This is a genomic window from Bacteroides sp. AR20 (genome assembly GCF_964250605.1).
Taxonomy (GTDB): Bacteria; Bacteroidota; Bacteroidia; order Bacteroidales; family Bacteroidaceae; genus Bacteroides; species Bacteroides uniformis.
Genome location: NZ_CAXUGK010000012.1, coordinates 57,672 through 115,342 on the forward strand (window position 1 = coordinate 57,672; position 57,671 = coordinate 115,342).

Sequence of the window (57,671 nt, forward strand, 5' to 3'; positions counted from 1 at the left end):
TATACCGGAGCAGCTTCTCTATATGCCTATTTGGGTAACGGTAACAAGGCTTACGAACGCTTGGCACATTTCATCAACAAACCAATCGGAATCAGCATTCTGCTACCCAATACATTCTATGTGGAAAGTCAAGGCAAGAATCCGGTAATAGAAACCCCATTAAGTGCTGCGGCCTCCCTTACTGAGCTGCTTATACAAAGCTGGGATGAGACTATACGTATCTTCCCGGCTGTGCCAGACCATTGGAAAGATTGTGCTTTCCATGCCCTCAGGGCGGAAGGAGGATTTACCGTCTCGGCTCAACGCCAAGACGGAAGAACCGAATGGGTCAGCCTGACCAGTGAAAAAGGACAACCTTGCCGTATACAGTTATCCGGATGGGATGCCGTCCATCAGCTATCTGCAGGACGTACCGTCTCCATCAAACCGCTGGGTAATGAGACCTATGAACTGGACCTGAAAACCGGAGAAAGCGTAACGCTGGCCCCTGACAAATCAACAAAATGCAAACTACGCCTTATCCGGGCAAAAAACAAATCCCAATCCAACTTCTATGGAGTGAAATCAAGAAAAGGTTTGCCCGAAATAATGGAATGGCCGGAATTAACTCCCATCAAGGAACGTGTGAATGTACAGGCCGACTCTGCTCGTATCCGACAGATTGTCGACGGCTGTTGGGTGGCCGTAGGTACCAATAAGTCCCATGCCATACAACTGGACTACTCCCGTCCCTTTCAAGGACAGCCTTCTTACCGTTTTGAGCTGAAACAAGATGACAACACTCTGGAAGGCTACTCTAAAGGAGAAACCAAAGGTCGCGCCGAACTATGCTATTGCTATGCCGTATCCGACGATTTCAAAAACTATCCGGCAGATGAATATCCCAATGCTCAAAAGATGAAGACCGTCTATCATTATGGCAAGGGAAGTTGCCCGCAAGGTTCATCCATGAGCTACACATTCTCTGTTTACATTCCACATACCCTTGACAAAAACGTATCTACCATCTTTGCCCAATGGCACGGCATGCCAAGCCGTACACTTGTGTCCGACCCTGATGGCAAAGTAATGAGACTCAGTACCAAGGAGTTTCTGGAACTGGAGAGGCGAATGATTTTCAAGAAAAATACGGCATATGATAAAATTATCAAAATCAACGCCCAAGGAGATACCCTCTACAGAGCAGGGAAACCGAACGGTTGGCTGATAGAACAAGGCGGTTATCCCCCGCTTGCCTTCGGCTTTTCACAAGGTTATTTCTACATCAAAGCCAATTCGGACCGCAAATGGCTGACGGACAAGACCGACCGCTGTAATGCCAATCCTGACAAGGCAGAAATCATGCATCCAGTCACCTCTACCTTCAAAACCTCGACAATAGCATATAAAATGCCATTCGAGAATTTCCCCAAAGATTGCTGGATAACTTTTCAGGTAAATATAGACTGGACCGAATATGGAAAAGAAAAAGAAACCATTCTTAAACCCGGACTTCTTGACGTAACCATGTCCTACCGTCAATCAGAAAAGGAAGTGAAAGAACATATCGTAAACAATGAGGAGATACTGATTGGCCGCAATGACGAAGAAGGATATTACTTCAAATTCGGCATATACCGTGTCGGCAACAGTACCATTCCGGTTTGCTATAACCTAGCCGGTTATAAAGAGCAGTTCCGAAAAGTAACGACAAGAATCACGCAATTTTAAATCCCATATTTTTCAACTCAACACAGAACGATTGATTTCTTGTTTTTTCGTAGAAAAACAAAAAAGGAAGAAATAATAGCCGAATTCAACAAGCAACAAAAAGCCCGCCACCTTAATGGAGACGGGCTTGAAAAGTAGCTCCGAGGGGAATCGAACCCCTATCTAAAATTTAGGAAATTCTTGTTCTATCCGTTGAACTACAGAGCCTCAACTGATAATCAGCGGAATATGTAGAATATTTATAGAACTTCTACACTATTTTTACACGACGCAAGCTGATTACGGATGCAAAGATAATGTATTCTGCCGATTTTCCGAAAAAAGTTTTGTTAATCCGATTAACTTTCCGAAATTTGCTGCCTATGTAAACGGAATAGTAATCCTCAAATAATCTATAGTAATTCGTAAGTTATGGCAAACGACATGATGGTCAAAGAACTGGAGCAAGTGGTAGTCCGCTTCTCCGGAGACTCCGGCGATGGTATGCAGCTCGCCGGCAACATCTTTTCAACAGTTTCGGCTACCGTGGGCAATGATATCAGTACATTCCCCGACTATCCGGCAGATATCCGCGCCCCGCAAGGCTCACTCACCGGTGTTTCCGGTTTTCAGGTACATATCGGTGCAGAGAAAGTCTATACCCCAGGTGACAAATGCGACGTATTGGTAGCGATGAACGCCGCCGCACTGAAAACCCAATATAAGTTTGCTAAATCCACTGCTTGTATCATCATCGATACAGATGCTTTCCAGAAGTCAGACTTGGAAAAGGCCGCTTTCAAGACCGATAATCCGATAGAGGAAATGGGTATTAAGCAGGATGTCATCGCCGCCCCCATCTCGAAGATGGTGAAAGACTGCCTTGCCGACACCGGAATGGACAACAAGTCCATGCTGAAATGCCGCAATATGTTTGCAGTAGGCCTGGTATGCTGGCTGTTCAACCGCGATCTGAAAATAGCCGAAGATTTCATCCGCGAGAAATTCGCCAAAAAGCCCGAAATTGCCGGAGCAAATATCAAGGTCATCCATGCAGGATATGACTACGGACACAACACCCATGCTTCCGTAGCCCATACATATAAGATTGAAAGTAAGACTACCGTTCCCGGCAGATACATGGATATCACGGGGAACAAAGCAACTGCTTACGGTTTCATCGCCGCAGCTGAAAAGGCTGGCTTGAAGCTGTTCCTCGGCTCCTATCCCATTACTCCGGCAACCGATGTACTGCACGAACTCTCCAAGCACAAGTCTCTGGGCGTGATGACCGTGCAATGCGAAGACGAGATTTCCGGTTGCGCCACTTCTATCGGCGCCGCTTTTGCAGGTGCGCTGGCTGTGAGCTCCACTTCCGGTCCCGGTGTCTGCCTGAAATCGGAAGCTATGAACCTGGCAGTCATTACAGAACTTCCGCTGGTTGTGCTCGACGTGCAACGTGGCGGTCCTTCTACCGGTCTGCCCACCAAGTCAGAGCAGACAGACTTGTTGCAGGCATTGTTCGGCCGCAACGGTGAAAGCCCAATGCCCGTCATCGCCGCCTCTTCACCCACAAGCTGTTTCGACGCAGCCTACATGGCAAGCAAAATTGCACTGGAGCACATGACCCCGGTCGTATTGCTGACCGACGGCTTTGTTGCCAATGGCTCCGGCGCCTGGAAGCTGCCCAAACTGGCAGACTATCCCGCCATCACCCCTCCCTACGTGACTTCCGAAATGAAGGACAACTATACTCCGTACAAACGCAATCCCGAAACAGGTGTCCGCTATTGGGCCATCCCCGGACAAGAAGGCTATATGCACATCCTCGGCGGTCTGGAGAAAGACAGCAATACCGGTGCCATCTCCACCGATCCCGAAAACCATGACTTGATGTGCCACCTGCGTGCCGAGAAGGTTGCCAAAATCCCCGTACCTAATGTAGAAGTGCAAGGCTGTGCAGACGATGCCGATTTGCTGATTGTCGGTTTCGGCGGTACATACGGCCACTTGTATTCGGCCATGGAAGAGATGAACAAGGCAGGCAAGAAGGTTGCCCTCGCCCACTTCACTTATCTGAATCCGCTCCCCAAGAACACGGAAACCGTTCTGAAGAAGTACAAGAAGGTGGTAGTTGCCGAACAGAATCTCGGACAATTTGCAGGTTATCTACGTATGAAGATAGACAACTTCACCCCGTACCAGTTCAACGAAGTCAAAGGACAACCGTTCGTCGTTGCCGAGCTGGTCGCAGCGTTCAATAAATTAATTGATAATTGACAGTTGACAATTGATAATAACCATGCGTAATATGCGGATTATCAATCATCAGCCACCAATTATCAACTATCAATTATCAACCATCAATTAAAAAAGATTATGTGCGAATATACAGCAAAAGACTATAAAAAAGGACAACCCCGTTGGTGTCCGGGTTGTGGTGACCACTTCTTTCTGGCTTCACTGCACAAAGCAATGGCAGAAATCGGCAAAGCTCCTTGGGAGAATGCCGTCATCTCAGGTATCGGCTGCTCCAGCCGTCTGCCCTACTACATGAATACGTATGCAATGCAGACCATCCACGGACGTGCTGCTGCCATCTCTACGGGTGCCAAGGTTGCCAATCCCAACCTGACGGTATGGCAAATCTCCGGCGACGGTGACGGTCTGGCCATCGGCGGTAACCACTTCATCCACGCCGTACGCCGTAACATCGACCTGAACATGATTCTGCTGAACAACCGCATCTACGGTCTGACCAAAGGTCAATATTCTCCGACCTCTCCACGTGGTTTCGTCAGCAAGTCGTCTCCCTATGGTACGGTAGAAGATCCATTCCACCCGGCAGAGCTTTGCTTCGGTGCCCGCGGCCGTTTCTTTGCCCGCGCGGTAGCTACCGATGCTCCGGGGACAGTGGAAATATTGAAGGCAGCCATGGCTCACAAAGGGGCTTCCGTTTGCGAGATTCTGCAAAACTGCGTTATCTTCAATAACGGTACGCATGACTCCGTAGCCAAAAAGGAAGACCGCGCCAAGAATGCCATCTACTTGAAACACGGCGAACCGATGCTCTTCGGCGAGAACAACGAATACGGACTGATGCAGGAAGGCTTTGGTCTAAAAGTCGTGAAACTCGGTGAGAACGGCATTACAGAGAAGGATATCCTCATCCACGATGCCCACTGCATGGACAACACCCTGCAACTGAAGCTTGCCCTGATGGAAGGTCCCGACTTCCCGATTGCACTCGGTGTTATCCGCGATGTGGAAGCTCCTACTTACGACGATGCTGTTCATGAACAAATCGAAGAGGTGTCTGCCAAGAAGAAGTATCACAACTTCGAGGAGTTATTGATGACGAATGATACGTGGGAAGTAAAATAAACCACTAAGATTTATTAATATCATGTTTGCACGAAACAAATAAGGTGCAAACATGATATTAATTTCCTAAAAGTAAGAGTACCTCCCTATCCTTTCTCTCCCAAACATAGATACTTATTACGCCAAACATGCAGTTCTTCCATCAAGAATAACTATATTTGCCACAGTAACCATAGTAGTCACATTTTGAAAGTAATTCTCTGATTTATACTGGCTTAATATCAATCTCACAAACCGCAGGCTGATAGCTCTTTCGTTCGAGTAATCCTTCCCGGATAAAGGTCAAAAACACTCCCACCCTGAAAAGAAAATGCAACCACTGCAACTGCACCAGATTTTATTGTAGTGATAGAGCATACCTCCGATGAACAAGGCTACCAATAAGGGTCGACAACAAGACTTCAAGGGAAGAGAGGGAAATTGTGGAATACCTACTGTGGATTTTTTCCACATCTCCACACCACAAACACCCGAACTTCCCTTTTTCCCGATAGGAAATAAGCAATTGATTATCAACATTATTCATCCTTAAAAGGATAGTCTGCCTTTCGTTTGGCATACCTCTTGCTAAAATATCCGCCGAAAGGACGTAACATTTATAATAAGATAAATCAATTATTTTTCAGTAGTATGAAAATCAGGATGAGAAAACGGTGTGACATTCCACATTCAGCGTCGCACTTCCAAAAAAGTTTGATTATTGCAAGTTGGTTATTAGCATTTCTTTTCACCGGAACAGCCTTCGCACAAGAAAACCGAACCATTAAAGGCATTGTGAGAGATGTAACAGGAGAACCGCTTATCGGTGCCAGCGTCATACAGAAAGGTACCAACAACGGCGTCATTACCGATGTGGACGGCAACTTCACACTGACCGTTCCTGCAGATGCAACACTCTCTATCGCTTACATGGGCTATGCCACCCGGGAGATAAACCTGGCAAAACGAAAAAAGCAAGGCGACCTGAAGATTACACTCAGCGAAGATACCCAGCAACTGAAAGAAGTCGTAGTAACGGCAATGGGTATCAAAAAAGATACGAAACGTGTCGGTTATGCCATCAGTACCATCAGTGCAGACGAATTGGTAAAGGCAGGAGCACCCAACTTTGCCTCTGCCATGTACGGTAAAGCACCGGGAGTCCGCATCACACAGACACAAGGCGGTTCTGCCGGAGCTGTCTCCATCAACGTACGCGGACTGACTTCCATCACTGGAAATAACCAGCCACTCATCATTCTGGACGGTGTACCCATCCGCAACGGCGGCACGGGTAAAAGCACGGACTTCGCCGAATTTGGCAACGACGGACAAATCCGTTCCAATGGTCTGGTAGACATCAACCCAGAGGACATCGAGAGCCTCAGTATTCTGAAAGGAGCTTCTGCCACAGCTCTCTACGGCTCGGAGGCTGCAAACGGTGCGGTAGTCATCACCAGCAAACGCGCCAAAAGTGGCAAGCTGACGGTGGACTTCAATGCCCAAGTCATGGCAAACTTACCGGCTTATCTGCCGAAAGTACAGACCGTATACGGGCCGGGAACCTACAACACCGCATACAGCGATTATGAGAAACAGACGGGAGGCTTCTATCAGAGAACCCTAAACGGACAAAGCTACAAAAGCCTCCGTTCCACCACCTTGTCCTTCGGCCCGAAATACGACGGTAGCGAGGTACTTTACTGGGACGGGAAGATGCGCCCCTACCAGGCACTGACCGACAACCCGTGGAAAGAGTTGTTTCGCACCGGCTGGACCCAAACTTACAATCTCGCCATCTCACAAGGGACGGAAACCACCAGCAGCCGCTTCTCCTACACATTCATGGACGAGATTCCCAATGCCTTGACCGGAAGCTTCACCAAACACAACTTCAAGCTGACCGGTTCGTATCAACTGGCGAAACCGCTGAAACTGGAATACTCCCTTAACTACATCGTACAGAATGTAGAAGACCGCCCGCAAACCTCGCTCAACCTATACAGCGGTTTCGGCAACATGTTCTCCACCTTCCTGGACATTCCCTATCTGAAACAAAGTTACGTCACCAGTCTGGGATACCGTAATACCTTTGTCGGAGGAAACGCCACGCTGACTCCTGAGGAATCATGGGCCTACGACCCCAGTTACGCCACCGGAGTGAACAACATGCTGTGGAATATGTACCATCACCATAGCGACGAGACAGAGAATCGGCTCATCGGTATGATTCGCCCCACCTGGCAGATAACCAACTGGCTGAGTCTGCGCGCCCAGGTTTCAACTGATATCACAGATGTGAAGCAAACACTGAAATATGAAAGCGAACAACCCAATTCCCTATACGACCCCAACGGTAGCTTCCAGTCCATCAACCGCCGTTACGACATTGTCTATGGAGATGTTATGTTGAACTTCAACTATAATATCAACCGCTTCGACATTGCCGCCACCGTAGGCTGGACCGGACGCTACGAAAATATGAACAATATGAGGGTCTCCACCAATGGCGGGCTTGTCACGGAAAACTGGTTCGACCTCAATGCCAGCCGCTACACGCCAAGCAGTACCCTGCAACGTATGGAACTACTGAAAACCGGCTATATGGGTACACTAAGCCTGGGATGGGACAACTATCTATTCCTTGAACTGACCGGACGCCAGGAACGCTCGTCTACCCTAAAAGACCAGAGCTTTTTCTATCCTTCCGCTAATCTGAGTTTCCTCTTCACCCAAGCCTTCCACATGCCGTCATGGTGGAACTATGGAAAACTGCGCCTCTCATACGGTATCGTAGGAAATGCTCCTGAAACCTATACCGCCAATATCGTCTACGAGCAAGGTTCGGACAACGGATTCACCTGGAACACCATTCCCTCTTCATGGGGGAATGCAGATATCCGTCCGGAAAAGAAGTACGAATACGAGATAGGTCTGGAAAGCAAGTTCTTAAACAACCGGTTGGGTATAGATGTATCTTACTACAACAACCGTGTAAAGGACCAGATACTCTCCACACCGCAACCTTCCACATCAGGCGTAAAGAATGTGTTGATGAATGTGGGCGAGGTAGCCAACCACGGCTGGGATATATCAATCAGTGCCACTCCCATACTGACCAGAGATTTCCGCTGGGACCTGACAGCCAACTATGGTGTATATAAGAACAAAGTAGTGAAACTGGCCGATGGAGTGCCCTATCTGGAAATACTCAACTCCGGAGGCAGTGGAATAAAAATACAAGCTGTGGAAGGCCAGCCAATGGGTGACATCTATGCGCAGGTTCCCCAGGTGAACGAAAACGGTGAGTACCTCGTTTCCGATAAAGGGCTTTACCTCAACCAAACCGAATTGCAGAAAGTCGGCAACATCAATCCGGCAGGCGTAGGAGGTCTATTCAACTCTTTCTCCTACAAGAATGTATTCCTCGATTTCAGTATCGACTTCCGCATCGGAGGAGATGTCATCAACGAAATGAACCAATATGCCACCGCAGTGGGTCTGACACCCGAATCCCTAAAGTACCGCGATACGGAACACGGCGGACTGTCCTATTACTATCCGGGCGACAACAATTCCAGCGGAATTCCGGTACAAGTAGACCCTTCCACGGGTGCCGGCCCCAACGGAGAGATAATCTACCACGACGGCATCATCCTTCCGGGTGTAGTGGCCTCCACTGGCGAAAGAAACACACGTATCATTCCGGCAGGCTATTACTACAACACCACCTATAATTGGGGAACGGAGGCCGAACAGCTGACATACCGCCATTCGGTATTCGACAATTCTTATGTCAAACTGCGTGAATTGACCATCGGCTACCAGTTTCCCGAAAAGATAATTTCCAAACTGGGACTGGGCCGGCTGAGTGTGTCGGTCTTCGGACGTAACCTCTTCTACTTCTACAAAGCACTGAAAAACTACGATGCGGAGTCGTCCGTCGGAACATCCTGGGCCAACCAGGCTACCGTGGGAAGTTCTACCACAGCTACCCGCAGTTTCGGTGTTTCACTTCGTGCAAGTTTCTGACAAAACAACCATCCAAAAAACAAAAAAGAGTATGAAAAAGACAAAGATATTATCCCTTGTTTCATTGGGAGCATTCCTCTTGACAACATCAGGCTGTACGGATTATGACTTCGACAGCAAATACGAAGACCCCTCCAAAGTAACCCAAGTCACCATCAGTAATCTGATGGTAGGAGTCTTCCAAAAAGTAAAGGACTATGATGTTTACGAATACAACCGGTTCTTCGGATTCGATTCACAGTTTACAGGCAAGTATGCACAAACCTTCGGCTACTCCAACACTACAGATATGTATACCCCCGGCTATATACCCGCCATTGACGGACAGTGGGACAATGTGTATTCGGCACTGGCCCAGTTCCGCAAGCTGGAATCTCTCTACAAAGAAGAAAGCGCGGCAGAGCAAGCACAGGATGAGGCATTCTATCTTGCCGCCAAAGTACAGCTGTACGATTTTTTCGCCGCCACAGTGGACATTTTCGGGGATATGCCTTTTTCGGAAGCTTGCACACTACCGCTTACCAACGATGTAGGTAAATCGTATGCTCACTATGACAAGGCCGAGAATATATATAAAACCATTCTTGACGAGCTCAAAGAAATTGCTCCGCGGTTCCGCTCCATCCCCACACCGAGGAACTTCAATACACAAGACTTTATCAACAACGGGGACATGGACAAATGGGAACGCTATGCAAACTCCTTGCGACTGCGCCTTGCCATGCGCGTAGCCGCGCAAGGAGACTTGCAGGCAGAAGGCCGTACCGCCATCAAGGAAATCCTGGAAAATCCGTCGGCCTATCCGTTGATAGAGGAACAAGAAAACAACATCCTCATTGTCAACCAGAAGTCTGGGCAACTGAACTTCACTGCAGGCCACGGACTGGGTGACTGGGTAACCAACCGACTCGCTTCGGGCGCCATCATCGACCGCATGCTGGGCCATGGCAACTACGATATGACCTGCAATGACACACTGAGCGGCGTTTATGTGAAAGGAGAAGACGACCCGCGCATCCTACTCAACTTCAATCCCGTGAAGATTACCAACCAGAACACCGGTCAATTGGACGAACACCGTTATCTGGGCACAGACCTTACCGTGGCAGATGAGCTGACGGAATATTACAACTCGCAGGCACAAGACGAAGTCAATACCAGCAACACCGGTTTCTCACAAATCACGCAGAAAGGTTTCTTTTGGGAAAACGATAAATTCGACATGCTGATAATGGCCTCACCCGAAATCCATTTCCTGAAAGCGGAAGCCTATGAAATGGGGTATGGAGTGGCAAAGAATGAAGCGAAAGCGGAAGAAGAGTTCAAAAAGGCTGTCAGCCAGTCCATCACGCTTTACTACTATTACGATTCGGTAAGTACGGGTGAAAACGCACGCCGGTATGATGCCCCTACCGCCGAAGAAACCGCCTCTTTCGCCGCTGCCAAATGGAACAGCACGAAATATACAGACAAGCTGGATGCCATCATTACCCAAAAGTGGCTGCATTTCGGTTTCCTAGCCAGTCGTGAGGCATGGAGTGATATCCGACGTACCGGCTATCCGTCCGGCCTAGCCTTCCCCGAAGTGGCCGGTACCATCACAAATGTGCCGAACCGCTGGAGATACCCGAATACGGAAGTCAACTACAATCCCTACTATAAAGAGGTGTCAGCCGAAGACACTTACTACCACAAACTGTTCTGGGCAAAATAAGGACTTTGTTCGCAAACCCATTTTGCCCGAAGAGTATATCATACTCACCACAGAATAACACGGATTAACACAGATTGCCTTAGGAGTTCTGATAATAAAGAGCTTTTAGCAGTGTTAATCCGTGCTATCCTGTGGTGAGTATGTATTTGCCCCCTCTGTTTCTTTTATTCCGAACAGTATCCCTCCTTTTTTAGAAATCTTAAGGATTTCCCGGTAGGGAGATTGCGGGAAACCACTGTCTTTAATGAACGACGGACAAACATCGCTTCCGCAAAAACTGAACTATAACATAACGGACTAAATGAAAAAGTATCCAAATGACTTGATTGGCGACATCATGAAAGCCTTCGGCAAATATGCCGACCGACCGGCATTCGTCATCGAAGACACGGCCTGCACTTATGGAGAGCTGGCAACTTGCGTACAGAAAATATCCTCCCTATTCAAGGACAGAGAAGACAAAATTATCGGTATCGTCGCAGAAAACAGACTGGAAACATACGCATCCATACTATCTGCACTGATTTGCGGAAAGACATACGTCATCCTCCATCCTTCCTACCCCAAACATAGGAACGACAGAATTGCCGACTCGGCAGGCATCCGCCTCGTGCTGCATACCGAGAATATCCATGTCTTGAACCTCGACACCCGGAATCTGGAACTGATATGTACCTCCGAAATAGAGCAGGCAGAGAACTCCGCCACGTTCCATGCCGCAGAAGACATCCTCCATACGGCAGAAGAGGAAAATGCCTACATCATCTTTACCTCCGGAAGCACAGGCGAACCCAAAGGAGTACCCATCTCCCGCCGTAACCTGAATGCTTTCTATACCGCCTACCACCGCCTCGACTGGCAACTGGACGAGAACGACCGGATGCTGCAGATGTTCGAACTCACTTTCGACGTTTCCATCGTATCCTTTCTATATCCGCTGACGCTGGGTGCTTGCATATACACCGTTTCTCCGGAAGGCGTGAAATACATCAACGTAATTGAAACTCTGGAAAAATACGACCTGACCTTCGCTGCCGTGGCCCCTTCACTGCTCCAGCTGCTACGTCCCTATTTTCCGGAGATACACCTCCCCGCACTTAGATATCTAGTGGTTACTGCCGAGGCTTCTGACGCGGAGCTGTTGGATGCTTTCAGAAAATGTGTCCCCAATGCCTCTTTCATAAACCTATACGGACCGACAGAGGGAACCATCTACTGCACTGCCTACCGGATACCCGTCACCTCCTGCAAGCATCACAACGGCATGACCGCTATCGGAAGGCCTTTCGAAGGCATCGATGCCCTAATTATGGATAACGACGGTCGCCCGCTGCCTACCGGAGAAACCGGCGAACTATGGATTAGCGGCAATCAAGTGATGGGTGGATACTGGAATGCTCCCGAAAAAAACGGGGAATGCCTCGTAGAGACCGCCAATGGAAAAGTATACTACAAGACGGGAGACCTCTGCCGGATGGATGCCGACGGTGACATCATCTATTGCGGACGAAAAGACTCACAGATAAAGATACAAGGATTTCGCATCGAGCTGAGCGAGATTGAACATGTGGCAAAAAACTTTTTCAACGGTGAATGCCGTGTAGTCGTCATTCCCAAATACGACAACGGCAATCAGTGCGAACTACATCTCGTCGTAGAGAAGAAACAGCTCGACAAACAGCAGATGGAGGAATATCTGTATAGCAGGCTTCCCTACTACATGATTCCCAAGCATATGCATTGCCTGGAACAGTTTCCGCTGAACACCAGTAGCAAAACAGACAGAAAGAAAATACAAGAACTAATTTAAACTTGACAATGGATACACAGACTATTTTGAATGAAATGAGCCTCATCTTTCGGGAGGTACTGAAAAGAGAGAACATTGTACTTGACAATGAGACCACCGCCCAGGATGTGGAAGGATGGGATTCACTGACCAACATGCAACTGATAAACAAGATAGAGAAGAAATTCAATGTACGCTTCACCTTCAGAGATATTGTAAAACTCAAAAACGTGGGAGACATCTGCCATGCCATTTTAACCAAAACCAACTAGGAAATGTCATTCATATCCCTGAACTTCGTCGTACTGTTTGCGTGTACTTTCATTCTATACCATACGCTTCCTTCACGATTCAGAAAAGCGACCTTACTGACAGCCAGCTGCCTCTTCATAGGCTTCTACCACCTCACTTTTCTGATAACGGCCCTCATCCTCACGCTTACCACCTTCTACCTTGGCAAATGGATAGGACAGACCAAGCGGGAAAGCAGCATGAAGGGAATTTATTTTTCAGGTGTGTGTTTTCTGGTCGTGAGCTGGTTGGCATTCCGGTATGCCGACCGGCTTACAGACTGCCACATCCTTTTTCCGCTGGGAATCTCTTTCTATACTTTCCAGGCCATTTCGTACCTGACAGAAATCTATTGGCAAGAAGAAGAACCGGAAAAGAGCCTGCCCGACTTCATGATATACATGCTCTTCTTCATGAAGTTCCTTTCCGGTCCCATAGAAAGAGCAAGTGACATGCTCCCCCAACTGAAGTCCTGCAAAGCTACGGACTATACATCCATGGTCTACGGAATGAGACTGATTGTCGTGGGACTAATAAAGAAACTGATACTGGCCGACTCCATCGCCCCATACATAGACGGTGTCTTCGGGTCGGTATACACAGCCTCGGGCGTGCAATTACTGATGGCATGCCTCCTATATCCGATAGAGCTGTATGCCGACTTCTCCGGATATACCGACATCGCATTGGGAGGAGCGCGCATGCTGGGATTCAAGCTCAGCCCAAACTTCAACCGGCCGTTCATTGCACAGACCACTGCCGACTTCTGGCGCCGATGGCACATGTCGCTTTCATTCTGGGTACGCGACTATCTGTACCTCCCGTTGTCCTCGAGCCTGCGTGGATGGGGACAATGGGGCGTATTTCTAAGTCTGGCGCTGACCTTCACGGGACTGGGTATCTGGCATGGTGCCGGATGGAACTTCGCTGTCTACGGACTAATTCAAGGTGTCATCATCTTCTACGAGATGAAGACCACGACATTTCACCGCAGACTGAAAGCCCAATTGGGAAGCCGCTTATATGCCACACTATCCGTCGTAAGGACCTACCTACTTTTTGCCGTATCTCTGATATTCTTCCGGGCAAGTTCTATGGCCGAAGCGTTCCACTACATCAGCCACCTCTCCTTCGGCGTACATTACAGTTGGAAGGAAATGAACATCGGAATGCCGGACCACAACAGCATTGTGGCAGGAAGCGCACTCGTACTGATATTGGTTTACGAATATTTCATGTCCAAGCATGATTTGCTAGAAGCCCTCGGACGACAGCCGGCAGCCGTAAGATGGAGTATCTATTATCTGCTCGCCATAATACTTTTCACACTGGGACAGTTCAACTCGGACAGCTTCATATATTTACAATTTTGACAATAAAGACACATGATGAAGAAAAACAGCGAACGGAACGCAGCCATACGTTTCATGAAAAAGCTCTTTATCCTTTTTATCCCTTTTATAGCCCTACTGGCAGTCTATTTCCTGGACGACCCTTTCATGGTCCTGAAGAACTATGAACGATACGACCAAACCCCGGTTGTACTAAACGAAGGGCACGTGGGGTGGCAGATGTATCTGAACAACCGGGATACCATCCCCATCGACTCCTATATCATGGGAAACTCCTGCACTATGGCTTATCAATGCCATGAATGGGAGAAATACCTCCACGGCGGAAGAGCCGTACGGCTATTCGGAAATGCCGAAAGCCTTGCCGCCGTCTGCCTGAAGCTGAAGGCACTGGACAAGGCAGGTGCAACAATCAAGAACCTACTGCTGATTATCGACAAGGAATCATTGCACAACGACCGTTGCCTCACCGGACATTCCAACATTCTGCCGCCCGCCATATCGGGAATAAGCAGCTTCAAGTTTCAGAAGGAATTCTGCCAAGCCTTCTTCTACCCGAACTTTCTCTTCCCCTATCTGGACTACAAGCTGTTCCATACCTATCGCCCTTACATGAAAGGGGTTATAAACCCCTATGGCTCCACCCGAAACCCGGTAACCAATGACGTGTTAAATCCCAGAGAGAAAATGATAAAGGAAGAGGGAGATAAGTACTGGGAAAACCGGAAAGGAGAATTCACCAAAGAGAAAATGAAGAATTATAGAGACGGGAAATACCGGGAAGCCCCCCAAGTGCTCAGGGAAAAGCAAATCAATCTGTTGCAGGAAATAAAGTGGATTTGCCGGAAACATGATACCGATGTAAAAATCATTATCAGTCCCGACTACCTGCAAGTCAACATAAACCCTGCCGACGTAAAGACACTGAAGCGCTTCTTCGGAAAACGGAATGTATTTGATTTCACCGGTATCAACGAATACACGGAAGACATCCACAATTATTATGAACCGGGTCATTATAGGCCCGCACTTGGGAAAAGGCTGATGGAAAAGATATATGAACCTTATATCTTGTCACCGAACGCCAAATCTCCGGCATCTCCCAGCCCGGGAACGATATAGGAATGCTCGTTCATCTCCGGGTCGATTGCTGCACACCACAAGGTCACTTCATCTCCAGGGAACAGCTTTTCCAGATGCTCTACGCCCTGCTGGCTGGCTATGACACAAGCTATCTGCAACTTGGCCGGCATCCCCTTGGTGACGAAGGCCTTCCAGGCCAATTCCATACTTTCTCCCGTGGCAAGCATCGGGTCTACAATCAATAATGTCTTCTTGGACAAATCCGGAGTAGCGATGTATTCGATGTGTACATCCACCGTACGGCATTCCTTATCCTTATAATAACGGTAAGCGGAAACAAAAGCGTTCCCGGCATGGTCGAACATATTCAAGAATCCAGTATGCAAAGGCAATCCGGCACGGAAAACAGTGGCAATCACCACCTCGTCATCGGGTGTGCTGACCGACGCCACCCCCAAGGGAGTCTGTACCTGCTTGACAGAATACGTCAGTTCCTTACTCATTTCATACGCCATTATCTCTCCAATGCGTTCAATATTACGGCGGAAACGCATACGGTCGCCCTGGACTGCTACATCACGAATTTCTGCCACGTATTGGTTCAAGACAGAATTTGTCTCGGCAAAGTTGATAACCTTCATAATTATAGAATGTTTTGATGTGCAAAGTAAACGAATTTCACCCAATTTGCAACATTCAGTTAGCAGATATTGTTATGGTTTTATAAAAGATTTCCTATTAGAGAAAAATTTCTCTAATAGAGCTTTTCTTTAAAAAGAAAGTATTACTTTTGTAGGCGAAAAACAAGGGACCTGCTGAAAAGCAGGAAAAAAAGAGCTTTTCTACACCCGTTTTTCCTTGTAAATCAAAGGTAAAAGAGATTAAGGAAAGAGATTATAAACCAAATACCAACATTTTAAATCATTAAAAGAAATGGCAAATTTAGATTTAAGCAAGTACGGTATCCAAGACGTGAAGGAAATTATCCACAACCCGTCTTACGATGTACTGTTCGCAGAAGAAACCAAACCAGGTTTGGAAGGTTTTGAAAAAGGTCAGGTAACTGAACTGGGTGCTGTAAATGTAATGACAGGTATCTATACCGGTCGTTCTCCTAAAGATAAATTCTTCGTAATGAATGAAGCCAGCAAGGATTCTGTATGGTGGACTTCTGAAGAATACAAAAACGACAACAAACCTTGCTCTGAAGAAGCTTGGGCTGACCTAAAGGCTAAGGCTGTAAAGGAATTGAGCGGCAAGCGTCTGTTCGTTGTTGATACTTTCTGTGGCGCCAACCCCGCTACTCGTATGAAAGTACGTTTCATCATGGAAGTGGCATGGCAGGCTCACTTCGTAACTAACATGTTCATCCGCCCGACTGCTGAAGAACTGGCTAACTACGGAGAACCCGATTTCGTATCATTCAACGCTTCTAAGGCAAAAGTTGACAACTACAAGGAACTGGGTCTGAACTCTGAAACAGCTACTGTATTCAACTTGAAGACCAACGAACAGGTTATCTTGAACACTTGGTACGGTGGTGAAATGAAGAAGGGTATGTTCTCTATCATGAACTACAAGAACCCGTTGCGTGGTATCGCTTCTATGCACTGCTCTGCCAACACTAACATGGAAGGTACTGACTCTGCTATCTTCTTCGGTCTGTCCGGTACTGGTAAGACTACCTTGTCAACTGACCCGAAACGTCTGTTGATCGGTGACGATGAACACGGATGGGATGACGAAGGTGTATTCAACTACGAAGGTGGTTGCTACGCTAAGGTTATTAACTTGGATAAAGAAAGCGAACCCGATATCTACGCTGCCATCAAGCGTGACGCTCTGTTGGAGAATGTTACAGTAGCTGCTGACGGTAAGATTGACTTCGCTGACAAGAGCGTAACAGAAAACACTCGTGTTTCTTATCCTATCTACCACATCAATAACATTGTTAAACCGGTTTCTAAGGGTCCTCACGCTCACCAGGTAATCTTCTTGTCTGCTGACGCATTCGGTGTATTACCTCCGGTATCTATCTTGAACCCTGAACAAGCTCAGTACTACTTCTTGTCTGGCTTTACTGCTAAGTTGGCTGGTACAGAACGTGGTATCACTGAACCGACTCCGACATTCTCTGCTTGCTTCGGTGCTGCTTTCCTGAGCCTGCATCCTACTAAATATGCAGAAGAATTGGTTAAGAAGATGAACAAGGTTGGTGCTAAGGCATACTTGGTTAACACTGGTTGGAACGGTAGCGGCAAACGTATCTCTATCAAAGATACTCGTGGTATCATCGACGCTATCCTCGACGGTTCTATCGACAAGGCTCCGACGAAGGTTATTCCTTTCTTCGACTTCGTGGTTCCTACTGAATTGCCTAATGTAGATCCGAAGATTCTTGATCCTCGCGATACTTACGAATGCGCTTGCCAATGGGAAGAAAAAGCAAAAGACCTGGCTGGCCGCTTCATCAAGAACTTCGCTAAGTTCACTGGCAACGAAGCTGGTAAGGCTTTGGTTGCTGCTGGTCCGAAGCTCTAATCTGACAATAAAGTTAGAAACATATGGAAAAGGTATCTCCTCCGGGAGATGCCTTTTTTCTTTTTTAATATCTCTATCTCATTGATAATCCGAAAGTTTTAGTAGTTTTGCAGAAACCATTATTCAAATAAAGCAATATGAAAAGTATCAGATTGATGTTGGCAGGCGCAAGTTTGTTGCTGCTCTGCAGTTGCGGTGCCCAGGTCCAGAAAGAGACCCAAGTTGCCAATGCAAATGAAAGCAAAGAGAATACGGTGATTGAAACCATCATGTCACGCCGCAGCATCCGCCAGTACAAACCGCAAGCCGTGAATCGCGACACCATGCAGATTATCCTGGATTGCGGTATCAATGCACCCAACGGACAGAACAAGCAATCGTGGGAAGTGCGTGTAGTGGATAACCCGGATTTCATCAACGGCATCACGGAAATCTACAAGAAGGAAAATCCCAAAGCCGCCGAAGACCCGAAATTCAAGAACATGTTTCGCAACGCTTCTACAGTAGTATTTATTGCCAATGACCCGTCTTATGACCTTTCGCAGATTGACTGCGGACTGCTGGGTGAGAATATGATTCTATCAGCCTGGTCCATGGGAATCGGTTCTTGCTGCTTGGGCGGTCCCACGCGCTTCATGACCTCTACTCCGGCTGCTGCCGAATACCTGAAGAAACTGGATATTCCGGAAGGCTATCAGCTACTTTACTGTATCGCTTTCGGCTATCCGGACGAAACGCCCACTGCCAAACCCCGTAATGCGGCAAAGGTAAAATTCATCGATTGACTTTCGTTTGAATGACGACAATAAAAAGGAGTGCCTCACCTTTCGGCGGGGCACTCCTTTCATATATAACAACTAAAACTCTTCTGTTTATCAGTTCTTGTTTGCGCGTTTACGCTCAAGCTCATCGAGGATAACCTTACGCATACGCATTGATTTAGGAGTAACTTCCACATATTCATCCTCCTTGATGTACTCCAGTGCCTCCTCAAGAGAGAACTGTACGGGAGGAATCAGACGTGCCTTGTCATCCGAACCACTGGCACGCATATTGGTAAGCTTCTTGGACTTCGTTACATTAATCACCAAGTCGTTGTCATGGGAATGCTCGCCCACTACCTGGCCTGCATAAACCTCTTCCTGCGGGAAAATGAAGAATTTGCCGCGGTCCTGCAACTTGTCAATGGCATAGGCAAAAGCCGTACCGGACTCCATGGCAATCATAGAACCGTTGGTACGCCGTTCAATCTCACCCTTATACGGTTGATATTCCTTAAAACGGTGCGCCATGATGGCCTCTCCGGCGGAAGCGGTCAGCACGTTGGTACGCAGACCGATGATACCGCGCGACGGCATGTCGAACTCAAGATTTACACGTTCGCCGGCACTTTCCATCTTTACCATTTCACCTTTACGACGGGTCACCATATCAATCATCTTGCTGGCATATTCTTCGGGAACATTGATGGTCAGCTCTTCGATAGGTTCGCATTTCACGCCGTCAATCTCCTTGAAGATTACCTGCGGTTGCCCTACCTGCAACTCATACCCTTCACGACGCATGGTCTCAATCAGTACGGAAAGATGAAGCACGCCACGGCCGGAAACAATCCACTTGCCGTCTTCCTCGCTCTTGCGCACACGAAGAGCAAGATTCTTATCCAACTCCTTCATCAAACGGTCGTGGATGTGGCGGGAAGTAACAAACTTACCTTCCTTACCGAAGAACGGAGAGTCGTTGATGGTGAAGAGCATACTCATCGTAGGCTCGTCAATGGCAATGGGCGGCAACGCCTCCGGATTTTCGTAATCGCAGACCGTATCTCCGATTTCAAATCCTTCGATACCTACCAATGCACAGATGTCACCGGAAGACACTTCCTGCACCTTTACACGGCCCATACCTTCGAATGTATGCAGTTCCTTGATTTTTGATTTCACGATACTCCCGTCACGCTTTGCCAAAGACACGTTCATGCCTTCTTTCAATGTACCACGGTGCACGCGGCCCACAGCAATACGCCCGGTATACGAAGAATAATCCAGCGAAGTAACCAGCATTTGCGGTGTACCTTCCAACTGTTCGGGGGCAGGAATATTCTCCAAGATACAGTCCAGAAGCGGATAAATGTTATCAGTCGGCTGCTGCCAGTCGGTACTCATCCAATTATTCTTGGCAGAACCGTAGATAACGGGGAAATCCAGCTGGTCCTCGGTTGCATTCAAGCTGAACATCAAGTCGAACACCATCTCGTACACTTCTTCGGGACGGCAGTTTGGCTTATCCACCTTATTTACAACAACGATAGGTTTCAGACCAATCTGCAGAGCTTTCTGCAATACAAACCGTGTCTGCGGCATAGGACCTTCGAAAGCATCCACAAGCAGAATGCATCCATCCGCCATATTCAATACACGTTCCACTTCACCTCCGAAGTCACTGTGTCCCGGAGTATCAATAATGTTAATCTTGGTGTCCTTGTAGTTGATAGAAACGTTCTTTGAGAGAATCGTTATACCTCGTTCACGCTCCAGGTCATTGTTATCCAACATTAATTCACCTGTGCTCTGGTTGCTGCGGAAAAGATTTCCGGCCAAAAGCATCTTGTCAACGAGCGTCGTTTTCCCATGGTCCACATGGGCAATAATTGCAATGTTTCTAATCTTTTGCATATAATACCTATTATTTTCAGGCGACAAAGTTAGTGATTTTGGATTAGATATGCAGTATAGATATGATTTTTTTGCTGAATATCATTGTAATATAAAAGTTTATCCCTATCTTTGCAGCCCCAAAAGGGAATATTTATAATAACTTTTAATTAAACATTATGTATTTAGACGCTGCTAAAAAGCAAGAAATCTTCGGCAAATACGGAAAGTCTAACACTGATACTGGCTCAGCTGAGGCTCAGATAGCTTTGTTTTCCTACCGTATTGCTCGTCTGACTGAGCACCTTAAGCTCAACAGAAAGGATTATAGTACAGAAAGAGCTTTGACTATGTTGGTAGGTAAACGCCGTGCATTGCTGACTTACCTGAAGGATCGCGACATCACCAGATATCGTGCTATTGTCAAAGAACTCGGCTTGCGTAAGTAATCTACTTGCGGCAAAACCATCAAAAAAGGAAGTTTTCCAAAAGGAAACTTCCTTTTTTGTTTATAATCCGATTTATACCTAATTTTGTATCCATGAAAAGAAAAGTATCAGCAGCAAATCTTTCGATAGCAATCACTTTTCTATTGATACTGCTATCATTCGGCTTCGGTTATCGCAGCTATTCGCAGGCAGAACAACGTGTGGTCTCTGACCTGAATCAAGCGCTGCAACGCACAGTATTGCAGCACAAGGGATTATGGTTGAATGCAGATACCATCCAAACCTATGCCAAGTTGCAAGAAGTGATGGGCACTCCCGTTTCCGTAAGCGGTTTCCACAGAGCCTTTACCGAAGCATTGTCCATCACCGGATTGAAAGATGTTTCTACCCTTTCGCTACATATACTGAAAAAGAATGCTCCCGCCACCGTATTCAATGAGATTCCTGCCGGATGTCTTGCCAGCGACACATTAGTATGGCTCTCCACCACAGCCGATGCATCTGGGCTGACACTTTCTTTCCGGGGATATGCCCGCTGCTCAGCTGCCATGCTGTTCAGCTTATCCAAGCAGACAATTCCGGCAACATTGCTATTGGCCGCCCTGCTCTGGGGAGGATTCACTTTCTTCTATTTCCACCGGCACACAAAGACTAATGCCAGTAACGGGCAGCAACAAGAAAACTTCATTACCTTCGGCAACCTTTCGCTTTCCCTCCAGGAAGCCTGCTTCTATAACGAACAGCAGGAAAAGCTAAAACTCACCCCCATGCAGTACACACTGATGGAGATGTTCTACCTTTCTTCCTCACACCTACTTTTCAAATCCGACATCTGCCAATCGCTATGGCCGGGAAAAGACAATGCAGACGAAACGCTTTACACATTGATACGGCGTCTGAAGCCCATTGTCGAGGACAACAGCAACCTCAGAATAACAACAGATCGTGGTCGCGCCTACGGACTGGAAATAAAAACCTAAACATTATAGAATCATGAAGACTAACAAACTTATCCTATTAGGGCTAATCTGCCTAACTGTCGCAATGCCGACAACCGCCCAAAACCGTAACGAAAAGAAAGCGCGCACTGAACGTGCTGTAAAAGAAGCTATTGCTGCTAAACAATACAAAATCAACGTAGATCGGATGCAACCGATGAGAGGCGGTAGCCGTAACCTGACCACCAACTATACACTGGAAATTAGAAACGACTCCGTTTTCTCTTACCTGCCTTACTTTGGAGTGGCCTACAATGCTCCGTATGGAGGAGGCAAGAGCCTGAATTTCAATGCATCCATCACCGGATACACAACCAGAGCACTCAAAAAAGGCAAAATCCAAATAGACTTCAAGACCCGTAGTGATGAAGACAATTATGAGTACCGCCTCACCATCTTTCCCGATGGTTCTACCAGTATCCATGTGCAACCCATGAACAAACAGTCCATCTCGTTCACCGGAGAGATGGATACAGAAAAGTAATCATCTTCCCCCTTTAAAAGGACAAAAGAAGGCATTGTCAGTCTATTGTCAGGCAAATGTCAGACAACTATCCGCTTTTTGTTTCTTCCATCCCGGCAGAAAGCGGATACCTTCGTGTCCCGAAATCAAACAACAACCGGAACATGAAACAGATAATATGTATTCTTGCCCTGCTCCTAATGAGCGTCACGACAACAAAAGCACAAACCAGCCCGGCAACACCCTCCATCCGAGGTAAAATTCTCACAGAGGAAAAGCAACCGATAAAGTTTGCCAACATCGCCCTCCTTTCCGAAGATTCCACCTTCATACAAGGAACGTGTAGCCGAAGCGACGGTAGTTTTGAACTTCTCCCTCCCGCTCCCGGAAACTATCTACTACAAGTTTCTTCCATCGGTTACAAAGCCCTTTGCCAGCCTTGCCCCACCGGGAGTACCCACAACTGGATATTGCAAACCGATGCCGTGCTACTTGCGGAAACCGTCATCACCGCCGCCCGCCCCGTTTTCCGACTAAAGGGCGGAAAGTTGGAGACAAGCGTACGGCAAACCCTGCTCGCATCCTTGAATGATGCCAACGACGTATTGAAACATATCCCCGGACTACGCTCCTCTGATGAGGGGTATACCGTTTTTGGCAAAGGGACACCGGTCATCTATATAGACAACCGCCTTCTACAAGACAACTCCGAGCTGCAACGCCTCTCTGCCGCCGATATTGAAAAAGTGGAGCTCATCACCAACCCGGGTGCAGAGTACGATGCTACCGTTAAAGCCGTTGTACGCATACGCACCGTACGTAACAAAAGAGACAGTTTTGGCGGTAATTTCCGTGCAGGAATCACCCAACAGAGACGCAACAGCCATTACGGACAAGTCAATCTGAATTATCAGAAGAAAGGACTGTCCCTGCTGGGCATGCTGTACACCAATTATGAAAACAGAAAACGCCACCAGGAGGTTCGCTACCAGATACCGTCCGAAATACAATGGGATGTAAATAACCGGGTTCACTTATATAATAAGGGACTACTTGCCGGAGGAAAAGCAAGCGCCAGTTACGACTTCACCCCCCAACACAGCCTCGGTGCCTCCTATGAGTTTCATCGTACCCCCGATTATCACAGCAGTGACCATTCGGCATATACCGTCCGGGCAAATGAAGAATTGGCCGATCATACCATACATTCCTCCCAAAACTTGCAGCAAACCAACCGGCACCAGCTGAATGCCTACTATCAGGGCAGCATAAAGCAACTCCACATAAACTTCAACACCGACCTGGTATACGGAAAAAGTTATAATCACCAGGAGGCTAAAGAAGAAAGCCAGACCGAAGGCAATCGCGACATCAGCTCTTTCAACCACGCCGACAACCGCCTTTATGCCGCCAAGTTGATTCTGACCCATCCCCTTTGGAAAGGTGAACTGAAGACCGGTGCCGATTACACCTTCATCCGGCGAAATGACAATTTCCTGAACCGGCAGCACATACTTCCCGATACAGACAGTCGAATCGACGAAAGCAAGTCCGCCGTCTTTGCCGAATACTCACTGACATTAGGAAAAATCAGCCTTCTTGCAGGACTGCGCTTCGAGCATGCCGTCTCCGACTATTGGGAGCAGGAAAAGTACGTGTCCGGTCAAAGTCGTACTTACAATGACTGGTGCCCCAACCTATCGGTAGACTTTCCTCTCGGCAAAGCCCAAGCCAATCTCAGCTATACAGCCAAAAGCAACCGCCCCAGCTTCTTCCAGCTACGTAGCACACTGAGTTATAACAACCGTTTCATCTACGAAGGCGGAAACCCACTGCTCACCCCCGAAACCAACCACGACCTGCAGTTCACGGCCCTTTACAAGTGGGTACAATTCGGACTTAACTACCAATACCGCCGCAATGCCATTGCCTTCATGACCAAAGAATACGAGGACAATCCGGATGTTGTCATCTTCACTACCGGAAATTTCAAACGGATGCAGTATCTCACCGCCTCTGCCCATCTGTCACCCACCGTCGGCATCTGGAAACCGGAGCTCGGCATCTACTTCGCCCAACCGTTCTTCAAAGTCACCAATCAAGGCAGTAGCAAGAATATGAACCGCGGCAGCATTTACCTCTTTCTGCAAAACAGTCTCCAGCTTCCGGACGAGTGGATTCTCTCCCTTGATGCCGACTACCAGAGCGAAGGCAACTTCGGCGCCATGCTGCAACGTTCCTATTGGGGCATAGACGCTGGCATCCGCAAAACATTCTTCAACAAAAGGCTGACGCTCGGACTGCAAGCCAATGACCTGTGGAATTCCCGGTATGGCTCCTTCATGCTGTTCGGTCCCCGGCTGACCTATACGAAAAAGGCAAACCCGGACTCGCGCAGCTTCTCCCTGAACCTAAGCTATTGTTTCAATGCAGCAGGCAAAGCGTACAAAGGAAAGCACGTATCGGAACAAGACTTGAAGCGGCTATAAACAGAACTTTGGGGAAGAAAGAGAAACAGAACAGAAGAATATTATACAAATAAGCCGACCACCGGAGATATTTCAGCAATATTTTCCCTCAGAATGTTGCATCAAGTAAAAGTTTCTCTTATTTTTGCGCTTTAACAGCTATAAATTATAACCTTTAGACAGAAAATACTATCATTATGGATACCAGCAAAATCGTAGGAGAAAAAATAAAATCACTCCGTGAAAGCCAATCCATCAGTATGGAAGAACTGGCACAGCGTTCGGGACTTGCTATCGAACAGATTGAACGTATAGAAAACAACATCGACCTCCCGTCACTGGCTCCCCTCATCAAGATAGCTCGTGTGCTGGGTGTACGTTTGGGAACTTTTCTTGACGACCAGGATGAGAACGGTCCCGTGGTCTGCCGTAAGGACGAGTCGCAGAACAGCATCAGTTTCTCCAACAATGCCATCCACAGCCGCAAGCATATGGAGTATCATTCACTCTCCAAATCCAAAGCCGACCGCCACATGGAGCCGTTTATCATTGATGTGGCCGCTACGGACGACAGTGACTTTGTACTCTCCTCACACGAAGGCGAAGAATTCATCATGGTGATGGAAGGAACCATGGAAATCAGTTACGGCAAAAACACCTACCTGCTCGAAGAAGGTGACAGCATCTATTACGATTCCATCGTTCCGCACCACGTACACGCCTATGAAGGGCAGGCAGCCAAGATACTTGCAGTAGTTTATACACCAATTTAAATTAATGGAAAATTGAAAGGTGAAAATGGAAAATGATAAATACTTTCTATTTTCACCTTTCAACTTTCCACTTTCAACTTCCACATCATGTTATACGAACGTACCCTCGGCCAATGGTTGGAACATTGGGCCGAAACAACACCAGACAAAGAATATATCGTTTACTCTGACCGCAACCTGCGTTTCACCTGGAGCCAGTTCAACCGCCGGGTGGACGACATGGCCAAAGGACTTATCGCCATCGGCGTGGAGCGGGGAACACACGTAGGTATCTGGGCAGCCAACGTACCCGACTGGCTGACTCTATTATACGCTTGCGCCAAGATAGGTGCCGTCTACGTAACGGTAAACACCAACTACAAACAGTCCGAGCTGGAATATCTCTGCCAGAACTCCGACATGCATACCCTCTGCATCGTCAATGGCGAAAAGGACAGTGACTTTGTGCAGATGACCTATACCATGCTTCCGGAACTGAAGACCTGCCAACGCGGACACTTGAAAAGCGAACGTTTCCCTTATATGAAAAACGTCATCTACGTGGGGCAGGAGAAGCACCGGGGCATGTACAACACGGCCGAAATACTTCTCTTGGGCAACAATATAGAAGACAGCCGCCTGAATGAACTCAAAAGTCAGGTCACTTGCCACGATGTAGTGAACATGCAATACACCTCCGGCACTACGGGATTCCCGAAAGGCGTCATGCTTACCCACTACAACATTGCCAACAACGGTTTCCTCACCGGTGAGCACATGAAGTTTACCGCCGATGACAAGCTCTGCGTCTGCGTACCATTGTTCCACTGCTTTGGCGTGGTACTTGCCACCATGAACTGCCTGACACACGGCTGTACAGAAGTAATGGTGGAACGCTTCAACCCACTGGTAGTGCTCGCCTCTATCCACAAGGAGCGCTGCACGGCACTTTACGGCGTACCCACCATGTTCATTGCCGAACTGAACCATCCGATGTTCGACATGTTCGATATGTCCAGCCTACGTACGGGTATCATGGCAGGTTCCCTCTGCCCGGTAGAGCTGATGAAGCAGGTGGAAGAGAAAATGTACATGAAGGTAACCAGCGTTTACGGGCTGACCGAAGCTGCTCCCGGAATGACCGCCACCCGGATAGATGACCCATTCGACGTACGTTGCAACACTGTAGGACACGACTTTGAACATACGGAAGTAAAGGTTATCGACCCCGAAACCGGAGAAGAGTGTCCCGTAGGCGTACAAGGTGAAATGTGCAACCGCGGATACAACACCATGAAGGGTTACTACAAAAACCCGGAAGCCACAGCCGAAGTCATTGATGAGAACGGCTTTCTGCACTCGGGAGACCTTGGAATAAAGGACGAGGACGGCAATTACCGCATCACAGGACGCATCAAGGACATGATTATCCGCGGTGGTGAAAATATCTATCCCCGCGAGATAGAAGAGTTCCTCTATCAACTGGAAGGCGTAAAAGACGTGCAGGTAGCCGGCATTCCCTCTAAGAAGTACGGTGAAGCCGTAGGCGCTTTCATCATCCTGCACGAAGGAGTGGATATGCACGAATCGGATGTACGAGACTTCTGCATCGGCAAAATATCACGCTACAAGATACCCAAGTATATCTTCTTCATCAAAGAATTCCCCATGACGGGAAGTGGCAAGATACAGAAATTCAAGCTGAAAGACCTGGGATTACAGCTTTGCAAGGAGCAGGGGATTGAGATTGTGTGATAATAAAGGATAAGGGATTAAGGGTTAGGGATTATTGGGGTCGCATAGACTTTAATATAGGCATAAACCCATTCCTAATCTCTAATCCCTAGTCCTTAATCCCTAACCCCCTTATTTTTCTTCTTTTTCCGGATACTTCATATTCTCCTCTTTCATCTGTTCCAATACCTCATGCAGGTATTTGGCAGACTCCCACTTAGCCATTGGCAGGTCGTGGAGCAGGTAGTTGCCGCAATCTTGCGGAGCGGCACCGGGAACTTCACCTTCATACTCGGCAACAAAACGGAAGGTATCCTGCATCAGTGCCAGTATGTCCTGTGGTTTCAAGTCGCCTTTCATCAGCAGATAATTGCCGGTGAGGCAGCCCATGGGACCCCAATAGATAATTTTGTCCTGCCACTGCGGGTCATTGCGCAGGTAGGTGGCGGCAAGATGTTCGATAGTATGCAGAGCACCTTGTCCCAAAGCAGGCTCGCGATTGGGCTCTTTCATACGGATGTCGAAAGTAGTGACTGTTTCTCCGTTCACTTCATCCTGGCGGGATATGTAAATGCCGCGCAACAAGCGGATGTGGTCGATTGTAAAACTAGGAATCTTCTTCATGAGTTATGAGTTATAAGTTATGAGTTATAAATTGCTGGGAAGGGTGGAGAGGAAGGTCCATATCGTGAGGAACGAACGCTCTGCCATGGTTCCCCAGAAATCGGCATACTGCGAAGCATGGTCCTCTACTCCGGGTGTGTCGCTGATGATGCGGAAGCTGAGAAAAGGAACATTGTACAGATAGCAAGTCTGCGCAATGGCAGCAGACTCCATATCAACGGCAAGACCGTCGGGGAAACGTTGCTTGATGGTATCCAGCTCCGTACGGTTGGTGATGAACTGGTCGCCGGTACAGACAAGTCCGCTGTGGATGCGGCTTTCCATTCCGGCTTCGTTCAGCGACAAGGCATGTTTCAACAGAGAGGAACATCCCTCGTAAGAGGCGGGAAAACCTTGCACTTGTCCGTACTCGTTACCGTCGCCGCACCAGACGTCGTGATACACCAGACGTTGGCTTGCCACTACATCCGTCACCTTCAGGCAAGCATCAATGCCGCCCGCCACACCGGTGCTGACGATGCAGTCCGGAGAAAAGCGCCGTATCAGTTCCGAAGCTCCTACCGCTGCACTCACCTTACCGATGCCGCATTGCGTCAAGATTACATGGTTACCGCCCAATGTACCTTCCACATAGCGGAAACTACCATCGCCCGACGTATTCTCATCCTGCAAGCGCTCCACCAACCGGCGGTGTTCGCTGTCCATTGCACTGATTATCCCTATTGTCATATCTATAATAATTTAAGCTTGCATATTACCATTAAAGCACTTTAATCTTTTTTTGGAAAGGCAAAGGTACAACATTCTGCCGATAACGTGACAATAACAATCTGCATTTATGTATCTTTGCCACAAAAGCGAAGATAGGCTGCACCTCAACAAAACTTTTTCACGCAAGCATGAAAGTTCTGTATTCGGTTTGCACTATCTTTGCCCCACAATTGATTAATTGATAACTCATAACTTATAACTCATGAAGAAGCTTCTTCCCGACCTTATTGCCATCTTGGCATTCGTCCTCCTTTCCTTCGCCTACTTCTTCCCGGCGGATATAGAAAACCGTATTCTCTTTCAGCACGACACGGCTGCAGGAGCAGGGGCAGGACAAGAAGTCAAGGAGTATTACGAACAGACGGGCGAACGCAGCCGTTGGACAAACTCGCTGTTCGGCGGTATGCCCATGTATCAGATAGCCCCTTCGTATGACTCCACCAAGTCACTGCAGTGGGTACAGAAAGCCTACCAACTCTTCCTGCCCGACTATGTGTGCCTCACATTCATGCTGATGCTCGGCTTCTACATCCTGCTGCGCGTCTTCGGCATACCGGTCTGGCTGGCCGGACTGGGCGGTATCATGTGGGCATTCTCGTCCTATTTCTTTATCCTGATATCCGCCGGACACATCTGGAAGTTCATCACCCTTGCCTACGTGCCGCCCACCATAGCGGGCATCGTGCTCGCCTATCGTGGGAAACTGCTGTGGGGAGGCATCCTCACCGCCTTGTTCGTGGCCCTGCAAATCACCTCGAACCACGTGCAAATGTCCTATTACTTCTTCTTCGTCATCCTTTTCTTTGTGGGAGCCTACTTCGAGAAAGCATGGCGTACCAAGACATTGCCCCAGTTCTTCAAGGCAAGTGCCGTACTGATTGTAGCAGCCCTCGTCGGCATAGCCACCAACGTATCCAACCTCTATCACACCTATGCCTACAGCAAAGAAACCATGCGCGGCAAGAGCGAACTGGTGCAGACCGGCGACGCTGCCAAGCAGACCAGTAGCGGGCTGGACCGCGACTACATCACCCAGTGGAGCTACGGCATCGACGAAACACTGACTCTGCTGGTGCCCAACTTCAAAGGCGGAGCATCTGCCGCCCTCAGCCAGAGTGAAACTGCCATGAGCAAGGCAAACCCGATGTACAGTAGTCTGTACGGCTCACTGACACAATATTTCGGTACCCAGCCCATGACGTCGGGTCCCGTCTACGTCGGAGCATTCGTCTTGTTTCTGTTCGTACTGGGATGCTTCATCGTGAAAGGACCGTTGAAGTGGGCATTGATAGGAGCCACCTTCTTCTCCATCGTCTTGTCCTGGGGCAAGAACTTCATGCCACTGACGGATTTCTTCATCGATTACGTCCCGTTGTACAACAAGTTCCGCGCCGTGTCCTCCATCCTTGTCATAGCAGAGTTCACGATACCTTTGCTGGCTATCTTTGCCCTGAAACGCCTGCTCGAAGAGCCGGAAATCTTAAAACAAGAAAAGAAGCCCCTCGGCATCAGCCTGCTGCTCACTGCAGGCATCGCCCTGCTGCTTGCCATTGCCCCGGGCAGCATCGGCTCCGGCTACGTGCCCGCCCAAGAGGCACAGATGCTGCAGAATGCCGTCAACCAGCAGATGATACCCGCCAACGAGCTCTCCGGCATCCTTGCCAACTTGGGAGAGATGCGTGCCGAACTCGTCAGCAGCGACGCCCTGCGTAGCTTCATCATCATAGGCATCGGCTGCAGCCTGCTCTGGCTCTATGCAAGCGGCAAGCTGCGCAGCTCGCTGACCATTGCAGGTATCACCATACTCTGCCTGGCAGATATGTGGGGGGTCAACAAGCGCTATCTGAATGATGCCCAGTTCGTGCCCCACTCCATCCGTACGGAAACCTTCACCAAGACGAATACAGACGAGCTGATACTGCAAGATACCAGCTTGGACTATCGTGTATTGAACTTTGCCACCAGCACCTTCGATGACAACAACACCTCCTACTGGCACAAAAGCGTCGGCGGTTATCACCCGGCCAAGCTGCGCCGCTACCAGGAAATGATAGAGCATCACATCTCTCCCGAAATGCAGGCGGCCTACAAGGCCATTGCCACCGCCGGAGGTGAGATGGACAGCGTGGATGCCAATAAGTTCCGCATACTGAACATGCTGAACACCAAATACTTCATCTTCCCTGCAGGGCAGCAAAGACAAACCGTTCCCATCCTCAACCCGCACGCCTACGGCAATGCATGGTTTGTAAACAAGGTGCAGTATGTGAACAACGCCAACGAAGAGATTGACGCCCTGGACAGCATCATACCCACAGAGACAGCCGTAGTGGATGCCCGCTTCAAGGATGTACTGAAAGGTACCACGGAAAGTTATAAAGACAGCCTCTCCAGCATCCGCCTGACAAGTTACGCACCTAACCGCCTGACGTACGAAACGAACAATGCCCAAGACGGTATTGCCGTATTCTCCGAAATCTATTATCCGGACGGCTGGCACGTAACCATCGACGGACAGCCTGCCGAACTGGCACGCGCCGACTATATCCTGCGCACAATGTATGTTCCTGCCGGACAGCACACCATCGAAATGCGCTTTGACCCCACCAGCCTACACGTGACGGAAGGCATCGCCTACGGAGCACTGGCACTGCTGGTGATAGGTATCATCGTGGCAGTGCTGATAGCCAAAAGGAAGTATGTAAAGGCATAAAAAAATATCATATCATTCCCCCACAAGGACTCGACGCATTCCGCTATTCATACCCTGATACGGAATGCGTCGAGTGCTTATGTCCGTTCCGTTATCCCCTCATGTTTGTTCTGTCATTCCCTTATGTCTGTTCTGTCAACCCCTATATATTGATGAAAAACCACGGCTGTGAAGCATATTCTTCACAGCTGTGGCACGTCTTCTTCACGACTGTGGAAAAGGCGTACCACAGCCGTGCGCACATGATAAACCCAAAGGCTTCTCAAGACAAACCACCGTGCAAAACACAACAGAAGCCTATGTAGCACACAACGGAAGCCTATGCAAGAGACAAGAAAGCCCGGTCAGATGCGCAAAAAAACCGTTTCTACCCTCCCGGGTAAAAACGGTTCAAGTCAATAATACATGAAAAAACGCTATTTAGAGAGAGTCTCTTCTATAACGGAATGGTTCTCTTCCTTCTTCACTCATCATCAGCAGTTCTCCGAACTGACATCAAAGTTAGGGAAGCATAACAAGAACAACAAATAGAATCTACGAAAAGGCATATCTCATCGACAGAACGGAAAAGAATGAACCCTACAATAGGGAAAAGAATGAAAAAAAAGCTATAAACAGTCGGCAGAACGATATATTTCAGTAACTTTGCTAACGTGAAAACAGGCTGCACCCCAGCATAAAAAAATGAACAGTATGGAAACTACCAGACAAAATAAAATAGCCCGTCTCCTGCAGAAGGAACTGAGTGATATCTTCTTGTTGCAAACCAAGTCCATGCCCGGCATACTGATTTCCGTCAGTGCCGTACGCATCAGCCCCGACATGAGCGTGGCGCGCGCTTATCTCAGTATATTCCCCTCGGAGAAAAGCGAAGAAATAGTCAAGAACATCAACGGAAACATGAAATCCATACGCTTTGAACTGGGTACCCGCGTACGCCACCAACTACGCATTATCCCCGAACTGAAGTTCTTCGTAGACGACTCACTGGACTATCTGGAACGAATTGATGAACTGTTGAAATAATGTCCCTTCCCTTCTTTATAGCCCGCCGCTACCTCTTCTCCAAGAAGAAACACAATGCCATTAATATCATCTCCGGTATTTCGGTGTGTGGAGTGGCATTGGCTACGTTGGCGTTGGTATGCACCTTGTCCGTGTTCAACGGTTTTCAGGACATGGTGGCAGGCTTTTTCACAGCCTTCGACCCGGAACTGAAAATCACCGTCCGCGAAGGTAAGGTTTTCGACCCGCACGAAGCGTGCATCCGGCAAGTACACGCCCTGTCCGAGATTGACGTGTGGACGGAAACACTGGAAGAGAATGCCATGGTGCAGTACAAGGACCGCCAGGCAATGGCCGTCATCAAGGGAGTGGAGGACAATTTCGAACAGCTTACATCCATCGACAGCTTGCTCTATGGGACGGGAAAGTTCCTACTGAGCGACTCGATGGTGGACTATGGTTTTCTGGGTGTGGAACTTATATCCGAGTTGGGCACCGGCATTCAGTTCGTGGACCCGTTGCAGGTCTATGCCCCCAAACGGAACGTACGGGTAAACATAGCCAACCCCACTGCGGCTTTCAACCGGGAGTATCTCTTCTCGCCCGGCGCCATCTTTGCCGTCAACCAGCAAAAATACGATTCACGCTACATACTGACGTCACTCGACTTTGCCCGCCGTCTGTTTAATTATGACACGGAAGTCTCTGCCATCGAGATGAAACTGAAACCCGGTTCCAACATCGGCTCCGTACAAAAGAAAATAGCAGGCATTCTCGGCGACCGGTTCATTGTACAGAACCGCTACGAGCAGCAGGCCGATGTTTTCCGCATCATGGAAATAGAGAAACTCATCTCTTATCTCTTCCTCACCTTCATTCTGGGTATCGCATGCTTCAATGTCATCGGTTCGCTGTCCATGCTGATACTGGACAAACGGGAGGACGTGGAGACACTGCGCAACCTGGGTGCCGATGACCGGCTCATAGCGCGCATCTTCTTGTTCGAAGGCAGGATGATTTCTGTATTCGGCGCCCTCTCCGGCATCGTTTTAGGATTGTTGCTGTGCTTTCTGCAGCAACGTTTCGGGTTGATTTCATTGGGGGGAGGCAATGGAAGTTTTGTAGTGGACGCTTATCCGGTAAGTGTACATGCCACGGATATTATTCTGGTATTCTTAACGGTCATCACTGTAGGCTTCTTGTCCGTATGGTATCCGGTGAGATACCTCAGCAAGCGGCTGCTGAGAAAAAGATAAAAAAACAGTTACTTCTTACGGATAATCGTCAATCCGTCACGCAGGGGAAGAATGACTTTCTCCACGCGCGCATCCCGCGCCACCAAATCATTGAAGGCTTTGATACTGATTGTTTGCAGGTCTGTGCGATGGGGTTGTTCTTCCAGCACATGGCCATCCCACAAGGTATTGTCGGCAATGATATATCCACCGCCGGAAAGGCGGGCGAGCACCATTTCATAATACTCTATGTATTTACGCTTATCTCCGTCAATAAAGGCAAGGTCGAAAGTGAGGTCCAGTTGCGGTACCCGCTCCAAGGCATCGCCAATGTAGAACCTGATTTTATCCGCGTAATCGGAATTCTCCAGCCACGGACGGGTGAAGTCCTCCTGCTCGTCGTTGATTTCAAACGTATGCAGCATCCCGCCCTCCGGCAGTCCTTCTGCTATGCAAAGTGCGGAATATCCGCTATAAGTCCCTATCTCCAGCACCTGCCGGGGACGAATCATCCGTACAAACATCTTGAGCATACGCCCCTGCAAATGTCCGGAAGCCATGCGGGGATATAGCAACTTGACATGCGTGTCGCGATAGAGCGCTTTCAGATAATCGCCCTCATCATCAATGTGCTGCAAAATGTATTCGTCAATCGTCACTTTGTTAATGGATTATAGGTTAGGGATAAGGGATTAGGGGTTAGGGGTTAGTTCTGCGCACAATTATTAATTAATCATTAACCGCTAATCCCTAACCCCTTATCCTTAATCCCTTATCCTACAAATATCTGTTACTGTTGGGCAACACACTATCTTCAGCATGTTTCAGGGCATCTTCCACCACGTTGATTTCGAGGAAAGAAGTGCGCGTACCGGCTTTACCGCTACTCAGGTAGCCCACCATGTCCGTAGGACATAAACGGCCTTCCTTCAACAAGCGACGCAAGGCTGCAAAGTAATATTCCTGCCCGTTGGCAAGTTCGGGCATATAGATAGCTTCCACACCGTAGGAAAGGGCAAGGTGCCGCATGGTCTTTTCCTTGTAGCAGATGGCCAATACCGGATATTTGCCACGGAAAGCGGCAAGGTTACGGGCAGTACGGCCGCTGTAACTGTCGGTGATGATTGCACGGATTTTCAGTTTGGTGGTAGCCTTTACCGCTTGTTTGGCCAGGAACGCAGTCACGTCGTTGCTGTTCTCGTCCAGCGGAATACGGATATCGTTGTCAGACAGCTTGTCTTTCTCCGCTTGGGCGGCAATCTTGGTCATCGTCTTCACCGCTTCTACCGGATACTTTCCATAGGCGGTTTCACCGCTCAACATCAAGGCATCCGTACGATAATAGATGGCATTGGCAATGTCCGTTACCTCCGCACGGGTGGGACGCGGATTGGAAATCATGGTATGAAGCATCTGTGTGGCAACAATCACCGGCTTCTTGGCAAGAATACACTTGCGGATGAGCACACGCTGGATGCCCGGAATACGTTCCTGCGGAACTTCAATACCGAGGTCACCGCGAGCTATCATCACACCGTCGGCTACTTCCAGGATTTCATCGATATTATCAACGCCTTCCTGGTTCTCAATCTTAGCAACAATACGGATATCGCTGTTATGAGCGTCAAGAATCGCCTTGATGTCGAGTATATCCTGCTTATTGCGCACAAAGGAGTGGGCAATGAAGTCTATGTTCTTCTCAATGGCATAAAGGATATTGGTGCGGTCCTTCTCCGTCAGAGAAGGCAGATTGATGCGGACGCCGGGAACGTTGACGCTCTTGCGGCTGCCCAGAGTAGCCTCATTCTGTACTTCGCAGAGCAGGTAGTCGGGGGTCTTCTCTACAACAACCAACTCCAAGTCACCGTCATCAATAAGGATATGGCCGTCCACATTCAAGTCTTTGACGAAATGGGGATAGGATACCGAGATACATTCACGGGTAGTCTCCTGCTCCGGGTTGCCTACCACCTTCACGCGGTCGCCCGCCTTGAAAGGAATGGGCTCAGCCAGAACCGTCGTGCGGACCTCCGGTCCTTTCGTATCCATCAGGATAGCGATGCGGTTGGAAACCGAACGCACATTGTTAATCAACTTCTCGGCACCTTCACGGCCAAGATGTGCAGTATTCATACGTACAACATTCATACCTGCATCGAACAACTGCTTTATAAAATCAACATCACAGCGCTGGTCAGAAATCGTTGCGACAATCTTCGTTTGCTTCAATAACATAATCTATATACCTATTTTATTTAATAATCTTTTAATGCCTCCATGGCCAGACGGTAGGAGTTCAGCCCGAAACCGAGAATGACACCCTTGCAAGCGCAGGAAATCATGGACACATGACGAAAAGCCTCGCGGGCATGTACATTAGAGATATGCACCTCAATCACCGGAGAAGTGACCGAACGGATAGCATCTTGCAGAGCGATGGACGTATGGGTGTAAGCACCCGCATTCAAAATGATGCCGTCCACATCAAAACCTACCTGCTGAATCTTGTCTATCAGCTCTCCCTCAATGTTGGACTGGAAATAGTCAATCTGTACATCCGCATATTTCTTACGGAGTTCGGCAAGGTAGTCTTCAAAAGTAACGCTACCGTAAATGGAAGGTTCACGTTTGCCCAAGAGATTTATATTGGGGCCGTTAATAATCTGTATCCTCATAACACAATTTTTTATACCTTTGCGGTGCAAAGATAGTGCAAACCGAAAGCAGATGCAAATTTATTTGCAATTTGCTGAAATGCAGCCTATTTTCGCGAAGCAAAGGTAGAAAAAAGAAATGAAATCAGAAGAAAAATCCACGAATAAGGAGAAACAAACGCTGATAATCAGAAAGTACCACCAGTATCTGAAACTGGAAAAAGCACTCTCACCCAATACAGTGGATGCTTACCAAACAGACTTACAGAAGCTGCTGCACTTTCTGGAAGGAGAGGGTATCGCTATCCTTGACACTACCCTGGATGACTTGCAGCATTTTGCCTCCGGACTGCACGACATCGGCATCCATCCCCGCTCGCAGGCACGCATCTTGTCGGGCATCAAGTCATTCTTCCATTTCCTCGTCATGGCCGACTACCTGGAGGGAGACCCCAGCGAACTGTTGGAGGGACCCAAAATCGGATTCAAGCTTCCAGAAGTACTGACAGTGGAAGAGATAGACCGCATCATCTCCGCCATTGACCTAGGCACAAACGAGGGGCAACGCAACCGGGCCATCCTCGAGACTCTATACAGTTGCGGCCTACGGGTATCGGAACTGTGCAACCTGAAAATCTCCGACTTGTATTTCGACGAAGGCTTCATCAAGGTAGAAGGTAAGGGCAGCAAACAGCGCCTTGTACCCATATCGTCCCGTGCCATCAAGGAGATAAGGAACTGGTTCGTGGACCGCAATGGAGGCTGGAAAATCAAGAAGGACTTCGAGGACTATGTATTCCTGGCACGCTGGGGCAAAAATATCTCGCGCATCATGGTATTCCATCTCATCAAGGAACTGGCGAAGAAGGCCGGCATCACCAAAAACATCAGTCCGCACACCTTCCGCCATTCCTTTGCCACCCACCTGCTTGAAGGAGGCGCCAACCTGCGCGCCATACAAAGTATGCTGGGTCACGAATCTATCGCTACAACAGAAATTTACACACATATTGACCGGCACAGATTGCGCAGTGAAATCATAGAACATCATCCCCGCAATATAAAGTACCGCAAAGAGCGGGAAATTCATTAAATTATGATAAAATTGCTGCGCGAGTTAACAAACTGTAATAGGATTTAATATCTTTGCGTTGTTGTGTCCATGCCCAAACAGCACACTAAAATGGAATAGACAAATTTCAATTACAAACAATTAATTTATACCTAAAATGACTAAGAAATTGTATCTGCCGTTTTTAATGGCAATGGTTGTTGCATTAATGACATCGTGCAGCAAAAAGATGGGTGAATTGTCATCAGATTATTTCACCGTAACTCCTCAAGTTCTGGAAGCTGTGGGTGGTAAAGTTCCCGCTACAATCAACGGAAAATTCCCCGAAAAGTACTTCAACAAGAAGGCTGTGGTAGAAGTGACCCCTGTGCTGAAATGGAATGGCGGCGAAGCTAAAGGCCAATCGGCTGTGTTCCAGGGCGAAAAAGTAGAAGGTAACGACCAGACTATCTCTTACAAGATGGGCGGCAGCTACACTATGAAGACATCTTTCGACTATGTACCGGAAATGGCCAAATCCGAACTGTATCTGGAATTCAAGGCTACAGTAGGCAAAAAGACTGTCACTATCCCTGCTGTAAAAGTAGCTGATGGTGTAATCTCCACTTCTGAGATGCTGGAACAAACATTGGGCAGCGCTAACCCCGCCAATGGTGACGACGCTTTCCAACGTATCATCAAAGAAAAGCATGACGCCAACATCATGTTCTTGATTCAACAAGCCAACGTACGCGCCAGCGAATTGAAGACTGCCAAAGAATTCGGCAAAGAAGTGAAAAACATAGACGAAGCTGAAAACAAGAAAATCAGCAACATCGAAATCTCCGCATACGCTTCTCCCGATGGTGGTGTAGGCTTGAATACTACACTGGCTGAGAACCGCCAGGACAACACGGCTAAAATCATCAACAGAGATTTGAAGAAAGCAAAAATCGATGCAGCAGTAGACACCAAGTATACGGCTCAGGACTGGGAAGGCTTCCAGGAACTGGTATCCAAATCAAACATCCAAGATAAAGAATTGATTCTTCGCGTTCTTTCCATGTATCAGGATCCTGAACAAAGAGAACAAGAAATCAAGAACATCTCTTCTGTTTATAAGACTTTGGCTGACGAAATCCTGCCGCAACTGCGTCGTTCACGCCTGACTTTGAACTACGAAATCATCGGTAAGTCTGACGAAGAAATCGCAAACCTCGCCGACAGCGATGCCAAGCAGCTGAACATCGAAGAATTACTGTATGCCACCACCTTGACTAAAGATGCTGCCAAGCAAGAAGCCATCTTCACAAAAGCTACTCAAATCTACCCGAACGATTTCCGTGCTTACAACAACTTAGGTAAACTGGCTTATCAGGCTGGTGATCTTGACAAGGCTGAAAGCTACTTCAAGAAAGCTCTCTCCATCAAGGATGCTCCTGAAGCAAACATGAATCTCGGTCTGATTGCCTTGACCAAGGGCGACAGAACAGCAGCAGAAAGCTATCTGAGCAAGGCTTCCGGTTCTAAGGAACTGAACGAGGCATTGGGTAATCTGTATGTTGCTCAAGGACAGTACGACAAGGCTGTCAGCTCATTTGGCGACACTAAGACTAACAGCGCTGCTTTGGCACAAATCCTGGCTAAGGACTACAACAAGGCTAAGAACACACTGGCTGCTATCGAAAGACCAGACGCTTATACTGACTACCTGATGGCTGTACTTGGCGCAAGAACCAACAATACATCTATGGTAACCAGCAGTCTGAAGAATGCCATTGCAAAAGAACCGGCTTTGGCAAAGAAGGCTGCTTCTGACCTGGAATTCGCCAAATACTTCACTAACACTGACTTTATGAATATCATCAAATAATAAAGGTTAGATTGAAAAGAACGTGCCCGGCATAGAAATATGTCGGGCATTTCTTTTTATTCACACCAAAAAGAAGTATTTTCGCGACGAAGTATCAGAAAAAGAACCGGAATGAAGAAAATCTATCTTGCATACCTTCTGCTTATTATATTGTCTGCCTGCGGCAGCAAAAATACAAATTCAGTCTACCTAAATGGTGAAATCAAAGGGCTGGGGAATGATACCCTTTATATATATGGTACGGACAAGTTCTATAACCGTATGGACACTCTGCTTGTCAAGGATGACAAGTTCTCTGCAACCCTCACCACCGACACACTTGCCTCTACATGGTTGCAATTCAGTGACGGTACGGAATATCCGCTTTACCTGGACAAAGGAGACAACATAAAGATAAAAGGTTCTGCCGCCGAACTTACTTCACTGGAAATCACGGGGAATGTTCCCAATGAAGAACTGACCGCCTTTCAGAAAGAGTTGAAAGGTTTGAGTACTCCCTCGGAGAAAGCATTGGAAGAAAAAGCAGAAGCCTTCATCAACAGCCATCCTTCTTCACTGGTAAGTATCTATCTGCTGGAGAAATATTTCGTGCAAAAACCGCAACCGGACTTCTCCTTAATCAAAGAAATGACAGAACACATGACCGGAGGCCTGAAAGACCGCCCATATGTGGACGAACTGCTTGACCTTATCCAAGAAGAAGAGAAGGTATCCGTCGGGAAAACCATCCCTTACGTCAACCTGCCCAATGCCAAAGGCACACAAATCAGCCGTACTAGCTTTAAGGACAAATATCTGTTGATACATTTTTGGGCATCTTGGGACCCACAAAGCATGGAAGCCAACGCTGCCCTGCGCCGGATTTACAAGAAAGAAGAAAAGAACAAGCTATTCGCACTCTGGGGCATTTCCTTGGATATCGACAGAAAGGAATGGGAAGAAGCAATCAAAAGAGATACCCTGAAGTGGGAACAGAGTTGTGATTTCTCCGGATGGAACACAGCGCCCATCAAACAGCTCGCCATACAAGCATTGCCTGCCAATCTGTTCCTTAGCCCTTCCGGAAAAATTGAAGGGAAGAATATGAGTGAGGAAGACATCAAAAAGAAACTGGAGGAGATAGAGCAAAAGGAAAAAGAGAAGAAAGAGAGTGAAAAGAAACTCAAAAAACAAAACCGACGGTAGCCTATCCTGCCATCACTAACCCCTAATCACTAAAAACGTGCTCATAAAAGTTTTTGGAGCGGCTGTTCAAGGTATTGACGCAACCCTCATCACCATTGAAGTCAACAGTTCCAGAGGCTGTATGTTCTATTTAGTCGGTTTGCCGGACTCTGCGGTCAAAGAAAGCCATCAACGTATCATATCTGCTTTGCAGGTCAACGGCTACCGGATGCCGACCAGCAATATTGTCATCAACATGGCTCCGGCTGACATCCGCAAGGAAGGTGCAGCTTACGATTTACCTTTAGCCATCGGCATACTTGCCGCCAGCGAAGTTATCCAGTCCGATAAGCTGGAACGCTATCTGCTGATGGGTGAACTAAGCCTTGACGGCAGCCTGCAACCTATCAAAGGAGCACTCCCCATTGCCATCAAGGCCAGAGAACTGGGGTTTGAGGGTATGATTGTACCGCAACAGAATGCCCACGAAGCGGCAGTAGTAAACAATCTGAAAGTGTACGGAGCGGGAAACATCAAGGAAGTTATAGAATTCTTTAATGGCACGCAGGAATTAACCCCTACGTTAGTCAACACCCGCGAGGAATTCTATTCCCAGCAGAGCAACTTTGATTTCGACTTTGCAGAAGTAAAAGGGCAGGAAAATGTGAAACGAGCCTTAGAGGTAGCTGCTTCGGGCAGCCACAATATACTTCTCATCGGTTCGCCGGGCAGCGGTAAGTCCATGCTTGCCAAGCGTCTGCCATCTATACTTCCTCCCCTCTCTTTGGGAGAGAGTCTGGAAACGACCAAGATTCATTCTGTTGCCGGAAAGTTGGGCAAAGACGGTGGGCTCATCTCGAAACGCCCGTTCCGCGACCCTCACCACACCATTTCTACGGTAGCGATGACCGGTGGAGGAAGTTTCCCCCAACCCGGTGAAATCAGTCTGGCACATAACGGCATTTTATATCTTGATGAACTGCCAGAGTACAGCCGCAACGTATTGGAGGTTCTTCGCCAACCGCTGGAAGATAGGAAGATTACCGTGTCACGCATCCGATGCAATGTAGAGTACCCGGCAAGTTTTATGCTGGTAGCCTCTATGAATCCGTGTCCATGCGGGTATTACACGCATCCCACCAAGGCTTGTGTATGCAGTCCTGGACAAGTACAAAAGTACCTGAACCGCATATCCGGACCTTTGCTCGACCGTATCGACCTGCAAATTGAAGTCACCCCACTCCCCTTTGAAGAGATGGCAGATTCCCGCCCCGGCGAATCGAGCGCCACCATACGCGAGCGTGTGATACGTGCCCGACAAATTCAAGAAGCAAGGTATGCAGACATTCCCGGCATATATTGTAATGCCCAGATGAACAGTAAACTGCTTGCTCGCCACGCCCGTCCGGATGACAAAGGACTTGCCATGCTCAAAACTGCCATGAACCGACTGAACCTTTCGGCCCGCGCCTACGACCGTATATTGAAAGTATCACGCACCATCGCCGACCTGGAAGGCTGCGAATTGATACAGCCGGCACACTTGGCGGAAGCTATCGGATATAGAAATCTGGATAGGGAGGGCTGGGCAGGATGAAAAAGGGATTAGCGGTGAGCGATTAACAGTCAGCCCCTTTAATCCCTAATCCCTAATCTCTAACCCTTATTTTTCTATCCGAATGCGCGCATCCACCGCTATCACCTGCTTTTCAGTCGCCAACAATGGATTGATATCCATCTCCTTGATTTCCGTTGCAAAGCGCAGCAAGGTGGAAAGCCGTACAATAATTTCGGCAAATTTATCTTCATTCACTCCCTTCTGCCCACGCGTACCTTTGATAATCTTATAGGCACGCAACGAGTGAATCATGGAGTAAGCCTCCTCGTAGGACAACGGTGCAAGACCGGAAGATATATCCTTCAGCACCTCCACAAAAATACCGCCCAGACCGCAGAGTACCACATGTCCGAACTTCTCTTCATATTTGGCACCGATAAACAATTCCGTCCCTTTCAACATCGGCTGCACCATGATAGCACTAGCTTCGGGAATCTGCATCATACGGTCGAATTCCAATGCCAAATGCTGTTCACTCTTGATATTGAGCACAACACCGCCCACATCCGACTTATGCACCGGCCCCACCACCTTTGCCACCACCGGGAACCCCGTGCGACGCGCAAAGGCAAGCACTTCTTCCTTGTTGTCCGAAACAAACTCCTCCACAATAGGAATACCTGCAGAGCGGAGCAATGCCTGCACATAGTGCGGGGCGATATAACCGTCCGCAGGAATGGAATCTATAATCCGGCGGATACGGGGAACATCCACTCCAAAGAGCTCGATTTCATTATTGGCAGGCCGCGGGGCATTCATTATCCGCGAAAGTGCCGTGCCGAGAGTCACCTCATCGGCAAAGTTCACATGGCCCTTTGCCAGGAAAGCGGCAACCTCGGCTCCCGCCGTATTGATGGAAGGAAGAATCGGAAAAATCGGCTTCTTGCAATGCAGCATCTTCTCGTGCAGCACATCATACATTTCAAACATGGTCACCAGCCCCGGAGTGCCGAAAATAGCCATTACAGCATCAATATTGTCAAACTTCTCCTCACAATACTCCAGACAGAGGCGCAGATGTTCCGGCGTACCCGTAGCCAGAATATCAATGGGATTCCCCACAGCCGCACCGGGGAAAAGCTTACCCTTAAGTTCCTCCGCCACCGGTCCTTCCAGTTTCGGAACATTCAGTCCACCCTTACTCAATGCATCGGTCAGCATCACTCCCGGACCGCCGGCATGGGTAATGATGGCGAAGTTTTTCCCTTTCAGTTCCGGCAGTGTGAAGATACAACCTACGGTCGTCAACTCCTCGCGCGAATAGCAACGCACAATACCCGCCTTACGGAACAAAGCCTCTACCGCCGAATCGCTACTGGCAATGGCCCCCGTATGCGAACTCGCCGCCCGGCTGCCGCTTTCGCTACTGCCCGCCTTGATGGCCGCAATCTTGCAGCCCTTCTTGATGAGCGAGGATGCATGAAACAGCAGACGGTCGGGGTCACCGATACTCTCTATATAAAGAAGTTTTATTCTGGAATCCGCTTCCGGATTGAAGTGTTCGTCCATGTATTGCAACACATCCTCCACGCCGATTTGCTTGGCATTGCCCACAGACCATACAGAGTTGAACTGCAATCCCTTGGTCACGGCGCTCTCCAATATGAACACCGCTGTGGCACCGGAGCTGGAAATCAGGTCCACCCCTTGCGGATGCAGTTGCGGGATGGGCTGGCTGAATACACTGTGATGCCACGAGTTCATAAAACCGATACAGTTGGGGCCTATCAGAGAGGCTCCATACCGGTTCACCGTTTCCAGTATGCGATCTTCCAGCACAGCACCCTCATGGGTCTCCTCACCAAAACCGGCAGAAAGGATAATGAACGCCTTCACCTGCTTCTCCGCAGCAAGCATCTCCACCGCATCGGGACAAAGCGCGGCAGGTATGGCAAGGATGGCAAGGTCCGTATCGGGAATGTCCTTCACATCCGCAAAGGCAGCAACACCCTGCACTTCAGTCTCTTTCGGATTCACGGCACGAAGCTCACCGGTATATCCGCCGCTAAGCAGATTTTTCAGGATAGCCCCTCCGGGTTTGTGTACATTGTTGGATGCCCCCACTACCACAATACTGGCCGGGTGAAGTAATTGGCTTGTTATCATAGTCTGTTTTACATTAAGTTAATGATTCATGCACAAATATACATTTTCCATACATAAAAGCAATCGGTAAAAGAGAAAATAAGCTTAATCCCTTTGCAAAATATAAATAAGTTTACGGAAGTATATATATTTGTGCCATCAATAACAATACGCAGAAAACTACCCTATATGGAAAGCCGTGTCAAAGAGATAGATTATCTGAAATGCATCTTCATCACCCTGATGATTATCTTCCACCTTGTATATATAGGCGACAAGTATCCGTATGCGAAACAAATCGTCTATACGTTCCACATGTCCGCTTTCCTGATTATTTCGGGCTATCTGGCCAATAACCGGAAGGATGCCCGAAGCTTTCTCCGCAAGCTTCTATGGATTTTCATTCCGTATGCCTGCATGGAGGCGGCCTATACGTTGATGTCGCATTTCCTGCCCGTACGCGAAAGTGTAGATGCCATTACTCCTACCGTATTGCTCGACAAGATATTCCTCCATCCGATGGGGCCTTACTGGTATCTGCATACACTGATTCTGTGCAGCCTCATCTATTATATCACATTCCGCTATGTAAGGCTGTCGGTTGTCTCCCGGCTGGTTGTGACCGGTGTCTGCCTGTTTGCCCTTTCCCATTGGGGAGGATTGATGAACTTCTCCAATGCCCTCTATTTCCTTATCGGCATGACAGTGAGCCAAAGCGGGCTTCGTTTTACACAAGTCTTTCGCGCCACAACCTTCGCCATTGTTCCATTCGTAATACTATGCTGTTTTCCCGCCAATCTGGATAGGGGTACTCTGGCAGGAGTCGCCATCACCTGGCTTTCCATCAGCCTGCTGTTGGCAGCCTACGGCTATCTGCCGGTACAAGCCAAACGGCTTTCCTTCTTTATAGGGCGCAATACGCTGGTCATACTCCTTTTCTCACCCATTTTCACCATTCTGTCCAAGGCGTTTCTGCCCGTGTTCGCCTTCGACCCTACGGGGATGCTGTTCCTTGTCACTGCCACCGCCTTCACTCTTAGCGGCTGCATGGGTATGGCGTGGGCTATGGACAAGATGCACGTTTCCAGATTCTTCTTCGGGAAGAGGGCTATATTGTGCTGAGACGGTTCACGTCTTCGCCCACAAAGGGAAGTTTCACCACAAACTCCTTTTCGTCCTTAAGAATCTCCACCAGCGTGCCGTATAGGGCATACTGCCGTTGCAGGTTCTTCAATCCCGCTCTATTACTGGCCACATAGTTGCGCAACTGAAGATTTTGCGTACCGTAATCCCTTCGTTTCCTATGGATATATGGACTATCAGCGGCGACTTCTTTGTACTGATATTATGCTTCAAGGCATTCTCCACAAGCATCTGTATGCTGGCAGGAATGACGAGACAATGATGATTCCGCAAATCATCTTCTATCTCCACATGCAGCGCATCGCCAAAGCGGATATGCTCCAGGTATAAATACGACTCTACGAACGACAGTTCTTCCTGCACGGTCACCGTAGCTCTGCCATGCGTAGTGAGCAGATAACGGTACACCGTAGACAGCTTCTTGGCAAACCGGTTCGTCTTTTCGGTATCCTGATAAGCAAGGGAGGCAAGGACATTCAGACTATTGAATAAGAAATGGGGATTAATCTGGTTTTTCAGCACCTCGAACTGATACAGCGCCTTCTCCTTCTCGATGACAGCCATCTGCTTCTCCATCTCCGAACGTTGCAGGCTATAGAAGAATATCTCTATCTGCAGAACGATAATCCAGTTCCACGGCACTACCGGCAGGGAGCTTCTCAAGATATGCCAGAAATTTCCATGCCCGCCCATCAGCAGGAAGTTCAAGATGTACGTCAACAGAACAGCCAGTGCAGTGGTCAACACGATATCCACCAGAATCCTCACCGCATTGTTGCGCTGTTTCAGTCTTTTATATATCAAGTTGATAACCCCAAAGTCGATGAACCCCAGCCCTATGCACAAAGGAAGATTCAGAAAGAACTGCACCATGATATTCGCATACCACGGCTTACCGCTGATGACGTTATAAACGCACCCTATGACAAGCAACGAGACGGAAACCGTCAGTATAAAAAGGAATATGTATCTCTTATGCCTCATAACTTATAACTCATACCACTCCGTCCACCCATTTCAAGAAATCGGCCACGCGACTGCGGCTCACCAATACCTCGTGCGGGCACTCCGGCTCGAAGTAAAGCTTCAAGCGACTGCCGAAGTACCTGGAACTCTTCCGGATGGACCTAATGTTGGATATGCAGCTCCTTGAAACCCTAAAGAAAACATCCCTATCCAGCATTCCCTCCAACTGGTCCAGCGAGTAGCTGATGATATACCGTTTCCCGGAGAAGAGGTGCAGATAAGTCAGCTTGTCCTCACTATAAAAGAAAGCGACATCCGGAGTTTCTACGTAGCGGAAGGTATCGCCCACCTGCACCAGAAAACGGTTCTTCTTGTTGGCTGCCAAGTAGCCGAGTTCCAATTACCGATATTCGGGAGCCGCAGAACGGAGGGCACTGTTGCGCTCGAACTTGCACAAGGCTGCTTCTAGGTCGCTTTCTTCAATGGGTTTCAGCAGATAGTCGATGCTGTTTACCTTGAAAGCCTTGATGGCATATTCGTCGTAGGCGGTGGTGAAGATAACGGGCAAATCGACGGGACACTGCTCGAATATCTCAAAGCTCAACCCGTCGGACAAGCGGATATCTACAATCATCAAGTCCAGGCTACCCTGACGCAAGAGCAGTACAGCCTGCTCCACGCTCTCTGCCCAGCCCGCCAACTGCCAGGAAGGGCGCAGCCGTTGCATCATACGCTTCAGCTCTTCGTAGGCGAAGCGCTCATCTTCTACTAATAAATACTTTACCATACAACATGTCTGTTATTGCGACAAAGATACTATTTTACCTCTTGTCTTTACTAAAATGGCATTTGTCATTTCAGCGTATACCTGAATCCCACCGTCAGGCGCAGAGTCGGTCTAAAGCAAGGCTCGTCCTCATCGTTCTTGAAGTTATTGAGAAAACCTTTCAAACTACGGTCCGACATACTTATCCCGCGTATCCAGTTACCGCCCACTCCCAGATAAACAGCCGTCTTCCTACTCAACTGGCACGAAGGACTGATGTATGACCTCAGCATGACGGTAGAATAGATTTTCGATTTCCCGTCGACTTCCATCACGGCAGACATGCCGTCCATATCGAGGGCGGTCAGTTCCAGCTTCAGCTTCTTGTTCAGCCAGGTGGCGACGGACACTTTCATGCCGCTGGACATATCCACTTTCAGCTCATACCTGCCGGCATTCCTCCAACTGAAGTACATCATGGGCAGTATCATCGGGATACCGTAAGAGTTCGTCAACCCCGCACCGATGCCCAAGTCGAGGTTCTTCCGCAGTTTATAGACAAAGATGATTGCTCCATTAGCCAGTAGGGTCTTCATGGAAACCCCGTCCAACGGGGCATAGACACCGCCGCCCACAGAGGCTATGATACTCCACTTGTCGGACAGGGGACGGATGTGGGAGATATTCAGACTGGCATTCAGCAGATTGTCCGGATTCAACTCCCGCGCCTGCCCCTTATTATGGAATACGCCATAGGCAGCATTGACGGTTGCCGACCACGCCACCAGCCTGCCCTTGTCGTCATGCCTGACGGAAAGCGGCAGGTTATACCTTCCCGATACCATCATCAGGCTGCCCGAGCCATACTCGTTGCCGAGGTCATCCTTCAACGAACTTTCGGGCAGATAGTCGTAACTGATATAGCCTTGCCCCCGGCAGCAGAACGGCCACGCCGCAAGCCACAACACCAATAGAATCACAGAGTTTGTCTTCATGGGAATATGCAAATGTTTTCTGCAAATATAGTCCTGCGGCAAGTAAGCGGGAAGCATTTACGGACGGGGTGCGGAATGGGGAAGACGAAATGCGGAAACCGGAAGGCGGAATGATTCCATGTTTTACGTTACGCATTTCACGTTACGTAAAATACATAATATTTTCGGGATAAAACAAATATCAGGTGAAGCACCCATCAATCTCCAAACTAATTGTACCTTTGCGGAACTTTAAACAAAAAAATGATGAAAGAAGAAACTTTCGATTATTCCAAAGTTCCCCATAACTTCGGCTTATGCGCTACTGACACATGCCCTTATACTGACACCTGCCTGCGCCGGATTGCATATACGTATGCACCCTCAAACAACATCTTCCTATATGTACTGAATCCGAAAGCAATAGAGTCCACAGCGGGAAAATGCAAGTATTATTGCTCGAATAAGAAAGTGCGCTATGCCAAAGGCTTTATCCATACGGCAGAAGCCATCTCTGTCGGCCAGTCCGGCACGTTCCGCTACCGGCTCATCGGCTTATGGGGTATCCGAAGATATTATCAGAAGCGGAAAGGGGAAACTTTGCTCTCACCAACCGAGCAGCAACAAGTCATTGCAATTGCCCGTAACTTAGGACTCCAACGGACGGAGTACTTCGACGCTTATGTAGAAGAGTACGACTTCACATGACAGCTCCGGTCACCTCACATGATAACTCCGGTTACCCCAAACGGTAACTTCATTTACACTACGAGGTAAAAGGCTTTACACTATGATGTAACGACCGTTACAATATGGAGTAACGGCCGTTACACCCTATGGTAAACGGCTTTACATTAGAAGGTAAACAAGCAGTAAATACAATACGCTGATTTAAAGGGAAGTATTCAGTATAAGACTATGGCAGTATTTCACCTTCCGCTGTCACCTTTACGTAGATTTCCCTTTCCCCTTGCTCCATCTCTACCAAAAAGTAACTGCCATCGGGAGTCTCAATAAAGTCGGCATCATCAATGACATAACCGGGATGGGCAACCGTAACGGCGTTCTTCACTACATCCTCCAGATGTCTCTTACTGATATCCCAGATAGTATAGGCCCATGCACCCTCAGCGGTGAACATCACATCCTTGCTGATACTTCCGTGCACGATTTCGACTTCCGTCATACCGTTCTTTTCTTTTTCAATATCCACAATGCGGGCATTGGGATATTTCTCTGCTATAAAATCTTTGATGGCAGCGGAAATATCAGAAGGGAGATAATCTTCGGGAGAACCGCCGTTGTGCGCATCGGCCACTTCCTTCACCAGAATGCCGTCCTCCGAATAATAGAGGTCCATTTCCTGATTACCTTTCTCCACTTCGATGATGTAGACAACAGCCATTTCCTTACGTTCCAGCTTGTCTACATCTTCCACCTTCCATACATTATAATAGGTACTACTCTCGTAAGAGCTTCTCACCGGAGCGGGAAGGTCTGCATAACGGAGGTCGGTTTCGGTCATCTGCCATACACCGTCTTTGGTGAACCAGGCCTCCTTTTCGAAATTGTCCTCATGGAAATCAGCCACATAATATGCACCTTTTGTTTCCCATTCTATACGCTGGGCATTGGGATGCTCCTTGGCCAACGCATTACTCAGTTCCGCGGGCACGGAGATTCCGTCGTTGTCGTCATCATCACAGCTTTGCAAGGCAAAGGCAAACACGCCTAACGCCAATAATAAGAAGTACTTTTCCAGTTTCATAGTCATTTCGTTTTTTTACATTATCAATACCAAGTTTGTTCATTTTGTATGGCAAAGATGAAGCCTAAATCTGGAAAGAATCTGGAAGAATACTCATATTTTGCAGAAAACAGCTATCTTTGTGCCACTAAAAGCGTTCATAACAAAAGAGATACATAATAACACAATGGAAAAGAAATTCAAACGTACCACCGTGACCTCGGCATTGCCGTATGCCAACGGCCCGGTTCATATCGGACACCTGGCAGGCGTTTATGTTCCTGCCGACATTTATGTCCGCTACCTGCGACTGAAAAAGGAAGATGTAATCTTCATCGGCGGCTCCGACGAACACGGAGTGCCCATCACCATCCGCGCCAAGAAGGAAGGCATCACCCCGCAAGACGTGGTGGACCGCTATCATACGCTTATAAAGAAGTCTTTCGAAGAGTTCGGCGTTTCCTTCGACGTGTACAGCCGTACTACTTCAAAGACGCATCACGACACGGCTTCCGACTTCTTCCGCAAGCTGTACGATAAGGGAGAATTCATCGAAAAGACCAGCATGCAGTATTACGACGAAGAAGCTAAGACCTTCCTTGCCGACCGCTACATCACCGGCGAGTGCCCCCACTGCCATGCCGAAGGCGCTTACGGCGACCAATGCGAGAAGTGCGGCACCAGCCTCAGCCCCACGGACCTGATTAATCCGAAGAGTGCCATCAGCGGCAGCCAGCCCGTGATGCGTGAGACGAAGCACTGGTATCTGCCGCTGGACAAACACGAGGAATGGCTTCGCCAATGGATTCTGGAAGACCATAAGGAGTGGCGTCCCAATGTTTATGGCCAATGCAAGAGCTGGCTCGACATGGGCTTGCAGCCGCGTGCCGTGAGCCGCGACCTGGATTGGGGTATTCCCGTTCCCGTAGAGGGTGCCGAGGGCAAAGTGCTCTATGTATGGTTCGACGCCCCTATCGGCTACATCAGCAACACCAAAGAGTTGCTGCCCGACACATGGGAGAAATGGTGGAAAGACCCCGAAACGCGTCTGGTACACTTCATCGGAAAAGACAATATCGTGTTCCACTGCATCGTGTTCCCCGCCATGCTGAAGGCAGAGGGTAGCTACATCCTGCCGGACAACGTGCCGAGCAACGAGTTCCTGAACCTGGAGGGCGACAAGATTTCCACTTCACGCAACTGGGCGGTATGGCTGCACGAGTATCTCGTTGACTTCCCCGGCAAGCAGGATGTGCTGCGCTACGTGCTGACCGCCAACGCACCGGAGACAAAAGACAACGACTTCACCTGGAAGGACTTCCAGGCACGTAATAACAACGAGCTGGTTGCCGTTTATGGCAACTTCGTGAACCGCGCCCTGCAACTCACCAAGAAGTACTTCGACAGCGTAGTGCCCGCCGCAGGCGAACTGAACGACTACGACCGCGAGACGCTGAAAGAATTTGCCGACGTCAAGGCAGAAGTGGAGAAGTTGCTGGACGTATTCAAATTCCGCGACGCACAGAAGGAAGCGATGAACCTTGCCCGCATCGGAAACAAATACCTGGCAGACACCGAGCCGTGGAAGCTTGCCAAGACAGACATGGAGCGCGTAGCCACCATTCTCCACATCTCGTTGCAGTTGGTCGCCAACCTTGCCATTGCTTTCGAACCGTTCCTGCCCTTCAGCAGCGAGAAGCTTCGCAAGATGCTGAACATGGACAGCTTTGACTGGGCAGAGCTGGGACACACCGACCTGTTGCCTGCCGGACATCAGCTGGGCACCCCCGAACTGCTGTTCGAAAAGATAGAAGACGACGTCATCCAGGCACAAGTAGACAAGCTGCTTGCCACCAAGAAGGCAAACGAAGCCGCCACCTACAAGGCAAGCCCCATCAAGCCGACCATCGCCTTCGAAGACTTCGAAAAGCTGGATATCCGCGTAGGTACAGTGCTTGAATGCGAAGCAGTGCCCAAGATGAAGAAGCTGCTGAAGTTCAAGATTGCCGACGGGCTGGAAAACCGCACCATCGTCAGCGGCATTGCCCAGCACTACAAACCGGAAGAACTGGTAGGCAAGCAAGTGCTGTTCATCGCCAACCTCGCTCCACGCCAATTCAAGAACGGGCTGGTAAGTGAGGGAATGATTCTCTCTGCCGAGAATTATGACGGCTCGCTGGCGGTGACTTCACTGCTGAAAGAGGTGAAGCCGGGCAGCGAGGTGAAATAAAACAGTAACAAGGTAACGAGTTAACAAGGCTACAAGGAGGAAGGAAAAGCCTCGTGGCCTTGTTAACTCGTTGCCTTATCAACCAATAAACTATGTCCGATACATCACTCAAAGAAAAAACAGCCAAAGGCCTCTTCTGGGGAGGATTCAGCAACGGCATACAGCAGTTGTTAAATCTGGGATTCGGAATAGTCCTTGCCCGTCTGCTGGATGCTTCGGATTATGGTATGGTAGGGATGCTTACCATCTTCTCCGCCATTGCCGCCGCCTTGCAGGAGGGTGGGTTCATTTCGGCACTGACCAACCGGAAGGAGACTTTGCACAAGGATTACAACGCCGTGTTCTGGTTCAGCCTGATGTGCAGCACTACTATATATATATTACTCTTCTTTGCCGCACCGCTGATTGCCGACTTCTACGATACGCCCGAGCTGATACCGCTGTCCCGTCTCTCCTTCTTGGGATTCGTCATTTCCAGCATGAGCATTGCACCGAGGGCATATCTATTCAAGAACCTCAGAATCAAGGACACTACCGTCATTTCTATTTCAAGTCTGATAGTCTCCGGTATTGTGGGCATCACATTGGCGGCAAACGGATTCGCCTATTGGGGGATTGCATTGCAAAGCATCTCTTTCATCACCGTAATGACGATTCTTAACTTCTACTTCTCGCATTGGAGACCCCGCTTCCGGTTCGACTTCACACCCATTAAGGAGATGATAGGGTTCAGCAGTAAGATAATCATTACGAATATCTTCACCATAATCAATAACAATTTGTTTTCCGTCTTGTTGGGTAAGTTCTATTCGGAACGGGAAGTGGGTAACTTTACGCAGGCAAACAAGTGGAACGGCATGGGACATACCACGATTACGGGCATGATAAACGGCATTGCACAACCCGTCTTTACCCGGGTTGCCGACGACAAGGCACGACAACTTGCCGTATTCAGAAAGCTGCTGCGCTTCACCGCCTTTATCTCTTTCCCCGCCATGCTGGGATTGAGCTTGGTATCGAAAGAACTGATTATAATCACTATCACGGAGAAGTGGCTGCCCAGTGCCGATATCTTGCAACTGTTATGTATTTGGGGAGCATTTATTCCCGTCATCAATCTGTTCTCCAACCTGCTCATCAGCCGGGGACATTCTTCTATCTATATGTGGAGCACCATCAGCTTGAGCCTGCTGCAAATAGTAGCTGTATGTGCCATATACCCATACGGGTTGGAATGGATGCTGCGTATTTTCGTCATTATCAATATCGGCTGGCTGTTTGTATGGTTCCGTTTTGTCAAGAGGGAGATAGGATTAAGACTGCGCGATATGCTGAAAGACATCTCTCCTTATCTCTCCCTATCCATTGTACTCGTAGTGTCAACTCACTATGCTACTCAGCCCATAGAAAACCTATACTTAAATATGGCAGCCAAAATCATTATGGTAGCTGGGCTTTATGCACTGGTTTTGTGGAAACTACAATCTACCATCTTCCGGGAAAGCATTGAATTCCTCTTAAAGAAAAAAAGAGCATGAGCCGCATAGCCTACATCATATCCGCCTACAAGGATGCCCCACACTTGGCACGCCTGGTTGCCGCACTGGATGACCGGGCAGACTTCTACGTGCACATCGACCTCAATGCCGATATACACCCTTTTGAAGAAGCCTTGGGAGACAAGGTCACTTTCGTGCCCCGCCACCGGATAAGCTGGGGAGGATGGGAACAAGTGGAATATCAGAAAGAATTGCTTGCCGCCGTATTGCACAGCGGTATCCCCTATACCCGCGTAGTATGCCTGAGCGGGCAAGACTATCCGTTATGGAACAACAACGCCATCCACCACTATTTCGAGGAGTATCAAGACACTGAATTCATCGGCGGTTTCAACCTGACACACTGCACCGTGAAACAGCAGTTGCACAAGATAACCCATTACCACCCTTTCCGTGACCTGCCTTGGAAGAGTATATGGTGGAAGAACAAACTCATCGTAGCATCGCGCAAGCTGGTACAGATACTCCCCATCCGGAAAGCCCCTTTTGCACCCTTGGAAGGCAAGCAGGCAGATGTCTATTTCGGTTCCGACTATTGGGCCATCACGTTGCCCTGCGCACGATATGTATATGAAAAGTTGTGCACGGAGGAGAAGCTGGTGAAGTATTTCAGAACCAGCTTTGTACCCAGCGAACTGTGCATACAGACCATCGTATTCAACTCCCCTTTTGCCTCAAAAGGGCTTCTTTTAGAGGGAGAATACCCCGGACTTACCCGTCTCACCCCCTTGCACTACATAGACTACGGCGCATCCATCCGCGTGATGACACTCGAGGACCTGCCGGTATTGCGGCAGTCTGGAAAGATGTTCTGCCGAAAAATAGTAAGCGGCACATCAGACAGATTAGTGGAAGCCATAGAGCAGACAAGAAGAGAATAAAAAGAGAGTTATCCCAACAGATATGCCACTTTATCCCAACCGGAATGCTGCAAAGAAGCAATTAATTCGTATTTTTGCAGCATCACATTTCTATTGATACAATGAAAAAGAATGTAGCAGTCATATTGGCAGGAGGAGTCGGTAGCCGTCTGGGATTGTCCACTCCCAAGCAATTCTTCAAGGTAGCGGGAAAAATGGTCGTGGAGCACACCATCGATACTTTCGAAAGCAATCCACATATTCACGAGATAGCTATCGTATCCAATCCTTTCTATATCTCCGATTTCGAATCTATCATCATCAAGAACGGATGGAAGAAGGTCAAGAAGATATTGAAAGGCGGACAAGAACGGTATCATTCCAGCCTATCCGCCATCAAAGCCTACGAAGACACTGACGTCAATCTGATATTCCACGATGCCGTACGTCCGTTAGTGAGCCAGCGGATTCTGAATGACGTTATTGCCGCATTGGAAACCTACAAAGCTATTGATGTGGCAATGCCCGCCACGGATACCATTATACAAGTCAATGACAGATTCATTCAGGAAATCCCAGACCGCAGCAAACTGATGCGAGGACAGACTCCGCAAGCATTCCATCTGGAAACCATCAAGCATGCCTATGACATTGCCTTGCAAGACCCGGCCTTTAAAGTGACCGACGACTGCGGCGTAGTAGTGAAATACCTTCCGGAAGTACCGGTTTATGTAGTGAACGGCGAAGAAAGCAACATGAAGCTGACCTATAAGGAAGACACCTATCTGCTGGACAAATTCTTCCAGCTGCGCAAAAGTGAACTGAACACCTTGCCCATCGACCAGGAAAACAACCTGAAGAACCGGGTTGCAGTCGTATTCGGCGGTAGTTACGGCATCGGCGCAGACGTGGCTCAGCTACTCAAAGAGAAAGGAGCCAACGTATTCTGCTATTCGCGCAGCATGAACGGAACGGATGTAGGCAACAAAGAGCAGGTGAGCAAAGCCTTGCAGGAAGTGTACCGCCAATGTGGACGGATAGACTACATTATCAATACTGCCGGACTGCTGAATAAAGAACCTCTGATGAGTTGCGACTATCAGACCATCTGCAACGCTGTGAACACCAACTATATGGGTACTGTCAACGTGGCACTTGAAGCCTTCCCCTATCTGAAGGAGAGCAAAGGTAAACTCGTATTCTTCACTTCCAGTTCCTACACTCGGGGGCGTGCCTTTTACAGCATCTATTCATCGACCAAAGCCGCCATCGTGAACTTTGTGCAAGCCATAGCACAAGAATGGGAACCGTTCGGCATCAGCGTGAACTGCATCAATCCGGAACGTACCAAGACACCGATGCGTGTCCATAACTTCGGCATCGAACCGGATAACACCTTGCTGACCTCCGAGCAAGTAGCCATTACCACCATACAGTCACTGCTTTCCGAATTCACCGGACAAGTCATCGACGTAAAAAGAGAAGAAGTATGAAGAACCAATACCTATCGGACTACGTTGCCGACAACCTACGCGCCTGCCAACTGAAGCAACTTTCCATACTGAAAGAGGTGGACCGCATCTGCCGGAAACACAAGTTAAGCTACTGGCTTGACGGAGGCACACTGTTGGGAGCCATGCGTCATGGAGGATTCATCCCCTGGGATGATGACATAGACATCGGCATGACACTGGAAGACATGCAAGCATTCATGAAGGTAGCCCCCTCCGAACTACCCGACACACTGTTCCTGCAAACCCCGGAAAGTGACCCTACCAGCAAAGAGCCCATCGTCAAGATAAGGGATTTAAACTCAATCTATATTGAAGCAGGAGATACCTTCAGCGTAGAGTATCAGAAAGGACTATACGTAGATATATTCCCTTTCATCGACTACCCCACCGTGCCCCGCCCATGGGCAAAGAAGCTGTGCAAAGGCATCTCCGTCAGTTACTCCATCCTACACGCGCAACACTACTACTCGCTGCGCTCCTTTGCAGAATTCTTCTACTTCGGCATGAAGTATGCGCTTTTCAAAGGGATATGGGCAATGCTCTGCCTGGTACGCCCCAAAGGGACCTATCTTTCGAATATACTCATCAATAACGGATACGGCATCATGCACCGTAAAGATTCCGTCTTTCCGCTCTCCACCATCACTTTCGAAGGAAAAGATTTCCCGGCACCGGGCAATGTGGACGCCTATCTGAAAGATTTATATAAAAACTACATGGACATTCCTCCCAAAGAGAAGCAGATAGTCCATGCCTGCTATATTCACCCGGAACTAAAACCATTGCCATGAAACCAGCCCTTGTAGATGTATCTGTACTGATTCTTTTCTTCAACCGCCCCAAACTGCTGGCGCAAGTATTCGAACAAGTGAAGAAAGCACGCCCCGCACGACTGTTTCTCTATCAGGACGGCCCGCGCGGCGAGCGTGACATGCCGGGCATAGAAGCTTGTCGCAAAGTAGTGGCAGACATCGACTGGGAATGCGAAGTACACCACAACTACCAAGAGAAGAACTACGGCTGCGACCCATCGGAATACATGGCACAGAAGTGGGCATTCTCCTTGTCGAACAAATGTATCGTGCTTGAGGATGACGACGTGCCTGCCGTCTCTTTCTTCGGCTTCTGCAAGGAACTGCTCGACAAGTATGAGCACGACACACGCATCAGCATGATTGCCGGATTCAACAACGAGGAGATTACACCGGACATCACTTCCGACTACTTCTTCGCCACCACCTTCTCCATCTGGGGATGGGCGAGCTGGCGGCGGGTGACGGACCAATGGGATGAATTCTACACCTTCCTGGACGACAAGGAGAACATGCGGCAACTGAAGAACCTCATCCACACACGGCGCTACCGCAAAGACTTCATCTACATGTGCCAACGCCACCGCGAACACGGGAAAGCCTATTACGAAACCATCTTCCACGCTTCCATGTTGTTCAATTCGGGTCTGAGCATCGTGCCCACCCGCAACATGATAAACAATCTGGGAGCCACTGCCGACTCCACCCACTTTGCCGGCTCCGTGCACACCATGCCGCGCGGTTACCGCCGCATCTTCACCATGAAACGCCACGAAGTGGAGTTTCCACTGAAGCACCCTCGCCACGTCATCGAGAACACAGCCTACAAGGATAGCGTTTACCGCATCATGGCATGGCGGCATCCCTGGATAAAGATTGCACGGTCGTTCGAGGAACTGGCGTTGAACCTACGGTACGGCAACTTCACCATCATA

42 protein-coding genes, 1 tRNA gene and 3 pseudogenes (2 of these 46 cut by a window edge) are annotated in these 57,671 nt (G+C 48.5%); 33 read left to right on the forward strand and 13 right to left on the reverse strand.

The annotated features are described in order from the left end of the window. A pseudogene (locus ACESTD_RS08245) lies at positions 1-468 on the forward strand (glycoside hydrolase family 95-like protein) (its annotated part extends 576 nt beyond the left edge of the window); the annotation flags it as partial. A gap of 120 nt (positions 469-588) precedes the next feature. Beyond that, on the forward strand, positions 589-1,710 hold the full coding sequence (locus tag ACESTD_RS08250; RefSeq protein ID WP_117589189.1) for a heparin lyase I family protein: 1,122 nt from the start codon (positions 589-591) through the stop codon (positions 1,708-1,710). A 135-nt stretch (positions 1,711-1,845) separates the two neighbouring features. Here ACESTD_RS08250 and ACESTD_RS08255 read toward each other — a convergent pair. Further along, positions 1,846-1,917, reverse strand: a tRNA-Arg gene (locus ACESTD_RS08255). 204 nt (positions 1,918-2,121) lie between these two features. Between ACESTD_RS08255 and ACESTD_RS08260 the strand changes: the two genes are divergently transcribed. From ACESTD_RS08260 to ACESTD_RS08295, 8 genes are all read left to right on the forward strand, one after another. Further along, positions 2,122-3,969, forward strand: a complete 1,848-nt coding sequence (locus tag ACESTD_RS08260) for a 2-oxoacid:acceptor oxidoreductase subunit alpha (RefSeq protein WP_373158763.1) — start codon at positions 2,122-2,124, stop codon at positions 3,967-3,969. Between the two features lie 99 nt (positions 3,970-4,068). Continuing rightward, the gene (locus ACESTD_RS08265; RefSeq protein ID WP_005834397.1) at positions 4,069-5,073 is read left to right on the forward strand and encodes a 2-oxoacid:ferredoxin oxidoreductase subunit beta; all 1,005 of its coding nucleotides are present in this window, start codon (positions 4,069-4,071) and stop codon (positions 5,071-5,073) included. A gap of 630 nt (positions 5,074-5,703) precedes the next feature. Beyond that, a complete protein-coding gene (locus tag ACESTD_RS08270) occupies positions 5,704-9,084 on the forward strand; it encodes a SusC/RagA family TonB-linked outer membrane protein (protein WP_373158762.1) in 3,381 nt (1,126 codons plus the stop codon). 31 nt (positions 9,085-9,115) lie between these two features. After that, on the forward strand, positions 9,116-10,798 hold the full coding sequence (locus ACESTD_RS08275; protein ID WP_373158761.1) for a SusD/RagB family nutrient-binding outer membrane lipoprotein: 1,683 nt from the start codon (positions 9,116-9,118) through the stop codon (positions 10,796-10,798). Between the two features lie 301 nt (positions 10,799-11,099). After that, positions 11,100-12,608, forward strand: a complete 1,509-nt coding sequence (locus ACESTD_RS08280; protein ID WP_057098029.1) for an amino acid adenylation domain-containing protein — start codon at positions 11,100-11,102, stop codon at positions 12,606-12,608. A gap of 8 nt (positions 12,609-12,616) precedes the next feature. Next, positions 12,617-12,859, forward strand: coding sequence for an acyl carrier protein (locus ACESTD_RS08285; RefSeq protein ID WP_005830717.1), 243 nt, complete (start codon positions 12,617-12,619; stop codon positions 12,857-12,859). Positions 12,860-12,862: 3 nt separating this feature from the next. Then, a complete protein-coding gene (locus ACESTD_RS08290; protein WP_005834393.1) occupies positions 12,863-14,251 on the forward strand; it encodes an MBOAT family protein in 1,389 nt (462 codons plus the stop codon). A gap of 12 nt (positions 14,252-14,263) precedes the next feature. Further along, positions 14,264-15,352, forward strand: coding sequence for a hypothetical protein (locus tag ACESTD_RS08295; protein WP_005830721.1), 1,089 nt, complete (start codon positions 14,264-14,266; stop codon positions 15,350-15,352). Here the strand turns inward: ACESTD_RS08295 and upp are convergent. Further along, positions 15,295-15,954 (reverse strand): uracil phosphoribosyltransferase, encoded by a 660-nt coding sequence (gene upp, locus ACESTD_RS08300; RefSeq protein WP_005830723.1) that lies wholly within the window; start codon positions 15,952-15,954, stop codon positions 15,295-15,297. The genes ACESTD_RS08295 and upp overlap by 58 nt on opposite strands. A 292-nt stretch (positions 15,955-16,246) precedes the next feature. Between upp and pckA the strand changes: the two genes are divergently transcribed. Together pckA and ACESTD_RS08310 are read left to right on the forward strand one after the other, a co-directional pair. Further along, positions 16,247-17,854: a phosphoenolpyruvate carboxykinase (ATP) gene (gene pckA / locus ACESTD_RS08305; protein WP_005830728.1), complete on the forward strand. Its 1,608-nt coding sequence runs from the start codon at positions 16,247-16,249 to the stop codon at positions 17,852-17,854. 137 nt (positions 17,855-17,991) lie between these two features. Next, the gene (locus ACESTD_RS08310; RefSeq protein ID WP_195288762.1) at positions 17,992-18,639 is read left to right on the forward strand and encodes a nitroreductase; all 648 of its coding nucleotides are present in this window, start codon (positions 17,992-17,994) and stop codon (positions 18,637-18,639) included. 90 nt (positions 18,640-18,729) lie between these two features. On the opposite strand, the gene typA is transcribed toward ACESTD_RS08310, so the two are convergent. Next, positions 18,730-20,529 carry a translational GTPase TypA gene (typA, locus tag ACESTD_RS08315; protein ID WP_057098028.1) on the reverse strand — a complete coding sequence of 600 codons (1,800 nt, stop codon included), beginning with the start codon at positions 20,527-20,529 and terminating at the stop codon, positions 18,730-18,732. A 158-nt stretch (positions 20,530-20,687) separates the two neighbouring features. Here typA and rpsO point away from each other — a divergent pair, with 158 nt between their 5' ends. From rpsO to ACESTD_RS08345, 6 genes are all read left to right on the forward strand, one after another. Continuing rightward, positions 20,688-20,957, forward strand: coding sequence for a 30S ribosomal protein S15 (gene rpsO, locus ACESTD_RS08320; RefSeq protein WP_005830737.1), 270 nt, complete (start codon positions 20,688-20,690; stop codon positions 20,955-20,957). Positions 20,958-21,049: 92 nt separating this feature from the next. Then, positions 21,050-21,937, forward strand: coding sequence for a helix-turn-helix domain-containing protein (locus ACESTD_RS08325; RefSeq protein ID WP_005834392.1), 888 nt, complete (start codon positions 21,050-21,052; stop codon positions 21,935-21,937). 13 nt (positions 21,938-21,950) lie between these two features. Beyond that, the gene (locus tag ACESTD_RS08330; RefSeq protein WP_005834391.1) at positions 21,951-22,439 is read left to right on the forward strand and encodes a DUF4251 domain-containing protein; all 489 of its coding nucleotides are present in this window, start codon (positions 21,951-21,953) and stop codon (positions 22,437-22,439) included. A 143-nt stretch (positions 22,440-22,582) separates the two neighbouring features. Further along, positions 22,583-24,907: an outer membrane beta-barrel protein gene (locus tag ACESTD_RS08335; RefSeq protein WP_373158760.1), complete on the forward strand. Its 2,325-nt coding sequence runs from the start codon at positions 22,583-22,585 to the stop codon at positions 24,905-24,907. A gap of 176 nt (positions 24,908-25,083) precedes the next feature. Then, on the forward strand, positions 25,084-25,659 hold the full coding sequence (locus ACESTD_RS08340) for a helix-turn-helix domain-containing protein (RefSeq protein ID WP_005830747.1): 576 nt from the start codon (positions 25,084-25,086) through the stop codon (positions 25,657-25,659). Between the two features lie 87 nt (positions 25,660-25,746). Next, positions 25,747-27,393: an AMP-binding protein gene (locus tag ACESTD_RS08345; protein WP_008662551.1), complete on the forward strand. Its 1,647-nt coding sequence runs from the start codon at positions 25,747-25,749 to the stop codon at positions 27,391-27,393. 111 nt (positions 27,394-27,504) lie between these two features. Here ACESTD_RS08345 and ACESTD_RS08350 read toward each other — a convergent pair whose 3' ends face one another. Then, positions 27,505-27,996, reverse strand: coding sequence for an S-ribosylhomocysteine lyase (locus ACESTD_RS08350; protein WP_009037621.1), 492 nt, complete (start codon positions 27,994-27,996; stop codon positions 27,505-27,507). A 24-nt stretch (positions 27,997-28,020) separates the two neighbouring features. Then, the gene (locus ACESTD_RS08355) at positions 28,021-28,725 is read right to left on the reverse strand and encodes a 5'-methylthioadenosine/adenosylhomocysteine nucleosidase (protein WP_057281434.1); all 705 of its coding nucleotides are present in this window, start codon (positions 28,723-28,725) and stop codon (positions 28,021-28,023) included. A gap of 244 nt (positions 28,726-28,969) precedes the next feature. Here ACESTD_RS08355 and ACESTD_RS08360 point away from each other — a divergent pair, with 244 nt between their 5' ends. The 3 genes from ACESTD_RS08360 to ACESTD_RS08370 all read left to right on the forward strand — a co-directional run bounded on the left by ACESTD_RS08360 (position 28,970) and on the right by ACESTD_RS08370 (position 33,741). Next, positions 28,970-31,480 (forward strand): YfhO family protein, encoded by a 2,511-nt coding sequence (locus tag ACESTD_RS08360; protein WP_373158759.1) that lies wholly within the window; start codon positions 28,970-28,972, stop codon positions 31,478-31,480. Between the two features lie 693 nt (positions 31,481-32,173). Next, entirely contained in the window at positions 32,174-32,506 is a 333-nt protein-coding gene (gene rbfA, locus ACESTD_RS08365; RefSeq protein WP_005834378.1) for a 30S ribosome-binding factor RbfA, read from the forward strand. Then, positions 32,506-33,741, forward strand: coding sequence for an FtsX-like permease family protein (locus ACESTD_RS08370; RefSeq protein ID WP_195291899.1), 1,236 nt, complete (start codon positions 32,506-32,508; stop codon positions 33,739-33,741). The genes rbfA and ACESTD_RS08370 overlap by 1 nt, the downstream gene beginning before the upstream one ends. Before the next feature lie 8 nt (positions 33,742-33,749). On the opposite strand, the gene ACESTD_RS08375 is transcribed toward ACESTD_RS08370, so the two are convergent. The 3 genes from ACESTD_RS08375 to aroQ form a co-directional block, all read right to left on the reverse strand. Next, positions 33,750-34,379 carry an O-methyltransferase gene (locus tag ACESTD_RS08375; protein WP_005830764.1) on the reverse strand — a complete coding sequence of 210 codons (630 nt, stop codon included), beginning with the start codon at positions 34,377-34,379 and terminating at the stop codon, positions 33,750-33,752. 118 nt (positions 34,380-34,497) lie between these two features. Continuing rightward, complete coding sequence (gene pyk / locus ACESTD_RS08380) at positions 34,498-35,955, reverse strand: pyruvate kinase (protein WP_009037618.1); 1,458 nt, start codon at positions 35,953-35,955, stop codon at positions 34,498-34,500. A 20-nt stretch (positions 35,956-35,975) separates the two neighbouring features. Further along, positions 35,976-36,395 (reverse strand): type II 3-dehydroquinate dehydratase, encoded by a 420-nt coding sequence (gene aroQ, locus ACESTD_RS08385; RefSeq protein ID WP_005834372.1) that lies wholly within the window; start codon positions 36,393-36,395, stop codon positions 35,976-35,978. Positions 36,396-36,513: 118 nt separating this feature from the next. Between aroQ and xerD the strand changes: the two genes are divergently transcribed. From xerD to ACESTD_RS08405, 4 genes are all read left to right on the forward strand, one after another. Then, on the forward strand, positions 36,514-37,467 hold the full coding sequence (xerD, locus tag ACESTD_RS08390; RefSeq protein ID WP_005830767.1) for a site-specific tyrosine recombinase XerD: 954 nt from the start codon (positions 36,514-36,516) through the stop codon (positions 37,465-37,467). A gap of 136 nt (positions 37,468-37,603) precedes the next feature. Beyond that, the gene (locus ACESTD_RS08395; RefSeq protein ID WP_005834370.1) at positions 37,604-39,298 is read left to right on the forward strand and encodes a tetratricopeptide repeat protein; all 1,695 of its coding nucleotides are present in this window, start codon (positions 37,604-37,606) and stop codon (positions 39,296-39,298) included. Positions 39,299-39,409: 111 nt separating this feature from the next. Beyond that, positions 39,410-40,483, forward strand: a complete 1,074-nt coding sequence (locus ACESTD_RS08400; RefSeq protein WP_005834368.1) for a TlpA disulfide reductase family protein — start codon at positions 39,410-39,412, stop codon at positions 40,481-40,483. A 37-nt stretch (positions 40,484-40,520) separates the two neighbouring features. After that, the gene (locus tag ACESTD_RS08405; protein WP_005834366.1) at positions 40,521-42,059 is read left to right on the forward strand and encodes a YifB family Mg chelatase-like AAA ATPase; all 1,539 of its coding nucleotides are present in this window, start codon (positions 40,521-40,523) and stop codon (positions 42,057-42,059) included. Positions 42,060-42,125: 66 nt separating this feature from the next. Here ACESTD_RS08405 and ACESTD_RS08410 read toward each other — a convergent pair whose 3' ends face one another. Further along, complete coding sequence (locus ACESTD_RS08410) at positions 42,126-44,186, reverse strand: acetate--CoA ligase family protein (RefSeq protein ID WP_005834364.1); 2,061 nt, start codon at positions 44,184-44,186, stop codon at positions 42,126-42,128. A gap of 168 nt (positions 44,187-44,354) precedes the next feature. On the opposite strand from ACESTD_RS08410, the gene ACESTD_RS08415 reads away from it, so the two are divergent. Continuing rightward, positions 44,355-45,287, forward strand: a complete 933-nt coding sequence (locus tag ACESTD_RS08415; protein WP_373158758.1) for an acyltransferase family protein — start codon at positions 44,355-44,357, stop codon at positions 45,285-45,287. On the opposite strand, the pseudogene ACESTD_RS08420 reads toward ACESTD_RS08415, so the two are convergent. The 3 genes and pseudogenes from ACESTD_RS08420 to ACESTD_RS08430 form a co-directional block, all read right to left on the reverse strand. Beyond that, a pseudogene (locus ACESTD_RS08420) lies at positions 45,274-46,292 on the reverse strand (sensor histidine kinase). The gene ACESTD_RS08415 and the pseudogene ACESTD_RS08420 sit on opposite strands and share 14 nt — an antisense overlap. A 10-nt stretch (positions 46,293-46,302) precedes the next feature. Next, positions 46,303-47,061: pseudogene (locus ACESTD_RS08425) on the reverse strand (LytR/AlgR family response regulator transcription factor). Between the two features lie 65 nt (positions 47,062-47,126). Beyond that, positions 47,127-48,035, reverse strand: coding sequence for a DUF6268 family outer membrane beta-barrel protein (locus ACESTD_RS08430; RefSeq protein WP_034526003.1), 909 nt, complete (start codon positions 48,033-48,035; stop codon positions 47,127-47,129). Positions 48,036-48,281: 246 nt separating this feature from the next. Here ACESTD_RS08430 and ACESTD_RS08435 point away from each other — a divergent pair, with 246 nt between their 5' ends. Next, complete coding sequence (locus ACESTD_RS08435) at positions 48,282-48,722, forward strand: DUF6078 family protein (protein WP_009037613.1); 441 nt, start codon at positions 48,282-48,284, stop codon at positions 48,720-48,722. Between the two features lie 208 nt (positions 48,723-48,930). On the opposite strand, the gene ACESTD_RS08440 is transcribed toward ACESTD_RS08435, so the two are convergent. Next, a complete protein-coding gene (locus tag ACESTD_RS08440; protein ID WP_373158757.1) occupies positions 48,931-49,782 on the reverse strand; it encodes a PepSY-like domain-containing protein in 852 nt (283 codons plus the stop codon). Between the two features lie 166 nt (positions 49,783-49,948). Here ACESTD_RS08440 and metG point away from each other — a divergent pair, with 166 nt between their 5' ends. The 6 genes from metG to ACESTD_RS08470 all read left to right on the forward strand — a co-directional run. Next, a complete protein-coding gene (gene metG, locus ACESTD_RS08445) occupies positions 49,949-51,991 on the forward strand; it encodes a methionine--tRNA ligase (RefSeq protein ID WP_057281445.1) in 2,043 nt (680 codons plus the stop codon). A 92-nt stretch (positions 51,992-52,083) separates the two neighbouring features. Next, positions 52,084-53,529 (forward strand): lipopolysaccharide biosynthesis protein, encoded by a 1,446-nt coding sequence (locus ACESTD_RS08450; RefSeq protein WP_098032005.1) that lies wholly within the window; start codon positions 52,084-52,086, stop codon positions 53,527-53,529. Continuing rightward, positions 53,526-54,431: a beta-1,6-N-acetylglucosaminyltransferase gene (locus ACESTD_RS08455; protein WP_117689220.1), complete on the forward strand. Its 906-nt coding sequence runs from the start codon at positions 53,526-53,528 to the stop codon at positions 54,429-54,431. The genes ACESTD_RS08450 and ACESTD_RS08455 overlap by 4 nt, the downstream gene beginning before the upstream one ends. Before the next feature lie 101 nt (positions 54,432-54,532). Beyond that, positions 54,533-55,903: a bifunctional cytidylyltransferase/SDR family oxidoreductase gene (locus ACESTD_RS08460; protein WP_005830829.1), complete on the forward strand. Its 1,371-nt coding sequence runs from the start codon at positions 54,533-54,535 to the stop codon at positions 55,901-55,903. Next, positions 55,900-56,715 (forward strand): phosphorylcholine transferase LicD, encoded by an 816-nt coding sequence (locus ACESTD_RS08465; protein ID WP_005830831.1) that lies wholly within the window; start codon positions 55,900-55,902, stop codon positions 56,713-56,715. Before ACESTD_RS08460 ends, ACESTD_RS08465 begins: the two co-directional genes overlap by 4 nt. After that, positions 56,712-57,671, forward strand: the 5' portion of a protein-coding gene (locus ACESTD_RS08470; protein WP_196072186.1) for a hemolysin activation protein. It continues 57 nt past the right edge of the window; 960 of the gene's 1,017 nt are visible here — the first part of the coding sequence; the start codon lies at positions 56,712-56,714; the stop codon falls past the right edge of the window. Before ACESTD_RS08465 ends, ACESTD_RS08470 begins: the two co-directional genes overlap by 4 nt.

Coding starts and splice junctions, on each gene's coding strand:
- ACESTD_RS08460 (WP_005830829.1), top strand. CDS start 54,533: ATGAAAAAGAATGTAGCAGTCATATTGGCAGGAGGAGTCGGTAGCCGT.
- ACESTD_RS08340 (WP_005830747.1), top strand. CDS start 25,084: ATGGATACCAGCAAAATCGTAGGAGAAAAAATAAAATCACTCCGTGAA.
- ACESTD_RS08260 (WP_373158763.1), top strand. CDS start 2,122: ATGGCAAACGACATGATGGTCAAAGAACTGGAGCAAGTGGTAGTCCGC.
- ACESTD_RS08400 (WP_005834368.1), top strand. CDS start 39,410: ATGAAGAAAATCTATCTTGCATACCTTCTGCTTATTATATTGTCTGCC.
- ACESTD_RS08310 (WP_195288762.1), top strand. CDS start 17,992: ATGAAAAGTATCAGATTGATGTTGGCAGGCGCAAGTTTGTTGCTGCTC.
- aroQ (WP_005834372.1), bottom strand. CDS start 36,395: ATGAGGATACAGATTATTAACGGCCCCAATATAAATCTCTTGGGCAAA.
- rpsO (WP_005830737.1), top strand. CDS start 20,688: ATGTATTTAGACGCTGCTAAAAAGCAAGAAATCTTCGGCAAATACGGA.
- ACESTD_RS08335 (WP_373158760.1), top strand. CDS start 22,583: ATGAAACAGATAATATGTATTCTTGCCCTGCTCCTAATGAGCGTCACG.
- ACESTD_RS08250 (WP_117589189.1), top strand. CDS start 589: ATGGAATGGCCGGAATTAACTCCCATCAAGGAACGTGTGAATGTACAG.
- metG (WP_057281445.1), top strand. CDS start 49,949: ATGGAAAAGAAATTCAAACGTACCACCGTGACCTCGGCATTGCCGTAT.
- ACESTD_RS08455 (WP_117689220.1), top strand. CDS start 53,526: ATGAGCCGCATAGCCTACATCATATCCGCCTACAAGGATGCCCCACAC.
- ACESTD_RS08350 (WP_009037621.1), bottom strand. CDS start 27,996: ATGAAGAAGATTCCTAGTTTTACAATCGACCACATCCGCTTGTTGCGC.
- ACESTD_RS08450 (WP_098032005.1), top strand. CDS start 52,084: ATGTCCGATACATCACTCAAAGAAAAAACAGCCAAAGGCCTCTTCTGG.
- typA (WP_057098028.1), bottom strand. CDS start 20,529: ATGCAAAAGATTAGAAACATTGCAATTATTGCCCATGTGGACCATGGG.
- ACESTD_RS08360 (WP_373158759.1), top strand. CDS start 28,970: ATGAAGAAGCTTCTTCCCGACCTTATTGCCATCTTGGCATTCGTCCTC.
- pckA (WP_005830728.1), top strand. CDS start 16,247: ATGGCAAATTTAGATTTAAGCAAGTACGGTATCCAAGACGTGAAGGAA.
- ACESTD_RS08465 (WP_005830831.1), top strand. CDS start 55,900: ATGAAGAACCAATACCTATCGGACTACGTTGCCGACAACCTACGCGCC.
- ACESTD_RS08370 (WP_195291899.1), top strand. CDS start 32,506: ATGTCCCTTCCCTTCTTTATAGCCCGCCGCTACCTCTTCTCCAAGAAG.
- ACESTD_RS08280 (WP_057098029.1), top strand. CDS start 11,100: ATGAAAAAGTATCCAAATGACTTGATTGGCGACATCATGAAAGCCTTC.
- ACESTD_RS08345 (WP_008662551.1), top strand. CDS start 25,747: ATGTTATACGAACGTACCCTCGGCCAATGGTTGGAACATTGGGCCGAA.
- ACESTD_RS08270 (WP_373158762.1), top strand. CDS start 5,704: ATGAAAATCAGGATGAGAAAACGGTGTGACATTCCACATTCAGCGTCG.
- ACESTD_RS08295 (WP_005830721.1), top strand. CDS start 14,264: ATGATGAAGAAAAACAGCGAACGGAACGCAGCCATACGTTTCATGAAA.
- pyk (WP_009037618.1), bottom strand. CDS start 35,955: ATGTTATTGAAGCAAACGAAGATTGTCGCAACGATTTCTGACCAGCGC.
- ACESTD_RS08275 (WP_373158761.1), top strand. CDS start 9,116: ATGAAAAAGACAAAGATATTATCCCTTGTTTCATTGGGAGCATTCCTC.
- ACESTD_RS08415 (WP_373158758.1), top strand. CDS start 44,355: ATGGAAAGCCGTGTCAAAGAGATAGATTATCTGAAATGCATCTTCATC.
- xerD (WP_005830767.1), top strand. CDS start 36,514: ATGAAATCAGAAGAAAAATCCACGAATAAGGAGAAACAAACGCTGATA.
- ACESTD_RS08330 (WP_005834391.1), top strand. CDS start 21,951: ATGAAGACTAACAAACTTATCCTATTAGGGCTAATCTGCCTAACTGTC.
- ACESTD_RS08395 (WP_005834370.1), top strand. CDS start 37,604: ATGACTAAGAAATTGTATCTGCCGTTTTTAATGGCAATGGTTGTTGCA.
- ACESTD_RS08430 (WP_034526003.1), bottom strand. CDS start 48,035: ATGAAGACAAACTCTGTGATTCTATTGGTGTTGTGGCTTGCGGCGTGG.
- ACESTD_RS08435 (WP_009037613.1), top strand. CDS start 48,282: ATGAAAGAAGAAACTTTCGATTATTCCAAAGTTCCCCATAACTTCGGC.
- ACESTD_RS08410 (WP_005834364.1), bottom strand. CDS start 44,186: ATGATAACAAGCCAATTACTTCACCCGGCCAGTATTGTGGTAGTGGGG.
- ACESTD_RS08290 (WP_005834393.1), top strand. CDS start 12,863: ATGTCATTCATATCCCTGAACTTCGTCGTACTGTTTGCGTGTACTTTC.
- upp (WP_005830723.1), bottom strand. CDS start 15,954: ATGAAGGTTATCAACTTTGCCGAGACAAATTCTGTCTTGAACCAATAC.
- ACESTD_RS08355 (WP_057281434.1), bottom strand. CDS start 28,725: ATGACAATAGGGATAATCAGTGCAATGGACAGCGAACACCGCCGGTTG.
- ACESTD_RS08285 (WP_005830717.1), top strand. CDS start 12,617: ATGGATACACAGACTATTTTGAATGAAATGAGCCTCATCTTTCGGGAG.
- ACESTD_RS08265 (WP_005834397.1), top strand. CDS start 4,069: ATGTGCGAATATACAGCAAAAGACTATAAAAAAGGACAACCCCGTTGG.
- ACESTD_RS08440 (WP_373158757.1), bottom strand. CDS start 49,782: ATGAAACTGGAAAAGTACTTCTTATTATTGGCGTTAGGCGTGTTTGCC.
- rbfA (WP_005834378.1), top strand. CDS start 32,174: ATGGAAACTACCAGACAAAATAAAATAGCCCGTCTCCTGCAGAAGGAA.
- ACESTD_RS08325 (WP_005834392.1), top strand. CDS start 21,050: ATGAAAAGAAAAGTATCAGCAGCAAATCTTTCGATAGCAATCACTTTT.